The organism is Streptomyces sp. NPDC090741 (genome assembly GCF_044769045.1).
Lineage (GTDB): Bacteria > Actinomycetota > Actinomycetes > Streptomycetales > Streptomycetaceae > Streptomyces.
This window is the reverse complement of the sequence record NZ_JBIVXF010000015.1, coordinates 1-55,525: the sequence shown is the minus strand read 5'-3', so window position 1 is coordinate 55,525 and position 55,525 is coordinate 1. Positions and strand designations below refer to the sequence as shown.

Sequence of the window (55,525 nt, the reverse complement as noted above, 5' to 3'; positions counted from 1 at the left end):
CCGGGGTCTGGGCCACCACCGGCGGCCTGATCCGCGCGGCCGCGGCCGGGCGCCAGGTCATGCAGTTCATCTGCCGGGACGACGGAATCGGCTTCACGGCCTCCGTCGACACCAGCGCGCCCCTGCCGACCCACGTCGACATCCCCGTCGGCCCCCACCGCTGAGAAGGACGCCTCCGTGACCGTGCCCCCTCATGTCACCCCCGCCCCGGACACCTCCCCGGAGCCCCTCGCGTACCCGTTCTGGACCACCAGGGGGCTCGGTCTGCCCGACGGCTGCCGGCGGCTGCGCGACCGGCCCCCCGTCCGCGTCCGGCTGCCGTACGGAGACGACGCCTGGCTCGCCACCAGCTACGAGGACGTGCGCGCCGTCCTGTCGGACCCCCGGTTCAGCCTTGCGGAGGCCGTCCGCCGCGACCAGCCCCGTATCGGCCCCATGCCCCGGGCCGGCGGAGGCCTCATCGCCCTCGACGCCCCCCACCACACCCGGCTGCGCGCACTGCTGGCCAAGGAGTTCACCGCCCGGCGCATCGAGCGGCTCCGCGGCCACGTCCGCGAGGTCACCGACGGGCTGCTCGACCGGATGGCGGCAGCCGGACCGCCCGCCGACCTCGTGGAGGACCTCGCCTTCCCGCTGCCCATGACCCTCATCTGCGAACTCACCGGGGTCCCCGACGCCGATCAGCCGGCCGTACGGGCGTGGGCGGACACCGTCTGTTCCGGCAGCGTGACGCCCGAGGTCGTGCAGCGTCACGCCAAGGACTTCTTCACCCGCATGTACGGATGGATCGAGACCCGTCGCCGTGCGCCCGCGGACGACCTGATCACGGTCCTTGTCCGTGCCTGCGACGGAGGCGTCCTGACGGAGGACGAACTGACGGGGCTGCTCAACGAGATCCTCATCGGCGGCTTCGTCACCACCACCAACCAGATCGCCAACTTCTTCGCGGTCCTGCTGCTCCCGCGGGAGGCCGGCGCCGACGGGGCGGACGTACTGGCGGCCGTCCGGGACCAACCCGAACTGATCCCCCGCGCCGTCGAGGAACTCCTGCGTCTCGTCCCCCTGCTCAACGGCCTCACCCTGCCCCGCTACGCGGGCGAGGACGTCGAGCTGGGCGGTGTCCTGGTCCGGGCCGGTGAACCGGTCGTGGTCTCCCAGGCGGCCGCCAACCACGACCCCGGCGTCTTCCCGTCCCCCGACCGCATCGTGCTCGACCGGCCGGGCACCCCGCACATCAGCTTCGGCCACGGCATCCACTACTGCCTGGGCGCCCACCTGGCCCGTCTCGAACTCCAGACGGCCCTGGAGCGCGTGACGGCGCGCCTGCCGGGTCTGCGGCTGGCCGTACCGGAGGAGGAGCTGCAATGGCGCTCCAAGGAGTTCTTCAGCGGCCTCCGGTCACTACCCGTCGCCTGGTGAGGATCAAGCGTGTCGATCACGCCGCCGTATTTGCTTCGGTCTACGGTGGGTCCAAGATCCAGCTTCGAGTCCGGGCGAGCGAGGAACGGTCGTCGAGGCAGCCGCCGCCACGAGCCTTCACCTTCGAGGGGCCGCAGATGTGAACCGTGCGAACAGTCCGCACGAGCCGGAGCCGGAGCCGCAGCCGCAGCCGCAGCCTGCGGTGCACGCAGAGACCCGCTGGCCGATGGCCGCAGCCGTCATCGCTTCCGCGGTGCTGACCCTGCTCCTGCCCGACGACTTGCGCCTGGGGCCCCGGTGGGCGCTGCCCCTCGCCGAAGGACTGCTCCTGGTGGCGCTGATCTCGGGCGACCCCGTTCGGATCAGCCGCCGCTCGGCTGCCTTGCGCGCAGTGTCCATCGCCCTGGTCACCGTGCTGGCGTGCGGCGCCATCTGGTCAACCGTACGGCTGATCGACGATCTCATCCACGGCGGGAGCGAGACCAACTCCGCCAGTGCCCTCCTGCTGGCCGGCGGCAGCGTCTGGGCCTCCACCGTCCTCGCGTTCTCCCTGCTGTACTTCGAACTCGACAGCGGCGGGCCGGCCACGCGGGCCCGACACATGCCCCCCACCCCCGCACTCGCCTTTCCCCAACAGCTCAGCCCCGAACTGAACGCCTTGCACTGGCGCCCCCGTTACATCGACTACCTCTACCTCGGATTCACCAATTCCACCGCACTGAGCCCCACCGACGTCATGCCACTCGCCCCCTGGGCCAAGAGCGTCATGACCCTCCAGTCCATCGTCTCCCTGGTCATCCTGGGACTCGTGATCGCCCGGGCGGTCAACGTCCTCGCCTGAAGAACCTCGACCGGCACGGTGCTCCCGTCAGCGAGCGAACTTTTCCATGGCGGCTGGAGTGACGGGGGTGAAGAAGTTCACGAGGTTGCCGTCGGGGTCACGGAACAGGAGCGCGCGGTTGCCCCAGGGCATCGTGGTGGGCTCGTTGACGAAGTCCTCCACGATGCCGCTCAGGTTCCGGTGGACGCTGTCCACGTCGTCGACAAGGAACTCGATGATGACGCTGCGGTTGTCGGCCGGGCGGGCGGAGCCGGGCGCGAACAGGGGCACGGTACGGGTGCTGCCGATCGCGAGGGTGGCCGAGGCGGTCCTGAGCTCGGCGAAGTCCTCGTTGGACCAGCTCGCCCGCACTCCGGTGGCGCGCTCGTAAAAGTCGACGAGGCGGGCGGTGTCGCCCGTGATGATGCGGATCGAGACGAAGTCCATGGGTTCTCTCCTGGAAGATCGATGCTTCTGATCGCACGGTACGACTGATACCGGACAGAACTCGCCCGGTATCTGCGGGAGACTTCCGGGCATGTCCCGACCGATCGCTCGCGTCCTCGCCCTGCTGGAACTCCTGCAGTCGGGAGGTATCCGGACGGTGGCCGAACTGGCAGATCGGCTCGACGTCGACGAGCGCACGGTGCGGCGGTACGTCAACCACCTCATCGACCTCGACGTGCCCGTCGAGTCCGTGCGCGGCCGCTACGGCGGCTACCGGCTCACCTCCGGATACCGCATGCCTCCGCTGATGCTGAGCGATGACGAGGCGCTCGCCGTGCTGCTCGGCCTGGTGGCGGGCCGGCGAGCCGGTTTGATGACGGCCACCGGCTCGGCGAGCGAGACGGCGGCGGCCAAGGTCCGGCGGGTGCTGCCCGAGCGGCTCGGCCGCAGACTCGACGCCGTGCTCGGCACTCTCGCCTTCACGGCTCCGCCCGACGAGTCGGCCGCCCCGGAGACCGGGGTCCTGCTCACGATCGCCGACGCGGTGTGCCATCACCGGCCGGTCTCGATCCGGTACACCGCCGCCGACGGCCGGCGCAGCGAGCGCACGCTGCACCCGTACGGGCTCGTCGCCCACGCGGGCAGGTGGTACGTCACGGGTGCGGATCCCGCGATCGGTGAGGACCGGATGTTCCGGCTGGATCGCATCGCCGGCGCGAGGACCCTGCCCGGCGCGTTCGAGCCGCCCGCAGGACTCGACCCGGCGGAGCACGTCCTGGCAGGGCTCGCCACCGCTCCGCACCGCCACGAGGTGACTCTGCGAGTCCGGGCGACAGCCGAGCAGATCCGCACCCGGCTTCCCGCCGGCATCGCGATCGTGGAGGAACCACCGTCCGCGAGCGGGGCGGATCCGGACGCCACGCCCTGGTCCCGCGTCGAGCTGCGCGTGGAACGGCTCGACTGGCTGCCCGCCGTGCTCGCGTCGCTGGACCGGCCGTTCGTCATCGAACGGCCGGATGAGCTCCGCGCCCTCGTCGAGGCGCTCGCCGACAGGCTCACGGATTCCGCCCGGCGCAGACCGCCTCAGGAATGACGGATCAGCAAGGTCCCCGTACCGTCCGCGGTGCGTCGAGTGGTGCCTGCGGGCCGGCTGCCGGAGGTGAGAGCGGCCAGGGCCAGGACGGCCAGTCCGCATCCGGTGATGGCCCACCAGGCCGCCGACCGCGCCCCGGAGGCTGCGGCGGCTCCGATCACCGCGATGCCGAGGGCCGCGCCGACCTGCCGGCTGGTCGCGGCGATCGAGGCGGCCACCCCGGCCTGGGCGCTGGGCAGGCCGGATACCGCCGTGTTCGTGACGGGCGCGTTGACGAAGCCGAAGCCCAGCCCGAACAGTGCGTACGACAGTGACAGCAGGAGCGGAGAGGGGTGGGCCGAGCGGGTGAGCAGCGCGGCCAGTGCGCCGCTGGAGGCCATACCCGCCCCCGCGATCAGCAGCGGAACGCGCGGGCCGCGGCTGCCGACGATTTGCCCGGACAGCGGTGGGCACAGCAGCGACAGCGCCGCCATCGGCAGCAGCCGCAGCCCGGCGTCCAGGGGACTCAGCCCGAGATCGCCTTGCAGATGGACGGTGTTGGCGAACAGGAAGCCGCTGAGCGCGGCGAACGCGAAGACCGCCGTCGCCGTGGCTCCGCTGAAGGGCCCGCTGCGGAACAGCCCCGGGTCGATCAGCGGCTCGTCGCGCCGGCTCTCGTACGGTACGAGCCAGGCCAGCGCGCCCGCCGCGGCGATCAGACCGGCCACGACCGGGGGCGAGGTCCAGCCCGCGCCGGGCCCCTCGATGAGGGCGTACGTCAGCGTACCGAGCACGACGGTCACCAGGATCTGTCCCACCGGGTCCGGCCGACGGGGGTGTGGTGCCCGGGACTCGGGGATGTGGAGCGTGGTGAGCAGGAGCGCGGCCAGGCCGATCGGCACGTTCACCCAGAACACCGACCGCCACCCCGCCGACTGTACGAGGAGGCCACCGAGGACCGGTCCGGCAGCCATGCTCAACCCGACCACCGCACCCCAGGCGCCGATCGCGCGTGCTCGCTGGCGTGGATCGGGGAAGGCGTGGGTGAGGATGGCCATGGCGACCGGGGTGAGCATGGATCCGCCCGCCGCCTGCACCGTGCGGAAGGCCACGAGCCAGCCCGTCGTCGGTGCGAGGCTGCACAGCGTCGACCCGACGGTGAACAGGATCAGCCCGAGCCGGAAGACGCGCTTGCGCCCGAGGCGGTCGGCGGTGGAACCGGCCGACGTCAGCAGGGCGGCCAGGACGATGGTGTACGCGTCCAGGGTCCATTGGAGGCCGGTCGCCGAGGAGTTCAGGTCCTGCCCGATCGCGGGAAGGGCGACGTTGAGGATGGTGGTGTCGAGGCTGACCAACAGCACGCTCAGGCAGCAGATCGCCAGCACGGACAACTGCCGGCTGCGGCCCGGCTCGGGGGCGCGGGTGCTCCCCACTCAGTGCCCGGCCTCGGCGAAGTCCGCCAGCACGGACAGGAGTTGGCCGGGGGTCTCGATCTGGGGCATGTGTCCGGTGTTGGGGAGGAGGCGGAATTCGGCGTCGGGGAAGGCCGCGGCGTAGGCGCGGCCGTAGTCGGCGTCGACGACCTGGTCGCCGGCGCCCCACACGACGAGGGCCGGCACCGCGACGGCGGCCAGCCGTCCGCGCAGCGTCGGGTCGGCCATCACGTGCGGGCCCGAGTAGACCTCCAGGGCCGAGCGGTTGGCGGCCATGACGGCGCGAGCGGCCTCCGGGAGGGTGGCGGGATCGATGGCGAACGGGGCGGGGTCGTGGAAGGCGAGCTTCGAGAGTTCGGAGGGTGTGAGGGAGAAGGTGTCGGCGATCGGGTGGCCGGGGACGTGGATGCCGGCCGCGTTGACGAGGACGACGGCGCTGATCCGGTCACTGCCGACCAGGGCCAGTTCGGCGGCGATCCAGCCGCCGATGGAGTTGCCGACGACGGTGACCCCTGAGAGGTCGAGCTCGTCCAGCAGCAGGGCGTAGCTCTCGGCCAGGGTGGTGACGTCGGTCAGCCAGTCGGGGCGCTGGGTGCCGCCGAAGCCGGGGTGGACCGGGGTGACGACCCTGGCGTCGCGCTGCTCCGCGAGGAGCCGCGCGAACGGGGCGACGGTCTGGGGGCCGCCGCCACCGTGGAGCAGCAGATAGGTGTGCCCCTGGCCCTGGTCGTCGACGGTGAGGTCGAGAGTGCCGGACGGGTGGGCGAGGGTGTGGACGGTGCTGGTCATGGGATTCCTCCTGGACGGTACGGGGGGTGTTATGCGAAGTCGGTTGCGGGGACGGTGGCGTAGCGGCTCATCGCCTCGACGGTCGCCTGCGGGGTCAGCTCCCCGGAGCCGGCGATCATGTCGCGCAGATCGCGGAAGTACTGCACGTAGAGGTCGGGCGTGAAGGTGTTGATCATCACGGCCGGTTCGTCGCCGAGGTTGGCGAAGGTGTGCGGGGCGCCGGGCGGGATCATTGCGAGCGTGCCGGGCGGGGCGACGTGGACCGTCTCCCCGATGGTGAAGTGCACGGTGCCGGAGACGACGTAGAAGCCCTCGTCGTGTTGGGCGTGCCGGTGCTGCGGGGGTCCTTCGGTGTGCGGGGCGAGGGTGATCTCGCCGATGCCGAGCCGGTGGCCGGTGGTGGTCCCGTCCTCCAGGATGCGCATCTGGGTCCGCCCCAGGCGGATCGTCTCGCCGCCGTCCGGGCCGACCACGGAAACCTGAGTCATAGCCGCTCCTTCGTGAGAGTTTGCTCTCACGAGAGTAGGAGGGTGGACCGGCATCATGCAAGTGAACTCTCATAACGAGAGGGCGCTGGTAGTGTCGGTACGCGCCTATACACGGAGAAACGGGGACATGGTGATGACGACAGGGACCGGGGCGGGCCGCGGCAATCAGAAGCAGCGCACGCGCACCGCGATCGTCGAGGCCGCCCGCGCGCTCATCGCTACCGGCGCGGAGGTGACCATGCCCGCGATCGCCCGCGCGGCTCTGGTCTCCGAGGCCACCGCCTACCGGTACTTCCCCGACCTCCCCTCGCTCATCGGTGAGTCCCTGGCCGGAGCCTGGCCCGCGCCCGCCGACGCGCTGCGGCCGGTCGCCCGCTCCACCGACCCCGCGAACGGGTGGCCTTCGCCTGCGAGTTCATGCTCCGCGGCGTCCTCGTCCGCCAGGGGGCGGTACGCGCCGTGATCGCGGCCACCGTCACCCGGCCCGGGACGGCCGCCGCGCGCCCCGGCATCCGCTTCGGCCTGATCGACCATGCGCTGATCCCGCTGCGGGACACGCTGGGGGAGACGGAGCCGGAAGCGTTCGCGCAGCTTGAGCGGGACCTCGCCGTGACCGTGAGCGCGGAGGCCCTCTTCTGCCTCATGGACCTGTGCGGCCTCGCCCCCGACGAAGCCGTGGCCAGCGTCGTACGCACCGCGAGCACGCTCACCGAGGCCGCCGTACTCCGGGCCGCCGTCCGGCGCTGACGGCCGCGCTCGTCCGGGCATGCCGGGCGACTACGCGTAGCCATCCCGGAACACGGAGGCACCGATTCCGGCGCTGCGCAACCCTTTGTCGAACGCAGAATCACCTTGGTTCCCGCAGGTGAGGACCTCGGCGGCTCGTGCCGAACCGCCAGCGGCTGCGGGACCTCGGCCAGTGGGCGCGGGAGTGGTCAGGTCCCGTCGGCCTGTTCGGGCGTCATCGCGAGCACCGTCTCCCGGCCGCCGGCGCGCAGTGCGCGGCGCCGTTTCCCGTGGTTGGCGGTCAGGTGACGCCGATGTGCTGGATGTGGCCCCCGGCGGGTTCGTGGACGGGCCAGCCGGGAGTGCCGGTCTCGGCGAACCGTATCCACGATCGGTGGATACGGTTGGCGAGTGAGTCGGGCGGTTCGGCGTTGCCGAGGAGCCCTCGTGGGCCGCGCAGCGATGGCAGCGACAGGCGGTCGAAGACGAACGGCAACTCCATGACATGGCTGGCGCCCAGTTGTCCCTCGATCGCGTCGGAGCGCCAGACGAATTCGTAGCAATACGTCCGGCCGGCCCCGGTGCTCGAGTGTGCGGCGGCCATCTGCCGGGTGCCGTCCGTGAACAGCCCGTCGCCGAGGATGGCGGTGCGCAGGTCGGCGGCTGAGGCGCACGGGTGTTGTGTTCGGTAGGCACGGACGGCTTCGTCGGGGTCGGGGTGGAACATTGCCGCGGTGTCCCGGACATCGGCATCGGTGGTGCTCGCGAGAAGTCCCAACGGGGCCAGGTAGAGGGCGCCCTCGTCGCGATTGGCGCCGATCAGCAGGTCGATCTCGCTTCCCTGGCCGGCGGCGACCGCAGTGGCCGGCTGGTGCTCGCCGACCAGGCTGAAGGAGGTGATCCCGCCGAGCGGGTCGTGGTGGGTGGGGGTGCGCAGGTCCAGGCCGGTCAGGCCGGCCGTGACGGCGACGAGGTGCTCGTCGGGTATGTCGGCCAGGGCCTTGGCGGTGGGTTCGAGGCCCAGCCGGCGCCCGACCGCCGCGGTGACGATGCCGGCCTGGTCGGGGGTGAAGGCTCCGGTGCCGCTGCCGCTCTGGATGAGGACCCGTCGGACCAGGCCTGCCGCGGCCGGGTCGGCGAGGACGCCGCCGACGATGATGGCTCCGGCGGACTGGCCGAAGAGGGTGACGTTGCCGGGGTCGCCGCCGAAGCCGGCGGCGTTCTCCTGGATCCAGTGCAGGGCGGCCAGGACGTCGAGCATGCCGCGGTTGTCCGGGGCGCCGGGCAGGTGCAGGAAGCCGGGGATGCCCAGGCGGTAGTTGACGGTGATCAGCACGACGCCGTCGCGGGCGAAGGCCGTGCCGTCGTAGAGCGGTGCACGGCCGGAGCCCGCGACGAACCCTCCGCCGTGCACGAACACCATCACCGGCCGGGCCGGTCCATCCGGCCGCGGGGCCCAGATGTTGACGGTGAGGTAGTCGTCGCCGCGCTGCCAGCCCGGGCCGAAGTAGGGCGACATGTCGAGGGTGCCGAAGGAGTCCCGGGCGGGCTGGGGCGCGGTCGGTCCGGGCCGCGTTGTGTCACGGATCCCTGTCCACCGTTGGTGCGGGCTCGGCGCGGCGAAACGCCCGCGGCCGACGGGCGGTGCGCAGTAGGGCACATCGAAGAAGACGGTCCCGTGCCCGAGGCGGCGACCGCGGACAGGGCCTGAGGTGGTGGTGACGGTGGTGGGATCGGCGGGTGCCATCTCTGGTCTCCTGGCTGCTGGTCGCTCGTGTGGGTGCCGCCGCTCCGGCGTGGCCGGAGCGGCGGCGGGGTGGAATCGGGGTCAGTACCGGGTGATCGGCGCCCACTTCTTGATCACGAATCCGCTGCCCTCGTGCTCGATCTCCAGGGCGCTGTGGCCGCTGAAGTGGGCGGGGAGGACAAGGGCGCCCGTGTCAGCGGCCCAGCCGAGCAGCCTGCGGCGGGTGGTGCGGGCCTGGGCCGGGTCCTGGCAGAAGCAGCTGTTGTGGTCGGGGTGCGTGACCTGCAGGGGGGTGTGCATCAGGTCGCCGGCGAACAGGGCCCGGTCGCTGCCGGAGGTCAGCGTGACGACGCTGGATCCGGGCGTGTGGCCGGGGGCTGCCTCCAGACGCAGGCTGCCGTCGATGGTGTGGCCTTCCTCCCACAGCCGCACCTGGCCCGCGGCGTGCACGGGGGCGACGCTGTCCTCGAAGACGTTCTCGTTGACGCCGCCGGTGATGTCCGGGTTGTTCGCCGGGTTCCAGAACTCGAAGTCGGCCTTGGGCATCAGGTAGGTGGCGTTCGGGAACGTGGGTACCCAGTCGCCGTCGATCAGGCGGGTGTTCCAGCCGACGTGGTCGACGTGCAGGTGGGTGTTGACCACCAGGTCGACGTCTTCTGGCCGCACACCGGCGCGCGCGAGGTTGCCGAGGTAGTCCAGCCGCAGGTGGTCCCACGCGGCGACGGCCGGGCGGGTCTTGTCGTTGCCGACGCCGGTGTCGACCAGGATGGTCCTGCCCTCGCTGCGCAGCAGCCAGGTCTGCATCGCGACATGGACCATCGCGTCGTCGGGGCCCAGGTGGTCGGGCACGAGCACGGCACGCTGGTCCTTCCACGCCTGCTCGGGCAGGTCCGGGAAGAACTGGTCCGTGGGCATGATCGGCCCGTGCATCTCCTCGATCCGGGTGATGGTGACATCGCCCAGGGTGATCTCGTGGGTGTCCTGCATGGTGCGTCTCCGTTCGGTGCGCGGGGCTTGGAGTGCTCGGGGCGGCGTGACGGGGCGACCCGTAGCCACGGACGCGGCCGTCCGGGATGAGCCGGTGTACCTCGCCGGAACGGGTGCCCGCGACGCTCAGCGGTTCAGGTGGACGCGGAGCAGATTGGGGTCCTGGGCGGTGATATAGGCGGCGCTCGTCACGTGGACGGTGTTGCCGCGCAGGGCGATGGACGTGGGGTTCCGCAGGCCGTCGGCCTGGGTCAGCACGATGGAGTGGCTGCCGCTGGGCTGAACGAGCGCGACCTGGCCGGGGCCGTTGAGGGCGGCGAGCAGCTGGTCGCCGCGGCCGGTGAAGGCGAAGTCGTCGATGCCCGGCAGGCCGGTGGCCGCGGTCCGGACACGGCCGGCGCGACCGTCCGGGAGGACGGGGATGCGCAGTACGGTGCCCTGGTCGAGGTTGGTGGCCCAGACCGCACCGTTGTGGATCTTCAGGCCGTTGGCGCCGAGGAAGCCGGTGGAGGCCAGTTCGGGTGCGGTGGACCAGGCGGTGGGGGTACCGCCGGTGGTGGGCACGCTCCAGATGGTGCCCAGCACGGAGTCTGTGACGTAGAGGGTGCGGGTGAGCGGGTCCAGGGCCAGGCCGTTGGGCAGGCCGTCCGCGGGCAGTGCGGCGATCCGCTGCGGTTGGCCGTTGGGACGAAGCCGCCACACGCCGGTCAGGTCGGGGGTGCCGGTGGCGTACAGGAAGTACAGGGTGCCGTCGTGGGCCCGGACGATGCCGGTGGTCAGCGGGAAGCCCAGGGCCGGTGTGTGGATACCGCCGTCGGCGGGCTCGGGCAGGGTGGCGAGGATCCGGGTGGTGCCGTTGGGGGAGACCTTGGCGATCTGGCGGGCTTTGGCGAAGGTGACGTACACGGCGCCGCCCGATGCCGGGGCGAGGTTCTCCGGCGTCTGCCCCTTGGACAGGTCGAAATGCGCGGCGATCCGCGCGCTGCTCAGGGGGGCGGACTCGGCCGATGCCGATGCCGATGCCGATGCCGATGCCGACGCCGACGCCGACGCCGACGCCGGAGCGAGCGCTGCGGCAGCCGCCGCCGCGACAAGGACGGCTGCCGGCACAGCAGACCTGGAGAGCTTCTTGAACATGGTTCCTCCACTGGTTTTCGGGCATGCGGCAGCGATACGCCGACGCACGGGTTGGGTGGGACGGGCCAGTTCGGGGGCCGTGCGGCCCCGGGACCGCTCCCGGGCGGTGGCCGGTCGTCGGCCGTACCGGGTGGGGACGGGTGCCCGCCGCTGTCGGCGGAGCGCCCGGTGACGTGGTGCGAGGTCAGGCAGTGGCGGCCCGGGGCCCCCTCCGCGCCGGGTCGGGCGCGCCGGTGTCCTGGGTTGCGGCCCGGGCGAGCAGGGCCAGCGCGGCCCGCGAGGGCGAGCCCGCCTCCGTGGTGGCAACCACCGTGTGGGGGCCCGGCCCGTGGCTCAGGGTCTGCTGAACGACGGCCAGCGGGCCGACCAGCGGGTGCCGCATCTCATAGGTGGCGACGGTGCACGCCTTGACCCGGTGGTCGGTCCACATCGAGGAGAACTCCGGACTCTTGGCGCTCAGTTCACCCAGCAGTGCGTGCAGCGCGGTGTCCTGCGGGTACTGGGCCGCCACCAGGCGCAGGTTCCCCACCACTGCCCTGGCCTTGCTCGGCCAGTCCGCGTACAGGTCGCGGGTATGACAGTCGAGGAACACCAGTCTGGCCATGTTGGGACGCTGCCCCGACAGGTCCGGGGCGGCACGGTCCAGGTGCCCGGCGAACAGCGCGTGACCCAGGCGGTTCCACGCCAGCACGTCACTGCGCCGGCCGAGCACGATCGCGGGAACGTCCGCCAGCACGTCCAGCAACTGAGCCGTCGCCTCCGTCACACGCTCCGGCGCGGGCCGCCGGCCCCGCGTGCGATGCCTGTCCGCCCGGACCAGGTCGTGCAGGTACCGCCGTTCGGACTCGTCCAGCCGCAGAGCCCCGGCGATCGCGTCCAGCACCTCGGACGACGCGCTCAGCGAGTGCCCCTGTTCCAGCCGGGTGTAGTAGGAGGCGCTCACCCCCGCCAGCAGCGCCAACTCCTCGCGCCGAAGACCCGGCACACGCCGACGCTCCCCATAGGTGGGCACCCCGACGTCCTCCGGACGCAGCTGGGAGCGCCGCGCCTGAAGGAAGTCCCCGAGCTGCGATTTTCCGGTCATGGATCCGAGTATGGGCCGACTCGAAACGCACAGCCTGCCCCAGCTGTGGATAGGCACCAGCGGGTCTGGCTCCACGGCAGGACTGGTGATGACGTGGGTGTCGCCGACCCGGCACCATCCCGCACGCACCCAGGAGGACGCCTTGAGCGCCACCACCAGCGAACACGACGGCTTCGAGGCTCTGGACGCAACGGCCTTCGCCTTCACCCGACGCGCATGGGTCGATGCCGCACCCGCCCGGGTCTATGACCTGGTCAGCGACGTGTCCGCGATCGGCCGCTGGAGCCCCAACGCGACCGACGTTACGTTCGACCAGGGCGCCGGCCCTCGGGTCGGCGCCTGGTTCAGCGGCCGCAATCGGAAGGACGACAGGCAATGGACCACCCGCTCCCAGGTCGTACGAGCCGACCCCGGCAACGCCTTCACCTTCGTGGTCGGCGGCGCCGAGGACGGCATCGTGCGGTGGAGCTGGACCTTCCGCCCCCAGGGACGCGGAACCGTCGTCGAGCAGTCCTGGCAACTCCTCCGCCTCGACCCGGTGCTGGGCACCACCCGCGGCGATCTCGACACACTCCGCGACTACATGACGAACAGCGTCGAAGCCACCCTGATCTCCCTCGCCCAATGGATCGCCGAAGAGTGAGCTTTCCGGGTGTGGCCTCGTCGGCGATGACCTCTGCTGAGCAGCGTGGCGCACTCATTCGGTGGGTGGGTGAGCGATCCGAGTACGGGCATACGCTGCGTGCGTTTCTGGCTGCCGTCGGCTGCGCCGCCCTGAGGCCGTCAGAGGCCGCAGGGCTTCGCGTCCGGCGCTGGCGTGAACGGACCGCTCCAGTGATCAGATAAGGCGCCTGCCGGGCAAAAGCCCAGGGCAGGCGCCTTATTTGCGTGGGCCGAGAGCTGGTCCGGAAATGGTCCGGCTCTTGGCCCGGGCGGGGAGGGGGGAGAGGCGGGACGTTCTGGGAGTGATCGGCACTGGACGGCCCCGGAGTCCTAGCCTAGACACCAGGGAGCAAGTAACCCGTCGGTAGGTTCTGGGGCCCGTTTCCCGGTGGTGGGACGCCTCGTTGGGCCATCCGGGTGAATGCCCGGGAGGCCGACGACAAGGGGCGGGTGTGCGGCAGGAGTGGTCGCCGGAAGAGCTGCTGGCGAGCTGGACCCTGGTGGACGGCGACTGGAAGCTCGTGGCCAACAAGTCCGGGCCGACCAGGCTCGGCTTCTGCCTGATGTTGAAGTTCTTCGAGATCGAGGCGCGGTTCCCGGAGTTCATCGAGGAGTTCCCCCAGCCCGCGGTGGAGTACGTCTCGGGTCTGGTGAAGGTGCCGGCGGCGGAGCTGGCGAAGTACGACCTGGCGGGCGCGAAGCGGCACCGCAAGCAGATCCGCGAGGCCCTGGGGTTTCGGCCGCCGACGCTCGTCGACGAGGAGTCGCTGACTGCGTGGCTGGCCGCGGAGGTATGCCCGGTCGAACTGGTGGAGGACCGGCAGCGCGAGGCCCTGCTGGTGGAGTGCCGTACGCGGAAGATCGAGCCGCCGGGCCCGACCCGTATTGAGAAGGTCCTGGTCGCGGCGCGGGGCAGGTGGGAGCGGGCGTTCTGTGCCCGGACCATTGAGCGTCTGGGCGCGGTGGGCAGGGCCCGGCTGTTGGCGCTGGTGGCCGAGGGGAACGATGAGGGCACCGCGCTGCTGGCCGCGCTCAAGCGCGACCCGGGAGCTGTCGGTCTGGACGCCCTGTTGATGGAGATCGTCAAGCTCACGTCGGTGCGGGAACTCGGGCTTCCGAAGCGGTTGTTCGCGGACTGCTCGGAGAAGCTGGTGGCCGCGTGGAGGGCGCGGGCGATCAAGATGTATCCCTCGGGCTTCCGCGACACGGCGGAGGACGCGCGGGTCACGTTGCTCGCGGCGCTGTGTTCGTCGAGGCAGGCGGAGATCACCGATGCCCTGGTCGACCTGCTGATCGCTCTGGTCCACAAGATCAACGCTCGTGCTGAGCGGCGGGTGGAGAAGCAGCTCACGGCGGAGCTGAGGAAGGTCCGGGGCAAGGAGGGGATCCTCTTCAAGCTGGCGGAGGCCGCGGTCGGAGAGCCGGACGAGGTCGTACGGCGGGCGCTGTATCCGGTGGTCGAGGAGAAGACGGTCAAGGACCTGGTAGCCGAGGCGAAGGCGAACGAGAAGGTCTTCAAGGCGAAGGTCCGCACCACGCTGCGCTCCTCCTACAGCTCGTACTACCGGCAGATGCTGCCGCCGCTGCTGAACACGCTGGGCTTCAAGTGCAACAACACCGCCTACCAGCCGGTGATGGACGCCATGAAGCTGCTGAAGAAGTACGCCGATGTCGACGGCAAGACCCGCTTCTACGACACCGCCGAGGACGAGCCGCCGATGGACGGCGTGGTGCGCAGGGACAAGCGCCTCGACCTGGGGTTGCCCACTGCCGTGCCCCCCACCCCCGCACTACCCCCTCCGCTCGAATCGACCACGGAGCCACGATGAAGGACTTCGCCGACCGCACCGACCCCCGGATGAACGAGGCCGCGTGGCGCGCCCTCGACCTGACGCGCGCCTACGTCGCACGCGACCGCACCGCGATCGTCGAGCACCTCGCGGACCTGGAGGAGGACCAGCTGACGGTCGCCGGAGGCGTGCTCATCACGATGTACAACGACACCCGCGAGGTCCTGCGGAACACCGGGCGCCCGCACAATCCGGCGACCGTGGTGCGCGAGGTCGACGCGGTGGCCCGGTTCGCGCCGACCGAACACGAGTTCGCCGTCACCACGGCCGTCCGGCGCAAGGTCTTCGGCCTCGCCACCGCAGACGTCCGTCTCGCTTGACCTCTTGCGCGTCAGTCCGGCAGCCAGTGCAGCTCGTGCGCCAGGGTTTTGGCGACGGCACGGATGCGGCGGTGTAGTGGCGACTGCTCGCGTGGGAGGACCAGGTGGATCGTCAGGCTGGGCGCGCCCCGCAGCGGTCGCCAGGTGAGACCGGCCGGTTGTGCCGTGACCGCGGCTTCTCCGGCCGGGGCGAGGGTGACCCCGTCGCGCAGGTCGCGCTGAGACATGTCGAAAGAGACTGCGGGCGTGTGGAATCGGGGGTGTGGTCGGGTGTCTCGGAACAGTGCGGACAGCTGATCGTGGATCACGGGGTTGGCCGCACGGTCCGGGAGTCGCAGCGGATACGCGGCCGCGTCGGCGATCTCGATCTCCGGGTGTTCGGCCAGCGGATGGTGCTGCGCCAGCTGGACCCCGATGCGCGCACGCCGCAGCAGGAACCGGCGCACGCCACGGCCCGGCTGTTCACCGCGGGTGATCCCGGCATCGATGCGGCCGTCGGCGACCGCGGGGGAGATCTCCGGTGTCGCCATCGGGACCGCGCCGACCTCGAGTCCGCTGTTGCCGCGAATCAGCCTGTCCACCAGGGCCGGTGCCGTCTCGGCCCCGGCGCTGAGGCTGTATCCGATGCGCAGCGTGCCCAGTTCACCGGCCGCCGCGCTCCGGGCGGTGTCCCATGCCCGGTCCAGCGCCGCCAGCGCGGGCGGCGCTGATTCCGCCAAAGCCGCACCGGCCGTGGTCAATACGACGCTACGCGTGTTGCGGACCAGCAGGGCCGTACCGAGTTCCGCCTCCAATCGGCGCATCCGGGCGCTGAGTGCGGGCTGTGCGATACCGATCCGTGCGGCCGCGCGGGTGAAGTTCAACTCCTGCGCCAGTACCAGGAAGTACCGCAGGCTGACCGTATCCGGTGCCATGTGGCCTCCCTGCCGATTGATAACGATCCGTTCTGAGTCTATCCCGTATTGATCTTTCCCCCGACCCCACGTCAAGCCCTAACCTGCGCATATGACGATTCAACTGACCGCGGTCCTGGACATCGCACTCACGCAGCCCGCCGACTCTGATCTGGACGGAGGTCGTCATGCATAAGTTGGTGGTCCTGTATTCCAAGCCCGCCGACCCTGACCACTTCCGCGACTACTACGTGACCAACCACCTTCCACTGGTCATGAATTGGCCCGGCCTGCTTGCGTGGCGCTACAGCTTCGACGTGGCGGCGACCAAGGGAGAAGCGCCGTATTTCGCGGTCTTCGAAGGCGACTTCGCTGACGCCGCCGCCATGGCCGCGGCGCGGGCGTCGCCGCAAGGCCAGCGGGTGGCCGCCGATGTCGCCAACTACGCCACCGGCGGTGCGGTCGTCATCCACTATCCGGTGCAGGACGGCACCGGCTGAGGCAGGACGGTACGCTCCGGGATGCGTTCGGTCGGCCGTTGCGGCCAGGTCCGGCTATCGGCGGACGCCGTTCGCGGTTGCCGGTTCGTTGAGCGTCAAAGGTGGGCCGATGTCCTGGCCGGATGTCACGGTGGTTGATGCGTGCGTGCGGCGCGACGGCCGGGGCGGTAGCCCCACGGCCGTCACCGACGACGACCCGGCGGCGACGGACGCGGACCGGCTTGCGGTCGCTGCTGCGGCCGGCACCTCGCACGCGGCGTTCCTCGGCCCGGGGCGGACGCCGGACGGTGGCTGGCCGGTCCGGTTCTTCACCGCCACCGCCGAACTGTCCGGCTGCGGCCACGGCACCGTTGCCGCGCAGGCCGTCCGGTTGACCCGCACCGCGCTGGGCGAGCTGAACGACCGCCAACACACCGGCGGGCGCACGTTCGACACCGTCGCGATCCGCCGCCCCGCCGGCATCGAGGTGTGGTTCGACCAGGGCCTCGTCGCGCTGCGTCACCCGGCACCGGACGAGCGCGCCGCGATCGTCGCCGCGCTCGGGCTCACCGCGGACGACCCGCATCCGACCGACGTGCCACGGATCGCCGCGCCCGGCGCACCACGCATGCTGGTACCGGTCCACGACCGGTCGGCGCTGCTCCGAGTCCACCCACACCTCGGCAAGCTGACAGCGGCGTGCCAGCGGTACGGGCTCCTCGGCTGTTTCGTGTACGTACCGCCGGTGGGCGACCGACCGGGTGCGGCGCGGATGTTCGCGCCGGCGATCGGTGTCGACGAGGACGTCGCCAACGCCAACAGCACCGGCTGCCTGGCCGCCCACCTGCTCGACACGACAGGGGCGCAGACGGTCGCGATCGAGGTGGAGCAGGGCGACACCCTCGGTCGACCGGCCAGCGTGCTCGCTTCGGCCCGACGCGGGCCGGCGGGCATCACGACCCGGGTCGGCGGGTTGGCGGTGGTCCGCGACGGACACTGAGGCGACGACTGGACCGTCCTCTTCTGCGACCCGCGCATGGGGCTGGGGCTGTCCGCTGCGGTTAAGCGTTGGCACCCGGTGGCGGGCGTCAGCGGGACGCGGTGTCGAGGGCGCGGCTGAGTGTCCATCGGGAGACGCGCAGCTTGGCGGCGACGGCGGTTCGGGTTTGTCCGGCGCCGAGCAGGATGAGGGGATGAGGGCGTCGGTGATCTGTTCGGAGGTCAGGGCGCGAGGACGGCCGCCGACGCGGCCTCGGGCGCGGGCGGCGTCGAGGCCTTCGCGGGTGCCTTTGACGATCTGCTGACGTCGGAACTTGGCGATGGCGGCGAACACGCTCCACCCGCGCCACCATGCGCCCCGAGCTGGACGCCGCCGTGAAACTCGCCGGGGAGATCCGGGCGTCCGGCGTTGCCGTCACGCTCGTCGTGCACGAGCACAAGCGGCTCGGCCGCGGCATCGAACTGGCCATGCTCGCCGAGGAGCTGATGGCGAGCGATGTCGGCCTGGAGTTCCTCACTGGGGAGCTCAAGGGCTCACACGACCCCTCCGGGATCGTCTTCACCGTGCTCGCTGCGATGTCCGGCATGGAACGCGAGTACATCCGGGACCGCACCCTCGAAGGCCACGAGTCCGCCCGCAAGCGCGGCAAGACCATTGGCGGCGCGGGCGTCACCGACGACGACATGCTGTTCACCGCCCTGCGCCTACGTGACGAGGAGTTGAGCCTGCGCGACATCGCGGCCCGGCTCGTCATCTCCAAGGGCGCGAAGAAGGGTCAGCACCCCTCGCCCGCCACCGTCCTGCGCATGCTGCGCATGCTGCGCGAACATGATGAACAAGTCGCCACGGCCGCGAATGCCTGAGCCGCCAAAGCTACCGGCGGGTTACTTGTTCCCTGGTGTCTGGGCTAGGACTTCGGGGCCTGGACTGGCCGTCAGCCGAGCGCCGCACCTCGGGTTGGTCCGCCGCTGTACCGCCAACCCTCCTATGGTCGGTGGCCATCACAGAGCCATCCGGCCGCGTAGAAGCGTGCGGGTGCTCCGCAACTCTCAGTCTTAGCCGACTCATACGGTACCGAGGGCGAGGCACGATTCCTGGACCGTTCGAGGACGCGGTCGTGGACGGTCGAAGAACACGTCAGCCCACCCGGAGACCGACCGCCAGCGTCAGTTCGAGAACCCGGTGCGGCGACTCGAGATCCGGAAACAGCTCCCGCAGCTGCGACACCCGGTACCGGACGGTTTGGGGATGGACGAACAACGCCGCCGCCACCTCGTCCCGCCTGCCCTGGTGCAGCAGCCACGCCCGCAACGTCTCCTCGAGCCGCCGCGCGGTCGCGGCCCGCAAGGTCCGCAACGGTGCGAGGGCTCGGGCACGCAGGTCAGCGAACGCGTCCGCGTCGGCGCTCAGTACCAGCTCGGGCAGGTGGTCCTCGGTGTCGCGGATGTCGGAGGAGAGGGAGCGCGCGCGTACGGCTCGTGCGTACGAGGCGGACGCACGCGTCCACGGCCGGGCCGGGCCGACCACGGCGGTGCGGTCGGGCAGCTGCCTCAGGAGACGTGCTCGGTCGGCATCGGGGACGAGCAGCACGCCGGAGGCGTCCGGCAGATCGTCGAGGACAAGGGTGCCCGGGTCGAGCGCGCGGTAGGCCGGCCGGGCCTGGGCGGCGGGCAGCAGGACTGCGGTCAGCGAAACCGGCGGCTGCCACCCGGCCCGCCCAGCAGCGGCAAGGAGCACGTCCGGGCTCGCGCCGGATAGGAGGTCGCGGGCCAGTTGTTCCAGGTGGCGCTCGTGGGCCCGGCCCCGCGCGGCCAGTTCGTCGGCGTGGCCCGCGGCGCTCGCGGCGGAGAGCTCGTCGATGTAGGCGAAGGTCAGCTCGGCGAACTTGGCGACCTGGGCGGCGGGCAGACCTGCGGGTACGGCACGTGCGGCCAGGCCTCGCCAGGCCACGCGGGCGCCGACCCGGTAGGCGCTGAGCAGGGCGTCCATCGAACGGCCGTCGCGGACCTCGCCGCGGCCCAGCTCGTAGGCCGCGTCGCCGGCGTCGCCGCCCGTGGCGTTCCCGCTCGCGAGGTCAAGGTAGAGGCCCAGGGCGGTGCGGACGGCTCGGCGGATGGTGGCGCCCATGCGGCCCGAAAGGGCGTTGGCGTAGGGCGGGACCTCGTCGATGATCGCCTGGACGACCTCGTCGGCGGTGGTCCTCAGCGCGGCCCGAAGCGCGGTGACCGTCGTCTCATCCAGGACCAGTTCGCTGGCCCTCCGGACTGCATGGCTCACGTTTTTGTTCCCTGCGAACAATTCAACCGATCAGATTCACGTCCTGCGGACAGGACTTTACCCTCTGAAGTACATCAAGCTGGGGTCATGACGAGTGCAGCCCTCCGCAGTAGGGCGTGGAAACTGCTGGAGATGGTCACGACGCCGCTGCTGCCGTCGGACTACCTCGACCTGGTCAGCCCGCTGCGTGCGGGCGGCGACCTGCGGGGGCGCATCGAGGCCGTGCACCCCGAGACCGGTGACGCCGCGACCATCGTGATCAGGCCGGGACGGGGCTGGCGCGGCCACACAGCCGGTCAGTACGTGCGGATCGGGGTCGACGTCGACGGGGTGCGCCTGTGGCGTGCCTACTCGGTCACCTCGCCGACAAACCGCGGGGACGGCCGGATCACGATCACCGTGAAGGCGATCCCGGACGGCAAGGTCAGCAACCACCTGGTCCGCAGGGCGGAACCGGGCACGCTGATCCAGCTCGACCAGGCGACCGGTGACTTCGTGCTGCCGGAGGCCAAGCCCGCCAAGGTGCTCTACCTGACGGCCGGCAGCGGCATCACGCCGGTGATGGGCATGCTGCGCGACATCGAGTTCGACGACGTCGTCATGGTCCACTCCGCACCGCAGCCGCACGACGTGATCTTCCGCAACGACCTGCACGACCTGGTCGCGGACAAGAAGCTGCGTCTCACCGAGCTGCACACCGACACGGACGGCATGCTCGACATCGCCCGTCTCGGCGAACTCGTCCCCGACTGGGCCGAGCGCGAGACCTGGGCGTGCGGGCCCGCGGGCCTGCTCGACGCCGCCGAGGACCACTGGACCGAGCACGGCGTCCCAGAGCGCCTGCACACCGAACGCTTCCGCCCCAGCATCGTCGTCGGCGGCGACGGTGGCGAGGTCACGTTCAGCACCACCGGCAAGACCGTCGACGCGGACGGCGCCACGCCGTTGCTGGACGTCGGCGAGGAGGCCGGCGTACTCATGCCGTCCGGGTGCCGCATGGGCATCTGCTTCGGCTGCGTCACGCCGCTCAGGTCGGGCGCCGTCCGCGACCTGCGCACCGGCGAGATCACCGAAGCCGAGCCGGGCGTCCTCATCCAGACCTGCGTGTCCGCCGCGGCGGGCCCCTGCGACATCGAACGGTAGGAGCACCTTGACCGCCATCGACCCCACCGCCCACCTGACCGCGGAGCAGATCGAGGAGCTCGGCCGCGAGCTGGACGCGATCCGCGACGAGGTGATCGCCAGCCGCGGCGAGAAGGACGCCGCCTACATCCGCAAGGTCATCTCGGCACAGCGCAGACTCGAGCTGGTCAGCAGGGGCGTCCTGCTGTTCTCGATCTTCCCGCCCGCGTGGCTGATCGGCACCGCCGGTCTGTCCGTGGCGAAGATCATGGAGAACATGGAGATCGGCCACAACGTCCTGCACGGTCAGTGGGACTGGATGCGGGACCCGAAGATCCACTCCACCACCTGGGACTGGGATCACGTCTCGCCGGCCGAGCAGTGGAAGCATTCGCACAACGAGCTGCACCACACGTACACCAACGTGATCGGCAAGGACAACGACCTCGGCTACGGCATCATGCGCGTCGACGAGGACCAGAAGTGGCACCCGTTCCACCTCGGTCAGCCGCTGTGGAACTTCATCAACGCCTGCTTCTTCGAGTACGGCATCGCCGCCTACGACCTGGAACTCGGCAGGAACCTGCACAGGCGCCGCCGCAAGAACCCGGAGTTCCGCGCGCGGGCCAGGGCCGTGGGTCGCAAGATCCGCAAGCAGGTGCTCAAGGACTACGTGATCCACCCGCTCCTTTCGGGCCCGTCGTTCCTCACCACGCTCGCCGCCACGTTCACCGCGAGCCTGGTCCGCAACATCTGGTCCCATTCGGTGATCATGTGCGGGCACTTCCCCGAGGGCGTGCAGGTATTCGAGCGCCGGTCGATCAAGGGCGAGACGCGCGGCCAGTGGTACCTGCGCCAGATGATGGGCTCGGCGAACATCAGCGGCAGCAAGGCCATGCACTTCATGACCGGCAACCTGTCGCACCAGATCGAGCACCACCTGTTCCCGGACCTGCCGAGCAACCGGTACGCCGAGGTCGCGGTGAAGGTGCGCGCCTTGTTCGAGAAGTACGAGCTGAAGTACGTCACCGGGCCGCTGCCCAAGCAGGTGTACTCCGCGTGGCACAAGGTCTTCCGGCTCTCGCTGCCGAACAAGAAGCCCAAGGTCACGACGCCGGACCGCGAGCGGGAGCTCGCCGCGGCCTGATTCCCGGTACTGGTTCAGACCATTCGGCCGTACCGACGGCACCGCCGGTTTGTGCGACATCCCGCGAGTTCTCCTAAGGCCCGCTGAGTGACCGAGGCTGTGGCCAGGGGCTTCTTCCCCCTTCGGGTACTCCGTTCGGCTGTGACGCAACTTCGGGATTTCTGAAGCGCTCTCAGCTCGTGCGACCGATTTGCGGTCCGGTCGAGGCAGGGAGGCACGGGTTGTCGGCGCTGGCGGTGGTAAGGGACCTGCGCGACCACTTCGGGCTCGACGAGAAGACCGCCATGCGCTGTGCGGACTCGGCACGGTGCCTCCTGGAAACCAGTGCCGAGTCGTTGAACGCTGAGGACCTGGTCGGCAGGCGCCTGCTGAGGGTGACGACGTCATGGCACCACTACCAGAAGGCCGAGCCCTCTTTCCTGCACATGTGGTTGCACATGGACGGTCTTGGCCCCATCCGCTTCCACACACCGGGACGGATTGTCCTTGGAGATCGACCAGCCCCACGGCCGCTACGACATGGACGAATACGGTCACACTACGGTCGAGGGGCCCGCGAACGGCCCTTGGGGGACCACTCTCTTGCGGAGGGCTGACTTGGCCTCATCACCGTCGGAGCGTCGACTCCCCGAGGCCCGGCCGGCCCGCCCGAGACCTGACCGCGCCGTGTTGCCGGCGAGCTGACGGCGAGGCTGGTCAAGAGGGGCTGAGGCCCTCGTGGTCCCACTGCCCGAGCAGCACCTCTGCGGGGAGCGCGCTGCCGTCGGGAGCAAGGCGCTGGACCGGCATATCGGGGGAGGCGCATGCAAGCAGTTGTTCGGCGACGAGGTGGGGAACGAGCAAGGCGGTGGTGCCCGCCTTTCGGTTCATCGCCACCTGGTAGGTGGCGATGGCTGATGCCTCCCACAGGGTGAGGGGGTCGCGTTCCGGCTCGCTGTGGAGGGTTCGGGGGAGGGCGGGTGCCTTGACGGCCATCAGCTGCCACGGGGCGCTGGCGGGGCGGTCGGCTTCTTCGCGTGCCTGGCGGATCCAGTCGGCGGTGAGCTGGCGGAACGCGGCGTGGGCTTCGGGCTTCCCCTTGCGGCGGCGCCCGAAGGCGTCGCTGACGACGGTGTACACCGAGAAGTCCTGATCTTCCAGGCGCTGCCAGGACCAGGTGGCTCGGCGACTCCACTCGTACCACGCTCTCCGGAAGGTCTTCTCCGCTTCCGCTCCCAACCCGGCGAATCTGGGATCGCCGGAGAACTGCGGCGTGGGCAGGACGCGTACGGCCGCCGCCTCCAGTAGGCGGGCCGGCTGTACGAGGGCCGCGAAGGCCCGACGCTCTGCGTCGAGGACGGCGGTGAGGCGACTCTGCAGCCCGTCGGCCCACGGGGCGAGGAACGGGTACTCGGCTACTGCTTCGTTGCTCCTTGTCAGGTAGGAGTGCAGTCGGCGCCAGTGCGAGTGGCGTCCGGAGCGGAAGTTGCGGGCGCGGTCGTAGCGTTCCCGTTCCTCGTCGCGCCCGGCCTCGTCGACTTCCTCTTCCGCGTCGCGGGCGTCATCGGCGTGGGGCGGGTAATCGCCGGTGGAGAGGGCGATGGCGGCGTCACGCCCGGCCTCGATGTCCTCCTCGTCCCTGGGCTCCCTGTCGAGCCAGATGGCGAGAGCGTCCACCTCGCTCACCGCTGCGCCGAGCGGCAGGATCGGGCTGTCCGTGGACAGAGGCCACCGGCAGTTCGCACAGAGCCGTTCGACGGCTTCGCCGAATGGAGCGTCGATCTGGTTCACGGAGGCGGCAGACCGTAGCGTGCGGCGCTCGGGGCTTCCGTGGAGCTTGCCCTTGCCCGTTGCCGAGGCGTGGCAGGTGATGAGGATGTCCCGGGTCGGTCCCAGGGGAACCTGGTCCCCTCCACTCTGGGGTGAGTTGACGTACCAGGCCAGGCGCACGGCCGCCGTCGCGATGGTCGTGCGGACCATGTCATGAAAGCGGTGGGGCACGAAGGGCGTGCCCACGCCCACGGCGCACGCTGCAGAGTCGAGCCGTCCCGCTACGTCGTGCCACCACTCGTGTCAGAGGGTGGTCGCCTGCCTCACTCCGGGCGGGAGTCTGGTCCGTGACTGGTCCGGAAGGCGCGACTGAGCGGCTCCGTTCCGCACTTAGCGTTATGGCTCAGTGTCGGTGGGTGACGCTCCGGAGCTGACTTCAGGAGGGTAATTTCCCTTCCGGGAGCTCGACTTGGAGCTCTAGAAGAAGCCCAGCTTCTTCGGGGAGTAGGACACCAGCAGATTCTTCGTCTGCTGGTAGTGCTCCAGCATCATCTTGTGGGTCTCGCGGCCGATGCCCGACTGCTTGTAGCCGCCGAAGGCGGCGTGGGCCGGGTAGGCGTGGTAGCAGTTCGTCCAGACGCGGCCCGCCTGGATCGCGCGGCCCGCGCGGTACGCGGTGTTGATGTCGCGGGTCCAGACGCCCGCGCCCAGCCCGTACGCCGTGTCGTTGGCGATCCGGACGGCGTCGTCGAAGTCCTGGAACGAGGTCACGGACACCACCGGGCCGAAGATCTCCTCCTGGAAGATCCGCATCCGGTTGTCTCCCTCGAAGATGGTCGGCTGCACGTAGAAGCCGCCCGCGAGTTCACCGTCCTGCTCGATGCGCCGGCCGCCCGTCAGGATCTTCGCGCCCTCCTTCTGGCCGATCTCCACGTACGACAGGACCTTCCGCAACTGTTCCTCGGACGCCTGCGCGCCGATCATCGTGTCCGTGTCCAACGGGTGCCCCGGCACGATCAGTTCGGTACGGGCCACGGCCGCGTCGAGGAAGTCCCCGTACCGGCCCCGCTCGATCAGCGCGCGCGAGGGGCTCGTGCACACCTCGCCCTGGTTCAGGGCGAACATGGTGAACCCCTCCAGCGCCTTGTCGCGCAGATCGTCGTCGGTGGTCCAGATGTCGTCGAAGAAGAGGTTGGGGCTCTTGCCGCCGAGTTCGAGGGTGACGGGCTTGAGGTGCTCCGCCGCGTACTGCATGATCAGCCGCCCGGTGGACGTCTCTCCGGTGAACGCGATCTTCGCCACGCGTGGGCTGGACGCCAGCGGCTTGCCCGCCTCCTCGCCGAAGCCGTTGACGATGTTCACCACACCCGGCGGCAGCAGGTCCGCCACCAGGCTCAGCCAGTAGTGGACCGAGGCCGGGGTCTGCTCGGCCGGCTTCAGCACCACCGTGTTCCCGGCCGCCAGCGCGGGAGCCAGCTTCCACACCGCCATCAGGATCGGGAAGTTCCACGGAATGATCTGCCCGACCACGCCCAGCGGTTCGTGGAAGTGGTAGGCGACGGTGTCGTCGTCGAGCTGGCTCAGCGCCCCCTCCTGGGCGCGCAGCGCACCTGCGAAATAGCGGAACTGGTCGATGGCCAGCGGCATGTCGGCGGCGAGGGTCTCCCGGACCGGCTTGCCGTTCTCCCAGGTCTCCGCGACCGCCAGGGCCTCCAGGTTCTGCTCCATCCGGTCCGCGATGCGCAGCAGGATCGTGGACCGCTCGGCGACCGAGGTGCGACCCCAGGCGGGCGCCGCCGCGTGCGCCGCGTCGAGCGCCCGCTCCACGTCCTCGGCCGTGCCGCGCGCGACCTCCGTGAAGATCTGGCCGTTGACGGGGGAGGGGTTGGCGAAGTAGGCGCCGAGGGCGGGCTCGACGTACTCGCCGCCGATGAAGTGGCCGTACCGGGACGCGTACGACATGAGCGCGCCTTGGGTACCGGGCGCAGCGTAACGGGCCATGGGTTCCTCCCCTTGCCGGGCGCCGGCCGCCGTCGGACAGCGCTCGGGAGGAGGCTAGGAGCGGGCAGGTTGCGGATACGTTGCACGCCGCGGGGGCGGAGTCGGCTCCGGGCGTACGAGGGCGGGTTCGGCGCCGAGTTCCTCGTCGAGGTCCCGTACGCGGGCCAGCGCGGCCGGGCGACCCTCCGGCGGCAGCGCTCCGGCCAGCGCCCGCCACACCGCCGCGTCGTCCGCGCCCCACGGAGTGCACACCCAGTCGGTCAGCAGCCCCGCGTCCGCCCGGGCGATCACCGCGGCCCGTGCCTGGCCCTCGATCCGGCGCCGCAGCCGGACGATGCCCGGCGCGGTCGAGCCGGGGAGCAGCGGGCCCGCGTAGTGGTGGAGGGCCGCCGACACGGCGCCGGCCGCCAGGTGGCGGGTCACGACGGTGAAGTCCGCCTCCAGCGGCGCCGCCGTACGGTACGGGCGGGAGAGCGGGGCGCGGTCCCCCAACAGCCCGCGCAGCCGTGACATTTCGGCGCGCAGGGTCACCGGTGACACCGACTCGTCCTCGTACAGCGCGATCGCCAGTTCCTCGCCCGACAGGCCCGCCGGGTGGTGCGCGAGGAGCGCCATGATCTCGCTGTGCCGCCTCCCCAGGCGGACCCTGGCACCCCCGCCGGCCAGCAGCGCCTCGTCCCGGCCGAGGGCGCCGAGGGTGTCCCCGGCGGCCGGCGGGACCGGGTCCAGCAGCGCCAGCTGGGCCTCTGCGGCGCGGGCCACCGCCTGAACGAAGGCGAGGGAGTGCGGATGGGCCAGGCCGTCCCCGCCGGTGATGTCCACCGCGCCGAGCAGCCGGCCGGTCCGGGGATCGCGTACCGGGGCCGCCGCGCACGTCCAGGGGTGGACCCGGCGGCTGAAGTGCTCGGCCCCGAAGACCTGGACCGGCTCCCCGACGGCGACCGCCGTGCCGGGCGCATTGGTGCCCATCGCCGTCTCCGCCCAGCGGGCGCCCGGCACGAAGCCGAGCCCCTCCGCCCGCCGCAGCGTGGCCGACTCGCCCTCCACCCAGAGCAGGCTGCCCCGCGCGTCGCACACCGCCAGCAGATGGGCCCCGTGCGCCGCGAACGCCCCCACGAGATCCCGGAACACCGGCATCACCCGGGCCAGGGGGTGCTGTGCCCGGTACGACCGAAGGTCCGCCTCCGCCAGCTCCACCCGGGGCGTGCACTCCGGGCTGACCCGGGCCCGGGCGCACCGCCGCCAGGAATTCGCGATCACCGCCCGGACCGGAGCCTCGACCCGCCCGTCCTGCGTGAACGCGCTGTGCGCCCGGCGCAGTACGCGCGTGCGCTCGGCGGGATCGGCCCCGCCCGGCAGTGCCACCGACGGATCGTCCATTCACCCTCCCGTGGTGCCGCGGTACCCGGAGCGCCCCCATCGTCGTGCGGGTACCGGGTCCCGACAAGCGCCGCGTCGGCCACACGGCACCCGAAATGCCGCCACGGCGTGGCCGCGGCGTCGCGCACGGTGGCCGCCGCGTGGTCCGGACCGGACGTGGACGCGGCACGGACGGGGCAGCCCGGGCCGGGAGGCGTACGGCGTCTTCGCCAGGAGGGGGCGGTCGGGAACGCGTGGTCGCGGCGGTGCGTTGAGGGGGTAGTGGACGACGACAGGTGGAGGTGTCCGCAGATGTCCAAGCGCGGCAAGGTCGCGGTTGCCGGAGTCGCGGCAGCCATCGTGTTGTTCTGGACGGTCGGGTTCTGGGCGGGACTGCTGGTCCTGATCGGTGTGCCGGCGGCCGCCTACCTACTGCTGGATTCCTCCCAGCGGCGTCGCCTGCGGGGTATATCCAGGAAGCAGCTGGGCCGCTGAGGCGCGGCCAGGCCGTCTCTTTCGGATCTTGCCCGACCCGCGTCCGAACGAGACGACCTACGAACGAGACGACCTAGTAGTAGCCGCGCATCAGCGTCGTGGCCCACTGGGGCTGGCGCAGTTCGCCATGCGGGCCGAACTCGGCCATGTACGGCTTAAGGTCCAGGACCGGGGTGCCGTCCACTGCGTCGAGGCCCTCCACGTGCACGTCCAGGCCGTCCACCTTCAGGATCCGGCACCGGGAGACGCCCAGCCGGTTCGGCCTGTTCTTGCCGCGCTGGGCGAAGATGCCGACCAGCGGCCAGTCGGGGTTGCCCCGGGGGTGACGCGCGCCCGTCTCGATCCTCTCCACCGGGACCCGGTCGAAGTGGTAGACGACCTCCAGGTGCGAGAACTCCGCCAGCCCGTACAGGGACTCCGGGCCGAACCGCCCGGCGTCCAGGCGGATCAGGGCCGTCTCCCGCCCCCAGTCGTCGTCGACCGCCTCCGCGCGGCCGCCGACCACCACGGCCACCAGGTCCGATTCCACCAGCACAGCGTCTCTCCTACGGTTCAGGCCGGGCGTACGGCGACGTGGTCCAGGGCCGCGAGCAGCTCCGGCAGTTTCGGCAGGCCGAGATCGGGATCCCCGTCGCGGGGGACCGTGAGGACCTCGCTCGGCTCCTCGTCGAGCAGTACGAAGGCCGTGTCGCCGGTGCGCGCCACCAGCGACCACCCGGGGCCGTCCACCCGCAGTGTCCGGACCCCCTCGCCCGCGAACGAGGACCGGACCCGGCCGGGCGGCGGCGCGCTCCGCGTGTACTCCAGGGCCTCCCGGAGCGCCCGCGCGAGCCCGGGGTGCGCCGCGGCCGCCGAGCCACCGTCCGTCGCGACCCGCTCGTGCCAGTCCGTCCACTCCCGGGCGATCTGGTCCGCGCCCATCCGCCGCTGCACCGGCCCCCACGCCTCGGCGGACGGCGGTGCCAGCGGCACCCGCCCCGTGCCGTCGGCGCCCTGCTCCGGGTCGTGCGGCTCCGGGATGCCCGGCGCCGCCACCGACAGGGCCAGCGGCCAGCCCGCCAGCGAGACCACGATCGACCGCTCGTCGGGCGACAGGTCGTACTCCATGCCGCAGTCCCAGGAGGCGATCGCCATGGCCACGAGCGAGACGTCGTCCACGACGACCGTCCAGCGCGCGCCCTCCTCGTCCTGGCCGAGCACCAGCCCGTATCCCTGCGCCGCCGGCTTCACACCCAGCAGCGAGCAGGCCTCCGGGAAATCGTCGCCCAGGATGCTCGGAAACTGCGCGGGGGTCAGCAGCACGGCGGTGAGCACATAGAGCGAACCGCCCCCCTCCTCGTCGGTCACGTGGCCTCCCGGTCGCTCTCTCGTCGGCGCACCCTAACCAGCGGGTAACCCCCGCGTCGAGAGCCTGCGGCCGTCGATTTCCAAGCCCGCCACCTGCACGTAGAGTTGGCCACCCGCCACAGAAAGGGACACCCGGTGCAGCGTTACGACCGGCTGAGGGAGATCCTCCGTCTGGACCCCGACAAGGACTTCCTCGCCATCTACCGGCTCACCACCACCTACGAGTTCCCCTGGGACTTCACCCGGGCCCTGGAGCTCGCCCTCCTGCGGACGTACGCCGTCCCCAGCATCGGCCGTCTGCTCGCCGAGACCTCCGAGTTCACCGACCGCCCGCAGAAGCGCTACGACGACACCTCGCTGCTCCTCGACGCCGTCGTGGAGCACGGTTTCGAGAGCGAGACCGGACGCACCGCGATCCGCCGCGTCAACCAGATGCACCGCGCCTACGACATCAGCAACGAGGACATGCGCTACGTCCTGTCCACGTTCGTGGTGATTCCGGTGCGCTGGCTGGACGCCTACGGCTGGCGCCCGCTGACCCACCACGAGCGCCGCGCCAGTGCGAACTACTACGCCGAGCTCGGCCGGCACTTGGGCATCAAGGACATCCCGGGCTCCTACGAGGAGTTCGAGGAGACCATGAACGCATACGAAGAAGCCCACTTCGGCTGGGACCAGGGCGGCCGCAAGGTCGCCGACTCCACCTTCGGCCTGATGGCCTCCTGGTACCCGGCCCCGCTCGCCCCCGCGGCGCGCGCACTGGCCCTCTCCCTCCTCGACGAGCCGCTCCTGTCCGCCTTCCGCTATGAGAGCCCCCGCCCGCAGGTCAAGCGGATGTTCCGGGGCGCCCTCAAGCTGCGCGGGCGCGCCGTCCGGCTGCTGCCGCCGCGCAAGGCCCCGCACCACGCCCGGCAGAACCCGGAGATCAAGGGCTACCCCCAGGGCTATGACGTGGGCGAGCTCGGCACGTTTCCGGTGCCCGGCTCGGGGGGATGCCCCGTACCGCATCCCCGCCGACCGGCCGGGGCCGAGGCTCAGCCTCCGGCGTGATCCGGGGCACCTCCTCGGATCCCGGGCCAGGTGCCGACGTACGAAGTGGGTGTGGGGAGGGGCCGGTCAGGCGCGGCGCAGCGCGAGCGCCAGGAAGCGGGCGTCCTCGTCGGCGTACGAGGTCATGTCCCAGCCCGAACCGGCCAGCAGCGGGCCCAGGTTGTGCTCGGCCCGCATGTCGTCCGGCGTCAGCTCGCGGCCCTGCCGCGCCGCCAGGGCCGCCCGCCCGATGGGGTGGAACAGGGCGAGCCGGCCGCCGGGGCGGACGACGCGGGCGAGCTCGCGCAGGTTCGCCTCCGGATCGGGCAGGTGCGCGATGAGCCCGGCGGCGAACACGGCGTCCAGCACCCTGTCGCGCAGCGGCAGCCGGGCCACGTCCGCGAGCAGCAGCGCGCCCTCGGCGTCCCGCCCGGCCCGCCGTGCGGCGGCGAGCATCTGCGGGGTGAGGTCCGCGCCGAGCACCGTGCCGGCGGGGCCGACGGCAGCGCGCAGCGCGGTCAGCGCCCGACCGGTCCCGCAGCCCGCGTCGAGGACGCGGTCCCCGGGGCGCAGGCCGAATTCGGCCACGGCCGCGGTGAACGCGGGCCCGTCCGCCGGGAACTTCCGGTCCCAGTCTGCGGCGCGCGTCCCGAAGAACTCCTGCACGTGCGTGTGGTCTTCGCTCATGTGGACATGATCCCCCATGGGGCTCCGTGCGGTGCGTGTGCAAGGTGGCACGTGGCGTGATCGAAGACGTACGTAGCTTTGTCATATTCCAGCAGTTCCAGCTGCTTTCGAAATGCGCCCCTTGTTCGCGCCCTCACCCGGACTAGCGTCCCGGGGCCATGGGACACCTCGACCACGCGGCCTATGGCTGGCTGACACCCGTACTGTCATATGTGATGGCATCCATCGGTGCCGCCCTCGGGCTGCGCTGCACCGTCCGCGCGCTCGCCGCGACGAACGGCTCCTCCCGCCGCAACTGGCTCCTCACCGCGGCCTCCGCCATCGGCACCGGCATCTGGACGATGCACTTCGTCGCGATGCTCGGCTTCAACGTCACCGGCACCGAGATCCACTACAACGTGCCGCTGACCATCCTCAGCCTCCTCGTCGCCGTGCTCGTCGTCGGCGCCGGGGTGTTCGCCGTCGGCTACGGACGGGCCCGCGGCCGCGCCCTGGTCCTCGGGGGGCTCACCACCGGTCTCGGCGTCGCCAGCATGCACTACCTCGGGATGGCCGCCCTGCGCCTGCACGGCAGCATCTCGTACGACCCGCTCACGGTCGGGCTCTCGGTCGCCATCGCCGTCGTCACGGCCACCGCCGCGCTGTGGGCCGCCCTGAACATCGAGGCACCGGTCGCCGTGGCCGTCGCCTCGCTCGTCATGGGGGCCGCCGTCAGCAGCATGCACTACACCGGGATGCTGGCGGTCGCCGTCCGCGTCGTCCCCTCGGACCAGGCCCTGCCCGGCGCCACCGCGATGCAGTTCATCTTCCCGCTCGCCGTCGGGCTCGGCTCGTACCTGTTCATCACCTCCGCGTTCGTCGCGCTCTCCCCGACCGCCGACGAGCGCGCCGCCTCCGTGTCGGCCGCCCGGCACCTGGGCGGGCGGGCACCCGCATCGGGGCCGGCGCAGGCGGTGTCCGCGGTGCCTCCGGCGGCGGCCCGCTGACCTGCTGATCTGCCTACCTGCCTGCCTACCTGCCGACCGGTCCCGAACCACCCCGCTGGACCGCACCCGGAACGAGGAGCCCATGCGCACACCCCGCAGACCACCGGCAGCGGCGCCGCAGCTGCCCGCGCCCCCGGCGCGCGGCCGCCGGGCCCACGCAGGACCGCCCGCCGAGGAGCCGGCGGGGCCGGAGGACGGGCGGACCGGCGGACCCGGCCCGGCGACGGCGGCCGCGACCGACGGCGGGTCCCGCCGGGCGGGGATACGGCCGAGGCTGCGCCCCGCCTCGGTCCGCGCGAAGATCGTTTCGCTCCTGATGGTCCCGGTCGTCTCGCTCCTCGCCCTCTGGGGCTTCGCGACCGTCAGCACCGCCCAGGACATCGCCCGGCTCACCCGCGCCCAGCGGGTCGACGAGCAGATACGCACCCCCGTCGCGGCCGCCGTCACCGAGCTCCAGGCCGAACGGCGCGCCGCCGTCCGCCACCTGGCCGATCCCGCCTCCGACCAGGGCGCCGCGCTCGAACAGCAGGCTCGCCGCACCGACGCCGCCGTCCGGCGGCTCCGGCTCGGCGACCGGCACACCGTCGCCGAGTCCGGCGACCACCGCACCGACGTCGTGGTCCGCGTCGGCGCCTTCGTGGCCGCGGCGGAGGGGCTCGGCGCCACCCGCAAGGACGTCACGGACCGGCGGGCGACCCAGGACGCGGCGTACGAGACCTACACGCGGGTGGTCGACAGCGCCCTCGCCGTCGACGGCTCCCTCACCGGCGGCGCGGAGGCCGAACTCGGCCCCGATGCCCGCGTCCTGCTGGAATTCTCCCGTGCCGGAGAGCTCCTCTCCCGCGAGGACGCGCTGATCGCCGCACCCGGGCCGCGCACCGCCGAAACGCTTCGGCGCCTCACCGGTGTCATCGAGACCCGCCGCGCCCTCACCGCGGCCAGCGCCGACGACCTGCCCGCCGCCCAGCAGGCCGCCTGGCAGTCCGTCGCGAAGAGCGCCGCCTACGCAGAGCTGACCGCTGCCGAGGACCGGTTGCTCACGGCCGGGGCGGCCACGGGAGCGGCCGGCGGTTCCGGCACCGGTTCCGGCGGATCCGCCGCCGGTTCCGCCGCCGGACCGGCCAAGGACACGGCCCGCGGCGCGCCCGCCGGCTGGGACGCCGCGTACACGGGCATCAGCGCCTCGATGCGCGAGATCGGCGCCGCCGCGCACGCCGGAGCCGTCGACCGTACCGACCCTCTCGCCCAGGGCGGCCTGAGCCCCGCCGGAGCCGCCGTACTGCTGGGTCTGGCCGCAGTCGCCGCCTCCCTCGTCATCTCGGTGCGCATCGGCCGCGCCCTCGTCGTGGAGCTCGTCTCGTTGCGCAACACCGCCCTGGAGATCGCCCACCGCAAGCTCCCGCACGCCATGGACCGGCTGCGGGCCGGCCAGGACATCGACGTCGAGGCCGAGACCCCGCCCCCACCGCCCGCCGACGACGAGATCACCCAGGTCGGCGAGGCCCTCGCCACCGTCCACCGGGCGGCCCTCGGCGCCGCCGTCGAGCGTGCCGAGCTCGCCAGCGGCGTGAGCGGCGTCTTCGTCAACCTCGCCCGCCGCAGCCAGGTGCTGGTGCACAAGCAGCTCACCCTGCTCGACTCGATGGAGCGGCGCGCCGACGACCCCGGCGAACTCGGCGACCTCTTCCGCCTCGACCACCTCACGACGCGGATGCGCCGGCACGCCGAGAGCCTGATCATCCTGTCCGGGGCCGCCCCCGGGCGGGCCTGGCGGATGCCCGTCCCGCTGACGAACGTCGTAAGGGCCGCAGTCTCCGAGGTCGAGGACTATCCGCGCGTCGAGGTCCGCCAGCTGGCCGAGGCCGCCGTACTCGGCGGCGCGGTCGCCGACCTCACGCACCTGCTCGCCGAACTCATCGAGAACGCCACCCAGTTCTCCCCGCCCCACACCAAGGTCCGCGTCAGCGGCGAGCCCGTCGGCGCCGGATACGTCCTGGAGGTCGAGGACCGCGGGCTCGGCATGGGCCGCGAGTCCCTCCACGAGGCCAACCGGCGCATCGAGCAGTCGGAGGCCCTCGACCTCTTCGACAGCGACCGGCTCGGGCTCTTCGTGGTCAGCCGGCTCTCGGCCCGGCACGGTGTGCGGGTGCACCTGCGCACGTCGCCGTACGGGGGCACGACCGCCGTGGTGCTCCTGCCGAACTCCCTCCTCCAGGGCGCGATCGAGACCGGATCCGCGCCGGCGAAGGCCCCGGCTGCGGAGGAGCTCTTCCAGCCCGCGGCGGAACCGCGGGATCCGGCGCCGACGCCGCCCGCGGTGACCGTCGTACGGGAGGACGCGCGCCGGTCGGCGGTACGGGAGGAACCGCGCGGCATCCCGGCGCCGGAGCGGAGCCCCGTACGGGAGGAGGAGCCGCACCCGGCCCCGGTGGCCCCCCTGCGGTCGCGGGGTCCCGCAGGTGCGGCGGTCACCGAACTGCCGCGCCGCGTACGCCAGGCCAGCCTGGTGCCGCAGCTGCGCGAGGCCCCCGCCCCGAAGGCCCCGGCCGGGGTGCGCCCGGCCGAGGAGCCGCCCGGGCGCAGCCCGGAAGAGGCCCGGGACCGGATGGCCTCCTACCGGGCCGGCTGGGTCCGCGGCGCCCAGGAGAACTCCGCCCACGCAGGCAGCGAAGGAGAAGTGTGATGATCGAGCACCAGAGATTCAATCCCGACGGAATCCGCAGGTCCGGCGAACTGGACTGGCTGCTGGACGATCTGGTGGTCCGGGTCCGCGAGGTCCGGCACGCCGTGGTCCTGTCCAACGACGGCCTGGCGGTGGGCGCGTCCAGCGCGCTCAGCCGGGAAGACGCCGAGCACCTGGCCGCCGTTGCCTCCGGCTTCCACAGTCTCGCGAAGGGCGCGGGCCGGCACTTCCACGCCGGGGGCGTACGCCAGACGATGGTGGAGATGGACGAGGGGTTCCTCTTCGTCGCGGCCGCCGGGGACGGCTCCTGCCTGGCCGTGCTGAGCGCGGCGAGCGCCGACATCGGGCTGATCGCGTACGAGATGGCCCGGCTGGTGAAGCGGGTCGGGGAGCACCTGTACACCCCGCCCCGGTTCGCGGCGCGGCCGCCGGCCGCGGGCTGAGAGCGGCGGTCCGGTACATGAACGGCCAGTGGTACGACGCCGACGCGGGCCCGCTCGTCCGTCCGTACGCCATGACGGGCGGGCGTACGAAGCCGGGACCCCACGGGGTCCGGTTCGACCTGATCGCGCTGGTCCTCGTGGACGGCGAGGGCGGGGACGCGGCGGCCGAGTCGCTGCTGGGCCCCGAACACCGGGCACTGCTCGGGTTCTGCCGGTCCGAGACGCAGTCGGTGGCGGAGCTCGCCGCGGACGCGGACCTGCCGGTGGGCGTGGTGCGGGTGCTGCTCGGGGACCTGTTGGAGGGCGGGCACGTCAAGGTGAGCCGGCCGGTGCCGCCCGCCCGGCTGCCGGACGAGCGGATTCTGCGTGAAGTCATCGAGGGATTGCGAGCGCTGTGATGGGACAACACCACGACGGAACCGGCGGACGGGCCTCGGTGCCCGACCCGGAGACGGATCTCGATCCGGGCGCGGATCCCGAGGACGACGGGGAACTGGCCGCGCTCGCACTGAAGATACTCGTGGCGGGCGGGTTCGGGGTCGGCAAGACGACGCTGGTCGGCGCGGTCAGTGAGATCCGGCCGCTGCGGACGGAGGAACTCCTCAGCGAGGCGGGCGAACGCGTCGACGACACGGGCGGGGTCGCCCAGAAGACGACCACGACCGTGGCCATGGACTTCGGGCGGATCACCATCCGCTCCGGACTGTCGCTCTACCTGTTCGGGACGCCGGGGCAGGACCGGTTCTGGTTCCTGTGGGACGAGCTGTCGCAGGGCGCCCTCGGCGCGTTGGTGCTCGCGGACACGCGCCGGCTGGAGGACTGCTTCCCGGCCGTGGACTACTTCGAGCACCGGCGCATCCCGTTCGTGGTGGCCGTCAACTGCTTCACCGAGGCGCGGCGGTACGGGGCGCACGAGGTGGCGCGGGCACTGGACCTGGAGCCGGGCACTCCGGTGGTGCTCTGCGATGCGCGGGACAAGGACTCGGGGAAGGAAGTGCTGATCAGGCTGGTCGAGTACGCCGGGCGGGTGCACACCGCCCGGCTGCTGGACTCGGTGGAGCCGCAGGCCGATTCCGTGTGAGGGGCGAGCCTGGGGCGGGGGAGGGGGCGATGGCGCCCGCGTCAGTGGGTCACACCGTCGACGGAGATCACCTTGTCGATGGGGACGCGGACGAGGAGTTCGCCGGGGACGGCGTTGCGGCGGCCGAAGTCCGCGGCGCGCTCCTCACCCATGTAGCGGGCGGCGATGCGCGTCGCCCAGGGGAGCATCTCCTCCGGGTCCTCGCCGATCTCGGCGCGCCCCTGGAGGACGACGTAGGAGTACGGCGGACGGTCGTCGTCCACGCACAGCGCGACCCGGCCGTCGCGCAGCAGGTTGCGCCCCTTCGCCGTGTCCTTGCCGGTGTTGAACACGAACGTGTCGCCGTCGAGAACGAACCAGACGGGTGCGATGTGCGGGCTGCCGTCCTCGCGGACGGTGGACAGCTTGCCGGTGCGGGTCCCGTACGAGACGAATGCCCGCCATTCCTCTTGAGTCATCTTCTTCGCCATGGGGACATCCTCCTTGCCCGAAAGGCGCTGGTGGGGAAGGCTGGCGGCACTTACTACGAGGGGCGGGACGCGGCCACGCCGGCGGCGTCAACGGGGAGGGGCTCGAAATGGCACTGGACAAGCAACTCGACTGGCTGCTCGACGATCTGACGCGCAGGGTCCAGCAGGTCAGGCATGCGGTGGTGCTCTCCAACGACGGCCTGGTGACGGGCGCGAGCGCGGGGCTGGCCCGGGAGGACGCGGAGCATCTGGCGGCGGTGGCGGCGGGGTTGCAGAGTCTGGCGAAGGGGTCGGGCCGGCATTTCCGGGCGGGCGAGGTACGGCAGACGATGGTCGAGTACGACGACGGCGCCCTGTTCGTCATGGCGGCGGGCGCGGGGAGCTCGCTGTGCGTGCTGAGCGCCGCCGAGGCCGACATCGGCCAGGTCGCGTACGAGATGACGCTGCTGGTCAACCGGGTGGGGGAGCACCTGGGAGTGGCGGAGCGGCGGATCACAGGGGGCTGAGGCCTGCCGGGTTGCCGGAGGTTGCCAGGATTCCGGTTTGCCGGTTTTCCGGAGTTGTCCACAGGCCTCGCGGGGTGTCGTAGCGCTGAGTTACGGTCCTCACATAGAGTAATCGTCTCGTGTGGGGGAGGACCGTCATGGAGGTCGCGACGCAGGTCTTGTCGGATGTACGGGGGCAGGCCCTTCCGGTGGTACGGGCGGCCGGGCCGTCGGGAGTGGTGCGGGCGGACCTGCTGCCGGACGCGGCGGTGGGTGGAGCCCGGGCGGCCGAGGAACTGAGGCTGACCCGGACCGAGTTCGCCCGGGCCGTGCAGCTGGGCATCGTACGGGCCGGGCCGCCGGCGTCGGGAGGGGCCGCGCGCTACACGCGGGCCGAGCTGGAGCGGATCCGGTCGGCCGAGGGGTTCCCGGACGCGCTGCGCGAGCGCGTCGAGACCTTGGCCGGAGCCGAGGCCGCCGGCGCGGTGCTGGGCATCAGCCCGGGCCGGTTCACCCGGCTCGCGCGCTGCGGGCACATCACCCCGGTCGCCTATCGGATCAACCGCTACCGGGTGGTGGTGTGGCTCTATCTGGCCGCGGAGCTGAGGGAGTTCGCCGACCGGGAGCCGGGGATGCTGCGCGGGAGCGCACCGCCGACCGACCGGGAGCTGCTGGCCGCCAAGGCGGATCTGCGGCCGCGGAAGTGGCGCGGGCGGCATGTGGGGCTGCTGCTGAGACGAACCGCCGACCCCTGGGAGCGGGCCGCCGTGCTCGCTTCGATCCTCCCGCCGGAGGAACTGCGGGAGGCCGTGCCGGATCCGGCGGAGCGGATCGTGCTGGCCGCGCTCGCCCCACCCCCGCCGTACGGGCACCCGCAGATCCCGGCCGCGGCGGCCGTGGCGCTCCGGCTGCTGCGGGCGGAGCCGCCGGACGAGGTCCACTGGTACCGCACCAGCCTGGACTTCGCGCTGACCGGGGCCCGCGGTCAGCCGAAGTCGACGGGGGAGAGGGGGCCGACGTAGACCCAGGCCCCGGCCTCCCGGGTGAAGGCGCTGTGCTCGTGCAGGGAACCGGTGTGCCGGCCCTCCCGGTAGTGCGCCCGGAACTCCACCGAACCCTCCGTCTCGAACATCCCGCCGCGCTCGGTGGCGAGGATCTCCAGGCGCTCCCAGCGCTGGCCGGGGTCCAGGTCGAGCCGGCCGGGCCGGGTGCTCGGGTGCCAGGAGCGCAGCAGGTAGGCGGTGTCGCCGACCGCGAACGCGCTGAACCGGGAGCGCATCAGGAGCTCGGCGGTGGGCGCCTGCTGCGCACCGGAGTGGAAGCGGCCGCAGCACTCCGGGTAGGCGGCGGGCAGCCCGCAGGGGCAGGGGATGGCCGGGGTGGGCATGGGTGCGCTCAGCTCTTCGTGGACGGGACGGACTGCCGGAAGGGGGTGGGTTACTGGGGTGACACGGGCGGCTTGGCCGCGTTCTCGGCGTACGGGCGGAAGAGGCCTTCCTGGACCACGGAGACCAGCAGCCTGCCCTCCACGTCGTAGATGCGGCCACGCGCAAGGCCCCGGCCGCCGTGCGCGATGGGCGACTCCTGGTCGTACAGGAACCACTCGTCGGCGCGGAACGGCCGGTGGAACCACATGGCGTGGTCCAGGGAGGCCATGTCGAAACCGCGCATGCCCCACAGGGGCTCCACGGGGATGCGCACGGCGTCGAGGAGGGTCATGTCACTGGCGTAGGTGAGGGCGCAGGTGTGCACCAGCGGGTCGTCGCCCAGCGGACCGACCGCGCGCATCCACACCGCGCTGCGCGGATCGGCGTCCTTGAGCTCCTCCGGAGTCCAGCGCAGCCGGTCCGTGTACCGGATGTCGAACGGCTGGCGGCGGGCCATCCGCTCCAGCGCCTCGGGCAGCGCGCCCAAGTGTTCGCGGATCTCGTCCGCGACCTTCGGCAGCGTGTCCGGGTGGGGGAAGTCGAGTCGGGGAGGCAGCTGGTGCTCGATGCTGCCCTCCTCCGGATGATGGAAGGAGGCGGTGAGATTGAAGATCGTCTTGCCCTGCTGGACCGCGGTGACGCGGCGCGTGGTGAAGGACCGCCCGTCGCGCACCCGCTCCACCTGGTACACGATCGGCACCCCGGGGATGCCGGGGCGCAGGAAGTACGCGTGCAGCGAGTGGACCGGGCGGTCGCTCTCGGTGGTGCGGCCGGCGGCCACCAGGGCCTGGCCGGCGACCTGCCCGCCGAAGACGCGCTGGAGGGATTCCTGCGGGCTGGCGCCGCGGAAGATGTTGACCTCGATCTGCTCCAGGTCGAGCAGATCGACGAGTCTCTCGGCGGGATTCGTCATCAGAGGTTCTCCACTCTTGGGTCCGGGCGGAGCCGGCGGGAAACCGGCGTCGGCGGGGCCGGTCGCTTGCGGGTGGGGGTCCCCCCGGACGGAGTCCAGGGGGAGGTCAGAGCGCGCCGAGCTCACCGACCGAGGTCAGCCGGATGATCGCACGGCCTTCCTCGTCGGAGGCCGCGAGGTCGACCTCGGCGCTGATGCCCCAGCCATGGTCCCCGTTCGGGTCCGCGAAGGTCTGGCGGACGCGCCACAGGCCGTGCGCCGGGTCCTCCTCGATCTGGAGCAGCTTCGGGCCGCGGGCGTCGGGGCCGGTGCCCAGGTCGTCGTACTCGTCCCAGTACGCGTCCATGGCCTCGCCCCAGGCATCGGCGTCCCAGCCGGACTCGGCGTCCAGCTCGCCCAGCTGGTCGACGTTGTCCAGCGCGGCGAGCTCCACCCGGCGGAACATGGCGTTGCGGACCAGGACGCGGAAGGCACGTGCGTTCGCCGTGACCGGCTTGACCTGGTCGGCCTTCTCCTGGGCCTGCTCCGCAGTCTCCACCTCCGGGTTCGCCAGCTGCTCCCACTCGTCGAGCAGGCTGGAGTCGACCTGGCGGACGAGTTCGCCCAGCCAGGCGATGAGGTCCTGGAGGTCTTCGGACTTGAGGTCGTCGGGGATGGTGTGGTCCAGCGCCTTGTACGCGCTCGCCAGGTAGCGCAGCACGATGCCCTCGGTGCGGGCGAGTTCGTAGAAGGAGGTGAACTCGGTGAAGGTCATCGCGCGCTCGTACATGTCGCGGATGATCGACTTCGGGGAGACCGGGTGGTCTCCGACCCACGGGTGGCTCTTGCGGTACACGTCGTAGGCGTGGAAGAGGAGCTCGTCGAGCGGCTTGGGATACGTGATGTCCTGCAGACGCTCCATCCGCTCCTCGTACTCGATCCCGTCGGCCTTCATCGCGCCCACGGCGATGCCGCGCTCCTTGTTCTGCTGCGCGGCCAGGATCTGGCGCGGGTCGTCCAGGGTGGACTCGACCACCGAGACCATGTCCAGCGCGTAGGAGGGGGAGTCCGGGTCCAGCAGCTCGAAGGAGGCCAGTGCGAAGGTGGACAGCGGCTGGTTGAGCGCGAAGTCCTGCTGGAGGTCGACGGTGAGCCGGATGGTGCGGCCCTCCGCGTCCGGGGTGTCGAGCTTCTCGACCACGCCTCCGTCCAGCAGCGAGCGGTAGATCGCGATGGCCCGGCGGATGTGCCGCAGCTGCGCCTTGCGCGGCTCGTGGTTGTCCTCCAGGAGATGGCGCATCGCCTGGAAGGCATCGCCCGGACGGGCGATGACCGACAGCAGCATGATGTTGGTGACCTTGAACCGGGAGGTGAGCGGCTCCGGGTCGGCGGCGATGAGCTTCTCGAAGGTGGTGTCCGACCAGGCGACGAAGCCCTCGGGGGCCTTCTTGCGCACCACCTTGCGGCGCTTCTTCGGGTCGTCTCCGGCCTTCGCGAGGGCCTTCTCGTTCTCGATGACGTGCTCGGGCGCCTGGGCGACCACATAGCCCGCCGTGTCGAAGCCGGCCCGGCCCGCGCGGCCGGCGATCTGGTGGAACTCGCGGGCGCGCAGCGTGCGGACCCGGTTGCCGTCGTACTTGGTGAGCGCGGTGAACAGCACCGTGCGGATGGGGACGTTGACGCCGACGCCGAGGGTGTCGGTACCGCAGATCACCTTCAGCAGGCCGGCCTGGGCCAGCTTCTCGACCAGGCGCCGGTACTTGGGCAGCATGCCGGCGTGGTGGACGCCGATGCCGTGCCGGACGTAGCGGGAGAGGTTCTGGCCGAACTTGGTGGTGAAGCGGAAGTTGCCGATCAGATCGGCGATCTTGTCCTTCTCCTCGCGGGTGCACATGTTGATACTCATCAGCGACTGCGCCCGCTCGACCGCCTGGGCCTGCGTGAAGTGCACGATGTACACCGGGGCCTGCCGGGTCTCCAGCAGCTCGGTGATCGTGTCGGTGATCGGCGTCGTGACGTACTCGTACGACAGCGGTACGGGCCGGCTCGCGGAGCGGACCACCGTGGTCGGCCGGCCGGTGCGCCGGGTCAGGTCCTCCTCGAACCGCTTCACGTCGCCCAGCGTCGCCGACATCAGGACGAACTGAGCCTGCGGGAGCTCCAGCAGGGGGATCTGCCACGCCCAGCCGCGGTCCGCCTCGGCATAGAAGTGGAACTCGTCCATGACGACCTGGCCGATGTCGGCGTACTTGCCGTCGCGCAGGGCGATGGAGGCCAGCACCTCGGCGGTGCAGCAGATCACCGGGGCGTCCGCGTTCACGGAGGCGTCGCCGGTCAGCATGCCGACGTTCTCGGTGCCGAAGAGCTTGCACAGGTCGAAGAACTTCTCCGACACCAGCGCCTTGATCGGGGCGGTGTAGAAGGTCACCTTGTCCTGGGCGAGGGCGGTGAAGTGCGCGCCGGCCGCGACGAGGCTCTTGCCGGAGCCGGTCGGGGTGGACAAGATCACGTTCGCCCCGGAGACGACCTCGATCAGTGCCTCCTCCTGAGCCGGGTACAGGGTGATGCCCTGATCCTCCGCCCACGAGGAGAAAGCCTCGAAGAGGGCGTCGGGGTCGGCGTTCGGCGGGAGCTGATCAATGAGGGTCACACCCCCCATCTTGCCTGGCTTCCCGCCGGAAGAGGGAACCGGCGGACGGATCGAAGATCACCGACGGTACGCTGTGCCGTTGACCGGGCCCGAACGAAACCGTCAACAGGGCCCGACCACCACACGACTGGGGCGGGGAACGACCATGATGGGTCCGGCGCACTCACTGTCCGGGGCGGCAGCCTGGCTGGGGGTGGGAGCGGCGGCCGCGGCCGCCGGGCACCCGATGCCCTGGCCGGTCCTCGTCGTCGGCGCGCTCATCTGTGCCGGCGCCGCCCTCGCCCCCGACCTGGACCACAAGTCGGCGACGATCTCGCGCGCCTTCGGCCCGCTCTCCCGGGGCCTGTGCGAGGTGGTCGACAAGATCTCCTACGCCGTCTACAAGGCCACCCGCGCACCCAAGGACGCCCGCCGCACCGGCGGCCACCGCACGCTGACGCACACCTGGCTGTGGGCCGTCATGATCGGCGCCGGGTCCTCCGCGCTGGCGGCCACCACCGACCGCTGGGGCGTGCTCGTCCTGCTCTTCGTCCACCTGGTCCTGGCCGTCGAGGGCCTGCTGTGGCGGGCCGCCCGGATGTCCAGCGACGTCCTGGTCTGGCTGCTGGGCGCCACCAGCGCCTGGATCCTGGCCGGCGTCCTGGACCAGCCCGGCAACGGCGCCGGATGGCTGTTCACGGGCCCCGGCCAGGAATACCTCTGGCTCGGCCTGCCGATCCTGCTCGGCGCCCTGGTCCACGACATCGGCGACGCGCTGACCGTCTCCGGCTGCCCCATCCTGTGGCCCCTCCCGATCGCCGGGAAGCGCTGGTACCCCATAGGCCCGCCCAAGGGCATGCGCTTCCGGGCCGGCAGCTGGGTGGAGCTCAAGGTGCTCATGCCCGTGTTCATGCTGCTCGGCGGCATAGGCGGAGCCTCCGCCCTCGGCTTCATCTAGCTCATCCGGGAGTTCGTCCGGCACGGCGAAGGCCCCGGCCCCCGCGCGGCTGCGGGGGGCCGGGGCCTCGTACGGCAGTCTAGGGTCCGCGTGATCGTTGACACTGGTTCCTGCGGAAACGACGGAATCCGAGGTCGATGAGCAATGGGCCTGCCGGTGGGAAGTGCGCAAAACCGCCTTCTGATGCGTTTAGAACGTCACTCTGTGTGTTCGGCCAGGCGGTGCAGGAGGTGCTCGGCTTCGGTGAGTAGCGAGTGGCCTGCGGGGGTCGTGGCGACCGGGCTGGTCGTTGCGATGATGGAGAACCCGGCTGTCTTTTCGATGCTTCGGAGCTGGTAGCAGAGGGAGTCGAGTCCGACGCCTTGAGCGCGCGCCGCAGCAGAGAGGCTCTGATGGCCGGGCATCTGGGTGATGCGTTGGAGGCGCTGCAGGCAATTCTTGGTCGCGGCGACCTTTGTCATGGCCGGGGACAGGGGGATGCTGAGCGAGGCGAAGGGGTTGGAGGAGTGGGCGTCGCGGGTGATGTCCCATTTCCGCATGAGCTTGAGGATCGCGGGCGTGCGAACCCCGAGCTCTCGGGCGATGTCGGGAGTGCTCCGCCCCTTGAGCTGGTACTCGGTGCGGAGCCACTCGGGTGTGACTGACCGCTCCAGGCTCCCCGGCGCGCGGCGGAAACGCAGGGGGATCTCTGCATCGCGGAGTGCGTTGCGGACCGCTCTGATTCCGCAGTCGGCTAGCGTCGCGATCTGCTTCAGTTCGAGTTGCTGCTCTTCGTAGAGTTTGCGCAGTTGGTCCGGCGCGAGCGGTCCTTCACGTGGAACTCTGTGCCCTGGGGCGCGGCCGGGCGGCCGGGCAGGCGAGCGTGTGCTCATCCCGGTGGTCTCTTCGCGGAGGTGGAGGAGTGATGCTTCGAGGCGGGCTGCTGGCGGCAGGGCGGTTGAGAAGCGGCCCGTGAGCTGTGCGGGGCCGAGGGTCTCTGAGAGGGTTCCCGGCCAGTCGAGGGCATCGACCCAGTCCAAGGGCGGTTCCCACTGGACAGGCTCGGACAGGCCGTGAGCGTGAAGATTTACGACCGCTTGCTGCTGGAGAAACGCAGTGAAGGGGGCTGTGAGGCGGTGGCGGAACTTGGCCTGGGCCGCTGGGGTGCGTGGGGAATCACCGGGATCACTGCCCCGCAGGAGTTTCAGCAGGTGCCAACGCATGTAGTCGCTGTGCGGTGAGCTGATCACGTGGCGGAGGCAGAGTTGCTGGTAGGCGTCCTCTTCGAAGATCAGGGTCGCCTCGTTGAACAGTGCTCGTCGACGAGCGTAGTTGATCGGCGGGCTGGTCTGGTCGAGGTTGCGAGCCAGCTGGACCAGCACGGTGATCAAGGTTCGGCAGTCGTGACCGTCGAGGACCTTGTCGAAGGCGGCCCGCTGGGCTCGCGGACGACCGGTGCCCAGCAGCACGGCGGCCTGCTGCTGGTCGCAGGCCGAGCCGTGCAGCAGCATGAGGATGACGCAGGCCCGGCGGAAGCCGGCCGTCAGGGTGGGGGCCGAGGTGCTGGTCGGCAGGAGCCTCATGGTCCATGAGGGCCAGAGCATGGCCGGAACGCGGGAGGCCCGCAGCTGTACGTCTTCGTCGGTGGCGGTCGTCCATGTGGGCTTAGGAGTGGTGGTGCCGTGCCGGATCCTCGTGCGGAGCGGGAGACGGGAGTCCGCGTGCGCGGCGGCCCGCGCAGCGACTCTGGGGCCAATGGGGAGCCAGGCGTCCTGAAGCCAGGAGATCGCGGCGGTGCGGGACCAGGACGCGAAATCTGTGCTCACGAGCCAGGAGAAGACCTCTTCACTCGGCGGGTGCTCGGTATCCAGGACGAGTTGGGCCGCGGCGACTCCCACCGCGGTGCCGTGGGAGTCGTTGCCCTGGTGGGGGTTCGCGAACTCTGGTAGCCGACCGCCGGCTTCGGCGAGGATGTCGTGGATGGCCTTCGGCGCCGTGTCCAGGCTGAGAGAGATGCACTTGAGAGTCTTGCGAGCGAGCCGGTAGATCTCCTGGGCCCGCTCCTTGGATTTTTCCGTGGCAAGGCGGGAGATGAGCAGTGCCTCGTCGACCTGCCGCTGAGCGGACAGGATCAGCCCATCAGGCGGAGCCTCGACGGTGACAGCCTGATCGAGCTGGGCCCCGCAGCGCTCGCCTGCTGTCCGGGCACCTGCTGCAGCCAGGCAGGTGCCCGGGAGCGAAGGCCGGTGCCGGTGCCGACTGTGCACGGGGGGTCGTTGCCCGCAGACGGCGCACCGGTCGAGCAGAAGCAGATTGTGGCGGGTGCAGGCGAATGTCCACGGAAGGCGCCATGTAAGCGGCCAGCGTCCCTCGTTCTCGCTGAGGCAGGCCGGGCAGTACCGGGTGTCCTTGCCATAGCGTCTCCAGGCAGGGGGCCGCAGCAGCCTGCGATTTTCCGCCCCGATGGAAATGACCAACCCGTCCCATGGTTCCAGCGTCATCTCCCTCAGACAGTCTGCGGCGAGTCCGGTGCGGGCGGACAGCACACTGGACTCCTCGGCGGTGAGCTGGCGGACCATCAGGCGCGGCTTGGCTGCCGGGACGCCTACCAGGTCGAGGAACTCAGCTGCCGAGACGCGGAGGCGCCGCGCGTATGCCTCCAGCCAGCTGTCCAGCGCTTCTCCGGGCAGGGGAGGCACCCAGATAGGAATCCTCGCGTCTGTCCACTGGGTCATGCCGACTTCCTGCCGCGCTTGGGAGTGTGCTGCCCGGGGCGGCTGGTGAGCAGGCCGGCCTCGATGGCGGATTCGAGTTCCTTGCGGGCCTCCTCCGCAGCGGCATCGTTCTTCACCTGGTCCATCAGATCCTTGTCGAGGCGCTCGTGCCCGGTGCGGATCGCCCGCAGGCAGCCTCGGTTGATCAACGACATCAGGGAGGCGAAGTGACCGGTGGAGCGGGCGTAGAGATAGTCAGACAGGTCCCGGGCCAGCATCCCGGTGTACTTCTCGGCCAGCACGAGTTTCTGCTCGACCGTCTTGAGCAGGGTCTGCCACTGCTGACGTCCAAGTTCGTCCTCGACTTGGAAGGGGGGCAGCGTCAGTGGGGTAGTTCGGCGTCCGAACTGGGCGAGCTCCGTCTCCCTGCCGGAGAAGCCCTCGCGGAGGACACCGCGCCGCTGGACGCCAACGCCAACGTAGATCAAGGTGACAGGAAAGACGTTCGACAAGTACTTCAACTGATTCGCCATGCGGACCGAGTTGGACCTCGCCCTGGCAAGGAAGTGGATGTCATCGATAACGATTGCGGAGGTCTTCATGGACAGCACCGCGTCCACGGCCCGTTCAGCAAGGGTGTCGGCGTCCCCGGTGACCGGCAGGCCGTAGAAGCGGCAGATCGCCGCATTCAAGCCGCGGATCTGCGTGTTCCCGCTCAGCGCGATGTAGATGATAGGGACCCGGCGATCTCCGCTCGGTGTTGTCTCTCCGCGCAAGGCGACCTGCTTGCGAAACAGAGCGCGGCCGTAGGCACGTACTGCCGTGCTCTTGCCGAGCCCTGGATAGGCGTCCACCAGGGCAGCAGGCTTGGTCTTGTCCCCGTCCTGCCGGTTCGACTCGACAATCTCGGCCAAAGACTCGTGCAGCGAAAGAAGTTGGGGCGTGTCAATCGGGCCGATGTTGGCGTGCCAGACCTCCCGCTTGTCGTTGTACACCAGCAGATTCCGCGGCGAAAAATCGGCGAGCTGAGCCTGGGTGTGGTGCTTGGGCTGGACGCGGTCCGGACCGTAGACCTCCTGCATCCAGCCCGGAAGCCGGGTGGGGCTGTACTGGCGGTCATCACCCTCGAACGGCTCCATGCCGTCCCCCGCGCTCAACGGCTCTCCCAGACATCGGCGTAGTAGTCGTCCTGACCGACGGGAGCGCTCTCGTCACCGGGGAAGGCAGCCTCGCACTCCTCGTCCTCGTCGTCGTCCCCGCCCAGGTTCTCGTCCTCAGCTCCGACGACCCGCAGGTCAGATTCACCGGGGCCCTCACCTGCCGGCCCCGGCTGAGACGTACTCAGGGCAGCGATGCGCACGACCGACGGCAGCGAGGCCACCTCGTCCTTCACATCCCGCGGTTCGTTGTCCGCGCTTACCAGACGCAGCCGTTCCTGGGACAAGCGCACGGCCATCCGCCGCTCCGTGCGGTCCGCGGCCAGCCCGGCACCCCACCGCTCAAGAAGTTCGACCAACGCGCGTTTGGTGTCCGGGAACCGGTGCGTCTTCTTGGCGAGCCGACGGGCGTAAACCAGCGCTTCCCTGCTGAACGGGCCGTCCAATGCGGCGGCGTGTTCCCAATCAAGCGTGTGCCACGTCCGCAGCTCAGGGTCCTGGAAGTAGACCTTCCGCATATCGCCGCGGTCCACCGCGATCGGCCACTTGCCCGTGTCCACTCCGCGATAGGGGCTGAGCTGAGTGCGGTAGTCATTCAGCGCGTCGCCGTTGTAGCGCAGCCCCTCGATCTCGACCCCGTAGTGGTGGATCGGGACGCGTTCCTCTTCCAGGAACTCCAGAGCCAGATTGGGACGGGCTGGGATCCTCAGTGGGCCCGCCCGGGTGACACCATGCTCGAACATCTCCAGCGGACTGATCTGCAGCCCGGGCACTTCCGGAACACAGAGACCGCGATGGCGGCGCCGGTGATAGACCAGAGTGATCCACTCTCTGATGATCGCTTCGAGTTCGTCGATGAAGAAGAACGCCTCGTCTTCGACCTTCTCACCGCGACTGTGCACGTCCGAACCCTTGTAGCCAGGCAGCGCGGCCAGTATTCCCTGGTTGAGAGTGCGGAACCAGCGCTCGATCGACTTGTCGGTCGGTGTCTTGGGCCGGGCCGGCTGCAGGGAGATGTCCAGCTTCGCGCAGACGCTCTGGATGTGGTTCGACAGATAGACCTTGCCGTGGTCGTAGATGATCGTCTCCGCCGCGACCGTGGGCAGCAGCGGCTGCCCGTCCCGGTCGACCAGCTTGTCCGCGTCGACCACGACGGTGGACGGGACTCCGCAATATGGCAGAGGCTCGCTCCCGTCCTTCGGAACCTCTCGTGGCCGGACCGTCTCGAACAACACCCCGGCCACGTCCACCGACTGGGTCGACACCGGGGTCAGCCGGAGCCCGGTGATGCACCGGCTGTAGAGATCCATCGCGACAGTGAGCTCGCACTTCACCCACCGGCAGGTCACTGGTTCCATCGCGAACACATCCAGGCAGTTGGTATCCAGCACCACGTACTCGCCTGGCCGTGTTGCCCGCAGCCGACCGTAGGTCCCCTTCGGCCAGTCTGCGATCGACCGCTTCCCCTTCGTGCTGCCCTCGAAGGCGTTCGTGCCCTTGGCGAGCGCCCGCAGCAGCTCATATCCCGTTGTGCGGGCCGGAACCGGGACCGTGCCCTTCCCGTACTCCCTGGTCAGATGCTCCTCGATCTCAATCAGGACCAGACTCCGCACCGGCCGGGACGACCTCTCATGCCCCTTCAACACCGCGCGAGCCATCTCCAGCCAACGAGAGTCGGCCCGGCCCAGCACGTTCCTTGCGGGCCGCTCGAAGATCAACCCGGCCGGACCGGACTTCCTCACCCTCGCAACCCATCGACGCACTGTCGCTGGATCAACCCCCAGTTCGGCGGCCTTCGCCAAATATCGGTGCATCAGCGGCGTGCCGGGTGCGTAGTCAGGCCGCGGCTCGCCCGGAAGGGCCAGCACATCGTTCCCAAGCTGATACCCAGTCAGAAGCTCCTGAACATGGCGGAACCGCCGTGTCAGGTCGGCATCCCCAGCATCATCAAGGCCGCCCAGGACCGCCGCAGCCGTTGGCTCCTCCTCCTGCGGCACCGGGACTAGGATCTTGGTGGTCGGATGCGCCAACAGCACGGAGATATCGACCTGCCGCCACTTCGGCACGCCGGCAACCACCGAAGCGGGCCGAAGAAGAATGCGGCGGCCCTCGATCTCAGCGACGGTGAACTGCTCTCCGTCGAAGCGGATAGCAAGCCCCGGCTGCAAGGGCGTCGTCCACGTGGTCACGCACGCCTCCGCAGTACCGACTCTCCCGACAAAGGCCGTGACAGATCCGTCCTCAGCCGCCCGGACCACAACAGCGCCATCAGCGCCGGCCTCACCTCCTCCGGTCGCCGGTCGCCCGCCAACCGGCGCTCGACGACGGCCAGTTCCTCACCGTCCACGACCTGCAGCCTTGCTTGCTCCACTTCGGCCTCGGGCACCACACCGGGACGCCGGTAGCCGGCCAGGAACCGTACGTTCTCTAGCAGCACCCGATCCGCACCGGACCAGATTTCGTACTCCCAGCCGTGCTGCCGAAACAGCTCACCCGGCCAAGCCAGCGCTTCCGCGATCTTCGGATCTCGCAGCTGGCCCGCAGGCTTGACGTTGACGACCCGCACTGTCCCCGGGCGCATCACCAGCAGAAAGTCCGGAACATGGTGCCGCACGCGGTCACCGATCCGAGCCGTCACCCGGCACGGCTGAGCGAAGATCCCCTCCACTGAGGGATCAAAGTCCGCTAGCAACAGCCGAGCCAACTCCAGACGGCTCTCGTAGACAACGTGCCCACCCGTCGTTGCGGATGAGTACTTTCCCGAGTAGTGGGTCATCCCGTGTACCGACCGGACGTCCCGCCATGGCTTCGACTCCGCGAAGTCCGCCAGCCGCAAGTGCTCGACAAACTGCTCACGTACCTGCGAGTCCTCGTACCGGATCGATGCCGTTGGAACCTTGCGCGTACGACGGGCATTGCCCGAGCTCCGTACCGTCATACTCTGGACGGTACGGAGCCTGCGCGGCCCCCTTCTCGAAAGACCGCAAGAGATCGACAGCGACAGCCACAGACCGGAGCGAATGCGCATCAGGCTCTGGATTTGCGCATCATTGTGCATTGTCAGCCGACGATGCGCATCGACTCGTTCGCCGACGGCTCAACGAACAGACTTCGTGATCGTGGTACGAGCTCGACAGCTGTCCCCCTGCGGCCTGCGTATGCGGTCTCGCTGCCGGTCCTCGTCACCGCCGTAGGCGGTCAGAGTGACGGTGGTCCGGCCGACTCGAGCAGCCGGACATGGCGCCACACGTTCGTATAGGCACGCTGGGCCGCACGTACCCAGGGAGGAGGCGCATGCCAATCGACGGCCACCTCGCGTTCGCCCCACGCCACCTGCATGATCCGGCGGTCGGCGGCAAAGCTCTCGACGAGGTCGCGGCGCAGGAACAGTAGGTTCCCGCGCCAGGGCTTGTCCACACTGAAGACCGCAGAGGCGCGTCGGCCATCCAAGCCCACGAGGTCCAGGGTGCCCGGCAACTGACGCAAGCCGAACCGGGCGGCAAACTCGAAGGACGGCACATCGTACGACCCGCCCAGAACACTCTCCGATTCACTGTCGGAGGAGAACTCAACAGCGACTTGGTCGAAACCGACGCCTTCGGGGTCCTGCCAGTGCCGTCGCATTTCCGGTTGCGGGGCAGCGGCTGGTACGGGGGCGAAAGCTGGGTCGAACCTGCAGCTCCAAGGCATTTCCGTGGCCAGAACGCCGTGAGCTTTCGGCAATGAGGGGAAGAAGTCGTTTCCCGGATAGGCCTGCTCAGCGGCGAACTGCTCTGCGCGTTTGGCATCTTCGGGGGTCAGTAGAAGGGTCCTGAAGAAACCGAACACCGTCCGGCCATCATGCTCATGGGCCAAGTAGCCCTCGGCCAGGAGCCAGCCGTCGTCCACGCCATAGATCTCCGCCGGAGACCACAGGTGATCGGGAACTGTCACACTTCCTGACGTGACCCAGGTCTGATGGTCCTTGGACCCCACAGATGCCCAGGGCGGAAGTGGCACGGGCGCGGCCGGAGGCTTGTCCGGAAAGCCCGGGTCGATGTCGGGCATCAAGCGTTCCGGCTCCCCGAAGGGCGCTGGTGCCCGTCCGGCGTCCACGAGACGGCCGACCATTTCGTGAAAGGCGATCCAGCTGTACTTCTTGCCGTAACGCTCCACCTTCCTGGAAGAGCTGTAACGACGCTCTGCACTCATGGCGATGCCGTCGTCGAGGCTGCCGAACTCTGCGCCGCGCCAGCCGAGTTCCCAGACACGGGCCCTCACCTCGGCGCGGGCCTGACAGAAGTGGGGGTGGGAGTAGTCGTAGTTGCTGCGGTCGTTGATTGCAGCTCCGATGACATAGTTTTCGAAATCCATGCCCATGGTGCGGTCGCATTCCGCTGCATGGGGATCACCGTCGGCCATCACATTGGCGGGCCCCGCAGCGGCAAACCTCAGGGCGCGGGCGTCAACACCGTCCGGGACGGCGGCGGGGTGGAGTGCGTCAGCGAACTCGAAGGTCGCTCGCACATAGCCGCGCAACTGCTCATGGGAGGTGGGCATGGACCCGCCCTCGAGGAAGCTGTCGTGCAGCTGGGCCAGCCAGTCTCGCAGCGCTGGCTCGAACGCCCCTGCGGGATCCGGCATCTGGTGAGTGCTGGCGGCGCCGAACGCGGCACCGACGAGACGCTCGACGATGTAGGGGTCATCGACGTCGAGCATCCCGGCCGCGAGGTCGAATAGCCGCTTGGGCTCGGGCCGGCCGTACCGCTGGAGGGCCTTAGTGGTGAGGTCACGCAGGACCGTGTCAGTCGAGGCCAGCAGCCAGGAGATGGCCAGAGCGTCCAAGTCGTCCATCTCGGTGCGGCTTGCCCGGCCGTCCCATCGGCTGACTGCCCGCTCCAGAGCCGTCGTGAGCATTCCTGGGGCCTGACTGCGGACCCATTCGGTCCAGTACGGGTCGCGTTGCGCAAGGGGAATTCGCCGCAGGGCCCGGTCAAGGAATACGGCGTTCAGGCGGTGCTGGGCAGACCTGCGCACCTCCCACAGGCGATCGAACACGTGCCGGTGGCCGGGCGTACCAGACCAGCGTGTGCCGATCAGGGCCTCGAGAGCGTGGACTGTCTCGTCATCCAGGAAGCCGGACTCGGTGGCGAGCTCGCAGGTGAGCGCGAAATCGCGGTGTTCCGCTGGCGCGGCGCGCCAAAGATGACGGTTGGTGAAGCGGCGTGGGAGTAGGCCGATCAGCCCGATGATGACATCCTCGCCGAGGGAGTGCGCCTGCTCGCCGAGGAGACGTCTCCACAGATCCGGCTCCGCGAGTTGCTCGCTAACACTGGCGTAGGTCATGCGTACCAGGAGCGAATCGGCGATCAGGTACCCGGCGAGCCGATCGAACGCAAATGCACATTCGGTGTCGTCGAAGCCCTCCGTATCCTGGCGGATCAGGACACCCTCCTCCACAAGGCGCCGGAAGAGGCTCTCGTCCCAGTTCAGCTGGCCCGCATCGAGGATTTCCCTGGCTGTGTCGGATGGGAGACGGCGTAGCTGATTTGTCCACATGCGCCTGGCGAGGTCCGCGAGGCGGCGTTTGATCTGGTCAGTGGGCACGTGGATGCGGGCCGGGTCGAAGGCCAGGCGTTCGGTCACACCCTTGAGGTAGAGCTCGAAAACACCGATCAGGGACTGGGGCAGTGCTTCCGCGCCCACGGGTGTCTGGCGTTTAGGGTTCGCGGCCTCGCAGTACATGCGTACGAACAGAGGACTGTTGAAGGCGACCGTCGGAAGCCAGGCATCGGACGGGTTGATCTTGTACTCGCGAAAGTAGACTTTTAGGATCTCAATGATTTCTGCTTGCTGCCACTCCAAGTCCAGCCGGGCAGTGCCCACAGGGAGAAGCTGGTCGGCGTGTGATTCGCGAAGAGTGACGATGACCAACACGTAAGGGTAGTAGCCCAAGGCGGGCACCAACTCGGCGAGCAACCCGTGCCATTCAAGTGGCCGCTCGGCCTCGTTCAGCCCATCGATGATCAACGGGATACGGCAACCTGCGCGCATGCCAGCCGAGTTAAGCGCCTCCAAGAGCTCCTCGACGCGGTCGGCTTTCAGCCCGGGGATCCGGCGCGCGAGGTCGTCGAGGGAGCCGCCGGATTTCAAGCTGCCGCCCTGGACAAATACCCCTGCTGTTGCTCGGCCGGTCGGTGCCGTTATCTGCGCTGAGAGATGCGTCTTGCCTTGTCCGGCGGCGCCGGTGATGGCGAGCAGCGACGCATCGGCATCGGCTCGCGCGGTGCTGATCCACTGGACGATGTCACGGATCTCCGCCCCAAGACCGGTTACCAGCAGCGCCTCGGGTCGCTGATACCTCCGCAACTTGGCCACCAGGCGCTTCAGTACGCGTGGGGAAGTCGCCGGTGGCTGCTGGCTGGCGAGCCGTTCACGAACTTCCCCAAGGCGAAGACTCCTGCCAGCGTCGACAATTTCTCTCAGATCCGCGACGAACCGGTCCAGGTCGTCGGCAACCTCTGAGGCATCGACGCGGGAATCCGAACCCAGGCTGCCGAGGGCGTCGCGAAGCGCCTCAACCCGGGTTCCAACGTCATCGGTACGCTCCTGCAGCCAGTTGAATGCCGCCGGTCGCAGCAATGCCCGGTCGATGTGGTGCTCGGCTGCGGTGGAGGTGTGCAGGCGGGGCATCCATCGGAGACGCACCGGCCCAACGGACCGCTCGTGAGAGCGTTCCAGTGCTGTTGGGGTGAGGGTGAGATCGCCGAAGAAGGTCGCACGCAGCTCGTCATGCCCGGCCAGTTCGGCGTCGAAGTTCTCGGCGCACCACAGCTTGACCTTGACGGTTCCTTGGCGGAGGCCGTCGATCCATTCCTCATCGCTCTTTGCCGGCCGCTGTGGCAAACAGAGAACGAAATCGGTCAGCCCCTCGACGTGCTTGACCGCCAGCTCGAGTGATTCCTTGATCAGTTCACGCTGGCGGCTGGTGAGCTGGTTCTTGCTATTGAGGATGAACCACTTGCACGACCAGCCCCAGACCCTGCCAGGATCGCCCAGGGCGCCGACGTGGTCGACGCAGAGGTAGAACTCGACACCGGGCTGGTTGCGTCGCTCCCGCATTCTTCCCAGTGCGCCGTAGCGCCGGTAAACAACCGCCCGTGTGAGGGCTTCGAAGTTCTGATCGGCGGCACCGGGTAGACGCTCGAGATCAGTCAGATCCACTGTGGCTCCGCTCGCTCACATCCGACCTCGGTGTCGCATCCTCGTTCCATTCGTGACGGGAGAACACCTCGACCTTCGCACCGTAGTGGAGGAGCACCTTCAAGAACCCCTGTACATCGGACTCATCGGTCCAGAGCCTGACCATCTCGGCATCGCGGGTGACGCTGTGGTCGAACGCGTAGGTGTCGACGTCGAAGCGGCCCATGTCGTATAGCTTCATCTCACGCAGTGCGTCGCCGAGTTCGCGGGGCATTCGCTCATCGTGGCTGCGCCAGTCGTCATCAGACCAAGTGCCTTCGGCGAGTTCCTGCAGTGCCTTCATGCATTCCTCGGCTGCCTTCGCTCCTGTTACTTCTTGGAAGCGACCGATCATGATGAGGTCCATCGAGTGTTCCGAGCCGTATCCGTTCCAGATCCTCATCGGGTTCCTCTCAGTTCCTGGACGGCATCCATGATGGAGACGCCGACCGGTGTTCCTGCGGAGGCGTAGGCGTGAGGGCGCAGGATCCCTGTGGCATCAACGTGCATGTGCGCGTCCAAGGGATCCTCGCCCGGGAGGGCCTCTGCAACGGGCAGCGCTGCTTCGAGTCCGGTGCGGGAGATCGCGAGGCGTACCCCGGTCCCACTAACCGAGACCCACTCGACGAGGCGCTGAGCGTCGGCCTTGCTAATACCGGGGGTGGCCGCAGTCGGTTGCTCCGGTAGGAGCAGCAACTCGGAGGCGCCGACATCGGCTGCGAACCTGGCGACGTCGTCCAGTTCATCGACGGTGTCAGCGTTGACCACCGTGTTGATGCCGAACGGGGCAAGGGAGGCGAGCAGAGAGGCCGCGCGGACCACGGAGGTGAACGGCTTGCCGCGGAGCCGCTCGTAGGTGGGTCCGATTCCGTCGACCGACAGACGGACGAAGTGCACGGCCCCGCGCAGGGACTCGGTGAAGTCGGGTGTCAACCGGTGCCCGTGCGTGGTGAACGTCACCGCCATTGATGTGGACTGGGTTATGTCCGCGCACAGTTGAGGAAATCGGCGGTACGCGGTCGGTTCCCCGCCTCCGAAACCGACGCCCAGGCACCCGGCCGCATCGAGCTCGACCGCCCAGGCCAGTACGCTCTCGGGGTTGAGAGCCGCAGCATGCTTGGGGGCGTAGCAGTACAGGCAGTGGAGCTCGCACGCATTCGTCAAGGCGACGGACAGGTACCGCGGCGCAGGAGAGAACTGCTCAGTAGCGACTGACACCTCATCGAGCAGGATGTTCATCCCGGAGGCGCGGTCGAACAAGTGAACGCCGTGAGCGGACAGGCGGATCTTGCGCGTCATCGACGACATCATGCCACCAAGGCGAGTGATGTCGATGTGAACGGAGAACATTGCTTACTGACGTTCCATCCCTGGTTCTGACGGTCCGGTTCCGTGTCAGGTCGGGATGGGTTTCCCGATCAGCCGACGCTGGAAGAGGTTGACCATTTGCCAGACGGCACCTGCGGCTTGGGCGCTATCGCCTGTCTGCTCGCCAGCGTGCTGGCCGAGACGCTCTAACTCTGCACTGGAGCTGTGAGACGGGTTTGCATCGAAATTGGTCACTGGGGGCGACCGACGGAGTCGGCCTCGCGGGCGCCACTTTCCCTTTCAGAAGGCTGCAAGAGGTCGGCAAATCTGGTCACGGTCTGTAGCGAATGCGCATCAGGCTCTGGATTTGCGCATTCATTGCGCATCCTCAGCCGACATTGCGCATCGACTCGCGGATCCTAGAGGCAGTCTAAGGGTTGTCCCGTAACTGCTGGTCACAGGTGAGATGATCTTGGTGTGGCTGGTGTGATCACGGCGTCGGAGCCGTCTTGGATAGCCCCGTTC

50 protein-coding genes and 1 pseudogene (1 of these 51 cut by a window edge) are annotated in these 55,525 nt (G+C 70.1%); 24 read left to right on the top strand and 27 right to left on the bottom strand.

The features are described from left to right. From ACIQU4_RS32210 to ACIQU4_RS32200, 3 genes are all read left to right on the top strand, one after another. Positions 1–164 carry the final stretch of a phytoene desaturase family protein gene (locus ACIQU4_RS32210; protein ID WP_403738250.1) on the top strand. 1,480 nt of this gene lie to the left of the window's left edge, so 164 of the gene's 1,644 nt are visible here — the last part of the coding sequence; its start codon lies off the left edge, out of view; the stop codon is at positions 162–164. 13 nt (positions 165–177) lie between these two features. Next, on the top strand, positions 178–1,419 hold the full coding sequence (locus ACIQU4_RS32205; RefSeq protein ID WP_403738248.1) for a cytochrome P450: 1,242 nt from the start codon (positions 178–180) through the stop codon (positions 1,417–1,419). 139 nt (positions 1,420–1,558) lie between these two features. After that, the gene (locus ACIQU4_RS32200) at positions 1,559–2,260 is read left to right on the top strand and encodes a hypothetical protein (protein WP_403738245.1); all 702 of its coding nucleotides are present in this window, start codon (positions 1,559–1,561) and stop codon (positions 2,258–2,260) included. 27 nt (positions 2,261–2,287) lie between these two features. On the opposite strand, the gene ACIQU4_RS32195 is transcribed toward ACIQU4_RS32200, so the two are convergent. Next, entirely contained in the window at positions 2,288–2,686 is a 399-nt protein-coding gene (locus ACIQU4_RS32195) for a VOC family protein (protein ID WP_403738242.1), read from the bottom strand. A 91-nt stretch (positions 2,687–2,777) separates the two neighbouring features. Between ACIQU4_RS32195 and ACIQU4_RS32190 the strand changes: the two genes are divergently transcribed. After that, the gene (locus ACIQU4_RS32190) at positions 2,778–3,779 is read left to right on the top strand and encodes a helix-turn-helix transcriptional regulator (RefSeq protein WP_403738239.1); all 1,002 of its coding nucleotides are present in this window, start codon (positions 2,778–2,780) and stop codon (positions 3,777–3,779) included. Here ACIQU4_RS32190 and ACIQU4_RS32185 read toward each other — a convergent pair. The 3 genes from ACIQU4_RS32185 to ACIQU4_RS32175 are packed head-to-tail and all read right to left on the bottom strand — an operon-like array spanning position 3,770 to position 6,468. After that, on the bottom strand, positions 3,770–5,191 hold the full coding sequence (locus tag ACIQU4_RS32185) for an MFS transporter (protein WP_403738236.1): 1,422 nt from the start codon (positions 5,189–5,191) through the stop codon (positions 3,770–3,772). The genes ACIQU4_RS32190 and ACIQU4_RS32185 overlap by 10 nt on opposite strands. Continuing rightward, positions 5,192–5,980, bottom strand: coding sequence for an alpha/beta fold hydrolase (locus ACIQU4_RS32180; protein ID WP_403738233.1), 789 nt, complete (start codon positions 5,978–5,980; stop codon positions 5,192–5,194). 29 nt (positions 5,981–6,009) lie between these two features. Continuing rightward, positions 6,010–6,468 (bottom strand): cupin domain-containing protein, encoded by a 459-nt coding sequence (locus ACIQU4_RS32175; protein ID WP_403738230.1) that lies wholly within the window; start codon positions 6,466–6,468, stop codon positions 6,010–6,012. A 127-nt stretch (positions 6,469–6,595) separates the two neighbouring features. Here ACIQU4_RS32175 and ACIQU4_RS32170 point away from each other — a divergent pair, with 127 nt between their 5' ends. Together ACIQU4_RS32170 and ACIQU4_RS32165 are read left to right on the top strand one after the other, a co-directional pair. Then, positions 6,596–6,931, top strand: a complete 336-nt coding sequence (locus ACIQU4_RS32170) for a TetR/AcrR family transcriptional regulator (protein ID WP_403738227.1) — start codon at positions 6,596–6,598, stop codon at positions 6,929–6,931. Further along, positions 6,928–7,215 (top strand): hypothetical protein, encoded by a 288-nt coding sequence (locus ACIQU4_RS32165; RefSeq protein WP_403738224.1) that lies wholly within the window; start codon positions 6,928–6,930, stop codon positions 7,213–7,215. Before ACIQU4_RS32170 ends, ACIQU4_RS32165 begins: the two co-directional genes overlap by 4 nt. 280 nt (positions 7,216–7,495) lie before the next feature. Here the strand turns inward: ACIQU4_RS32165 and ACIQU4_RS32160 are convergent, their stop codons facing one another. From ACIQU4_RS32160 to ACIQU4_RS32145, 4 genes are all read right to left on the bottom strand, one after another. After that, positions 7,496–8,941 (bottom strand): carboxylesterase/lipase family protein, encoded by a 1,446-nt coding sequence (locus ACIQU4_RS32160; protein ID WP_403738222.1) that lies wholly within the window; start codon positions 8,939–8,941, stop codon positions 7,496–7,498. Positions 8,942–9,022: 81 nt separating this feature from the next. Further along, positions 9,023–9,928 carry an MBL fold metallo-hydrolase gene (locus ACIQU4_RS32155; RefSeq protein WP_403738220.1) on the bottom strand — a complete coding sequence of 302 codons (906 nt, stop codon included), beginning with the start codon at positions 9,926–9,928 and terminating at the stop codon, positions 9,023–9,025. Between the two features lie 126 nt (positions 9,929–10,054). Then, complete coding sequence (locus ACIQU4_RS32150; RefSeq protein WP_403738218.1) at positions 10,055–11,065, bottom strand: SMP-30/gluconolactonase/LRE family protein; 1,011 nt, start codon at positions 11,063–11,065, stop codon at positions 10,055–10,057. Between the two features lie 184 nt (positions 11,066–11,249). Further along, complete coding sequence (locus ACIQU4_RS32145) at positions 11,250–12,149, bottom strand: helix-turn-helix domain-containing protein (protein WP_403738215.1); 900 nt, start codon at positions 12,147–12,149, stop codon at positions 11,250–11,252. A gap of 142 nt (positions 12,150–12,291) precedes the next feature. Between ACIQU4_RS32145 and ACIQU4_RS32140 the strand changes: the two genes are divergently transcribed. The 3 genes from ACIQU4_RS32140 (at position 12,292) to ACIQU4_RS32130 (ending at position 14,982) form a co-directional block, all read left to right on the top strand. Then, complete coding sequence (locus ACIQU4_RS32140; RefSeq protein ID WP_403738212.1) at positions 12,292–12,792, top strand: SRPBCC family protein; 501 nt, start codon at positions 12,292–12,294, stop codon at positions 12,790–12,792. Between the two features lie 472 nt (positions 12,793–13,264). Next, complete coding sequence (locus tag ACIQU4_RS32135) at positions 13,265–14,641, top strand: DUF4158 domain-containing protein (protein ID WP_403738209.1); 1,377 nt, start codon at positions 13,265–13,267, stop codon at positions 14,639–14,641. Continuing rightward, a complete protein-coding gene (locus ACIQU4_RS32130; RefSeq protein ID WP_403738206.1) occupies positions 14,638–14,982 on the top strand; it encodes a hypothetical protein in 345 nt (114 codons plus the stop codon). Before ACIQU4_RS32135 ends, ACIQU4_RS32130 begins: the two co-directional genes overlap by 4 nt. An 11-nt stretch (positions 14,983–14,993) precedes the next feature. On the opposite strand, the gene ACIQU4_RS32125 is transcribed toward ACIQU4_RS32130, so the two are convergent. Further along, a complete protein-coding gene (locus ACIQU4_RS32125) occupies positions 14,994–15,896 on the bottom strand; it encodes a LysR family transcriptional regulator (protein WP_018088627.1) in 903 nt (300 codons plus the stop codon). Between the two features lie 167 nt (positions 15,897–16,063). Here ACIQU4_RS32125 and ACIQU4_RS32120 point away from each other — a divergent pair, with 167 nt between their 5' ends. The 3 genes and pseudogenes from ACIQU4_RS32120 to ACIQU4_RS32110 form a co-directional block, all read left to right on the top strand. Continuing rightward, positions 16,064–16,375 carry an EthD family reductase gene (locus tag ACIQU4_RS32120; RefSeq protein ID WP_363163789.1) on the top strand — a complete coding sequence of 104 codons (312 nt, stop codon included), beginning with the start codon at positions 16,064–16,066 and terminating at the stop codon, positions 16,373–16,375. A 109-nt stretch (positions 16,376–16,484) separates the two neighbouring features. Beyond that, the gene (locus tag ACIQU4_RS32115; RefSeq protein WP_403738201.1) at positions 16,485–17,354 is read left to right on the top strand and encodes a PhzF family phenazine biosynthesis protein; all 870 of its coding nucleotides are present in this window, start codon (positions 16,485–16,487) and stop codon (positions 17,352–17,354) included. 347 nt (positions 17,355–17,701) lie between these two features. After that, a pseudogene (locus ACIQU4_RS32110) lies at positions 17,702–18,217 on the top strand (recombinase family protein); the annotation flags it as partial. A 274-nt stretch (positions 18,218–18,491) separates the two neighbouring features. Here ACIQU4_RS32110 and ACIQU4_RS32105 read toward each other — a convergent pair. Beyond that, the gene (locus tag ACIQU4_RS32105; protein WP_403738198.1) at positions 18,492–19,631 is read right to left on the bottom strand and encodes a PucR family transcriptional regulator; all 1,140 of its coding nucleotides are present in this window, start codon (positions 19,629–19,631) and stop codon (positions 18,492–18,494) included. A gap of 87 nt (positions 19,632–19,718) precedes the next feature. Between ACIQU4_RS32105 and ACIQU4_RS32100 the strand changes: the two genes are divergently transcribed. Both ACIQU4_RS32100 and ACIQU4_RS32095 read left to right on the top strand, forming a co-directional pair. After that, entirely contained in the window at positions 19,719–20,774 is a 1,056-nt protein-coding gene (locus tag ACIQU4_RS32100; RefSeq protein ID WP_403738196.1) for a ferredoxin reductase, read from the top strand. 7 nt (positions 20,775–20,781) lie between these two features. After that, positions 20,782–21,900: a fatty acid desaturase family protein gene (locus ACIQU4_RS32095; protein ID WP_403738193.1), complete on the top strand. Its 1,119-nt coding sequence runs from the start codon at positions 20,782–20,784 to the stop codon at positions 21,898–21,900. Between the two features lie 696 nt (positions 21,901–22,596). Here the strand turns inward: ACIQU4_RS32095 and ACIQU4_RS32090 are convergent. The 3 genes from ACIQU4_RS32090 to ACIQU4_RS32080 form a co-directional block, all read right to left on the bottom strand. Continuing rightward, positions 22,597–23,859, bottom strand: a complete 1,263-nt coding sequence (locus ACIQU4_RS32090) for a hypothetical protein (protein ID WP_403738191.1) — start codon at positions 23,857–23,859, stop codon at positions 22,597–22,599. A gap of 267 nt (positions 23,860–24,126) precedes the next feature. After that, positions 24,127–25,650 carry an aldehyde dehydrogenase family protein gene (locus ACIQU4_RS32085; protein ID WP_403738189.1) on the bottom strand — a complete coding sequence of 508 codons (1,524 nt, stop codon included), beginning with the start codon at positions 25,648–25,650 and terminating at the stop codon, positions 24,127–24,129. 54 nt (positions 25,651–25,704) lie between these two features. Next, positions 25,705–27,030 (bottom strand): GAF domain-containing protein, encoded by a 1,326-nt coding sequence (locus ACIQU4_RS32080; protein ID WP_403738186.1) that lies wholly within the window; start codon positions 27,028–27,030, stop codon positions 25,705–25,707. Between the two features lie 291 nt (positions 27,031–27,321). Here ACIQU4_RS32080 and ACIQU4_RS32075 point away from each other — a divergent pair, with 291 nt between their 5' ends. Continuing rightward, positions 27,322–27,504 (top strand): hypothetical protein, encoded by a 183-nt coding sequence (locus ACIQU4_RS32075; protein WP_030158088.1) that lies wholly within the window; start codon positions 27,322–27,324, stop codon positions 27,502–27,504. 73 nt (positions 27,505–27,577) lie between these two features. On the opposite strand, the gene ACIQU4_RS32070 is transcribed toward ACIQU4_RS32075, so the two are convergent. Together ACIQU4_RS32070 and ACIQU4_RS32065 are read right to left on the bottom strand one after the other, a co-directional pair. Then, positions 27,578–28,033, bottom strand: a complete 456-nt coding sequence (locus ACIQU4_RS32070) for an SAM-dependent methyltransferase (RefSeq protein ID WP_403738595.1) — start codon at positions 28,031–28,033, stop codon at positions 27,578–27,580. Positions 28,034–28,056: 23 nt separating this feature from the next. Continuing rightward, positions 28,057–28,851 carry a hypothetical protein gene (locus tag ACIQU4_RS32065; protein WP_403738182.1) on the bottom strand — a complete coding sequence of 265 codons (795 nt, stop codon included), beginning with the start codon at positions 28,849–28,851 and terminating at the stop codon, positions 28,057–28,059. Positions 28,852–28,986: 135 nt separating this feature from the next. On the opposite strand from ACIQU4_RS32065, the gene ACIQU4_RS32060 reads away from it, so the two are divergent. Next, positions 28,987–29,901: an oxygenase MpaB family protein gene (locus tag ACIQU4_RS32060; protein ID WP_403738180.1), complete on the top strand. Its 915-nt coding sequence runs from the start codon at positions 28,987–28,989 to the stop codon at positions 29,899–29,901. Between the two features lie 66 nt (positions 29,902–29,967). Here ACIQU4_RS32060 and ACIQU4_RS32055 read toward each other — a convergent pair whose 3' ends face one another. Continuing rightward, positions 29,968–30,567: a class I SAM-dependent methyltransferase gene (locus tag ACIQU4_RS32055; protein WP_403738177.1), complete on the bottom strand. Its 600-nt coding sequence runs from the start codon at positions 30,565–30,567 to the stop codon at positions 29,968–29,970. 158 nt (positions 30,568–30,725) lie between these two features. On the opposite strand from ACIQU4_RS32055, the gene ACIQU4_RS32050 reads away from it, so the two are divergent. From ACIQU4_RS32050 to ACIQU4_RS32030, 5 genes are all read left to right on the top strand, one after another. Further along, positions 30,726–31,553, top strand: a complete 828-nt coding sequence (locus tag ACIQU4_RS32050; protein ID WP_403738174.1) for an MHYT domain-containing protein — start codon at positions 30,726–30,728, stop codon at positions 31,551–31,553. A gap of 82 nt (positions 31,554–31,635) precedes the next feature. Beyond that, the gene (locus ACIQU4_RS32045; RefSeq protein ID WP_403738171.1) at positions 31,636–34,236 is read left to right on the top strand and encodes a nitrate- and nitrite sensing domain-containing protein; all 2,601 of its coding nucleotides are present in this window, start codon (positions 31,636–31,638) and stop codon (positions 34,234–34,236) included. Continuing rightward, on the top strand, positions 34,236–34,679 hold the full coding sequence (locus ACIQU4_RS32040; protein ID WP_030158074.1) for a roadblock/LC7 domain-containing protein: 444 nt from the start codon (positions 34,236–34,238) through the stop codon (positions 34,677–34,679). Before ACIQU4_RS32045 ends, ACIQU4_RS32040 begins: the two co-directional genes overlap by 1 nt. 17 nt (positions 34,680–34,696) lie before the next feature. Continuing rightward, positions 34,697–35,077 (top strand): DUF742 domain-containing protein, encoded by a 381-nt coding sequence (locus tag ACIQU4_RS32035; protein ID WP_403738168.1) that lies wholly within the window; start codon positions 34,697–34,699, stop codon positions 35,075–35,077. Further along, the gene (locus ACIQU4_RS32030) at positions 35,077–35,760 is read left to right on the top strand and encodes a GTP-binding protein (protein WP_403738165.1); all 684 of its coding nucleotides are present in this window, start codon (positions 35,077–35,079) and stop codon (positions 35,758–35,760) included. Before ACIQU4_RS32035 ends, ACIQU4_RS32030 begins: the two co-directional genes overlap by 1 nt. Before the next feature lie 41 nt (positions 35,761–35,801). Here ACIQU4_RS32030 and ACIQU4_RS32025 read toward each other — a convergent pair whose 3' ends face one another. Further along, positions 35,802–36,230 (bottom strand): PPOX class F420-dependent oxidoreductase, encoded by a 429-nt coding sequence (locus ACIQU4_RS32025; RefSeq protein WP_385583749.1) that lies wholly within the window; start codon positions 36,228–36,230, stop codon positions 35,802–35,804. 107 nt (positions 36,231–36,337) lie between these two features. On the opposite strand from ACIQU4_RS32025, the gene ACIQU4_RS32020 reads away from it, so the two are divergent. Continuing rightward, entirely contained in the window at positions 36,338–36,736 is a 399-nt protein-coding gene (locus ACIQU4_RS32020; protein WP_030158066.1) for a roadblock/LC7 domain-containing protein, read from the top strand. A 137-nt stretch (positions 36,737–36,873) separates the two neighbouring features. After that, a complete protein-coding gene (locus ACIQU4_RS32015; RefSeq protein ID WP_403738161.1) occupies positions 36,874–37,737 on the top strand; it encodes a DUF6397 family protein in 864 nt (287 codons plus the stop codon). Here ACIQU4_RS32015 and ACIQU4_RS32010 read toward each other — a convergent pair. From ACIQU4_RS32010 to ACIQU4_RS32000, 3 genes are all read right to left on the bottom strand, one after another. After that, on the bottom strand, positions 37,701–38,102 hold the full coding sequence (locus ACIQU4_RS32010; protein WP_403738158.1) for a YchJ family protein: 402 nt from the start codon (positions 38,100–38,102) through the stop codon (positions 37,701–37,703). The two genes, ACIQU4_RS32015 and ACIQU4_RS32010, sit on opposite strands and share 37 nt — an antisense overlap. A 50-nt stretch (positions 38,103–38,152) precedes the next feature. After that, a complete protein-coding gene (locus tag ACIQU4_RS32005) occupies positions 38,153–39,055 on the bottom strand; it encodes an acyl-CoA thioesterase II (RefSeq protein ID WP_132758806.1) in 903 nt (300 codons plus the stop codon). A 106-nt stretch (positions 39,056–39,161) separates the two neighbouring features. Next, positions 39,162–41,684 (bottom strand): DEAD/DEAH box helicase, encoded by a 2,523-nt coding sequence (locus ACIQU4_RS32000; protein ID WP_403738155.1) that lies wholly within the window; start codon positions 41,682–41,684, stop codon positions 39,162–39,164. Positions 41,685–41,829: 145 nt separating this feature from the next. Between ACIQU4_RS32000 and ACIQU4_RS31995 the strand changes: the two genes are divergently transcribed. Then, positions 41,830–42,621, top strand: a complete 792-nt coding sequence (locus ACIQU4_RS31995; protein WP_403738153.1) for a metal-dependent hydrolase — start codon at positions 41,830–41,832, stop codon at positions 42,619–42,621. 197 nt (positions 42,622–42,818) lie between these two features. Here the strand turns inward: ACIQU4_RS31995 and ACIQU4_RS31990 are convergent, their stop codons facing one another. From ACIQU4_RS31990 to ACIQU4_RS31960, 7 genes are all read right to left on the bottom strand, one after another. Then, a complete protein-coding gene (locus tag ACIQU4_RS31990) occupies positions 42,819–45,335 on the bottom strand; it encodes a TniQ family protein (RefSeq protein WP_403738150.1) in 2,517 nt (838 codons plus the stop codon). After that, positions 45,332–46,453: an ATP-binding protein gene (locus ACIQU4_RS31985; protein WP_403738147.1), complete on the bottom strand. Its 1,122-nt coding sequence runs from the start codon at positions 46,451–46,453 to the stop codon at positions 45,332–45,334. Before ACIQU4_RS31985 ends, ACIQU4_RS31990 begins: the two co-directional genes overlap by 4 nt. Before the next feature lie 14 nt (positions 46,454–46,467). Beyond that, the gene (locus ACIQU4_RS31980; protein WP_403738144.1) at positions 46,468–48,660 is read right to left on the bottom strand and encodes an integrase; all 2,193 of its coding nucleotides are present in this window, start codon (positions 48,658–48,660) and stop codon (positions 46,468–46,470) included. Beyond that, the gene (locus ACIQU4_RS31975) at positions 48,657–49,409 is read right to left on the bottom strand and encodes a TnsA-like heteromeric transposase endonuclease subunit (RefSeq protein WP_403738142.1); all 753 of its coding nucleotides are present in this window, start codon (positions 49,407–49,409) and stop codon (positions 48,657–48,659) included. Before ACIQU4_RS31975 ends, ACIQU4_RS31980 begins: the two co-directional genes overlap by 4 nt. A gap of 260 nt (positions 49,410–49,669) precedes the next feature. Next, the gene (locus ACIQU4_RS31970) at positions 49,670–53,674 is read right to left on the bottom strand and encodes a hypothetical protein (RefSeq protein ID WP_403738139.1); all 4,005 of its coding nucleotides are present in this window, start codon (positions 53,672–53,674) and stop codon (positions 49,670–49,672) included. Beyond that, positions 53,661–54,095: a DUF6375 family protein gene (locus ACIQU4_RS31965; RefSeq protein ID WP_403738136.1), complete on the bottom strand. Its 435-nt coding sequence runs from the start codon at positions 54,093–54,095 to the stop codon at positions 53,661–53,663. The genes ACIQU4_RS31970 and ACIQU4_RS31965 overlap by 14 nt, the downstream gene beginning before the upstream one ends. After that, the gene (locus ACIQU4_RS31960) at positions 54,092–54,991 is read right to left on the bottom strand and encodes a radical SAM protein (RefSeq protein WP_403738133.1); all 900 of its coding nucleotides are present in this window, start codon (positions 54,989–54,991) and stop codon (positions 54,092–54,094) included. Before ACIQU4_RS31960 ends, ACIQU4_RS31965 begins: the two co-directional genes overlap by 4 nt. Positions 54,992–55,525: the final 534 nt, after the last annotated feature.

What these genes read in the sequence shown, in the direction of transcription:
- ACIQU4_RS32195 (WP_403738242.1), bottom strand. Translation starts at nt 2,686, where the DNA reads ATGGACTTCGTCTCGATCCGCATCATCACGGGCGACACCGCCCGCCTC.
- ACIQU4_RS32190 (WP_403738239.1), top strand. Translation starts at nt 2,778, where the DNA reads ATGTCCCGACCGATCGCTCGCGTCCTCGCCCTGCTGGAACTCCTGCAG.
- ACIQU4_RS32180 (WP_403738233.1), bottom strand. Translation starts at nt 5,980, where the DNA reads ATGACCAGCACCGTCCACACCCTCGCCCACCCGTCCGGCACTCTCGAC.
- ACIQU4_RS32175 (WP_403738230.1), bottom strand. Translation starts at nt 6,468, where the DNA reads ATGACTCAGGTTTCCGTGGTCGGCCCGGACGGCGGCGAGACGATCCGC.
- ACIQU4_RS32170 (WP_403738227.1), top strand. Translation starts at nt 6,596, where the DNA reads ATGGTGATGACGACAGGGACCGGGGCGGGCCGCGGCAATCAGAAGCAG.
- ACIQU4_RS32160 (WP_403738222.1), bottom strand. Translation starts at nt 8,941, where the DNA reads ATGGCACCCGCCGATCCCACCACCGTCACCACCACCTCAGGCCCTGTC.
- ACIQU4_RS32155 (WP_403738220.1), bottom strand. Translation starts at nt 9,928, where the DNA reads ATGCAGGACACCCACGAGATCACCCTGGGCGATGTCACCATCACCCGG.
- ACIQU4_RS32150 (WP_403738218.1), bottom strand. Translation starts at nt 11,065, where the DNA reads ATGTTCAAGAAGCTCTCCAGGTCTGCTGTGCCGGCAGCCGTCCTTGTC.
- ACIQU4_RS32145 (WP_403738215.1), bottom strand. Translation starts at nt 12,149, where the DNA reads ATGACCGGAAAATCGCAGCTCGGGGACTTCCTTCAGGCGCGGCGCTCC.
- ACIQU4_RS32130 (WP_403738206.1), top strand. Translation starts at nt 14,638, where the DNA reads ATGAAGGACTTCGCCGACCGCACCGACCCCCGGATGAACGAGGCCGCG.
- ACIQU4_RS32125 (WP_018088627.1), bottom strand. Translation starts at nt 15,896, where the DNA reads ATGGCACCGGATACGGTCAGCCTGCGGTACTTCCTGGTACTGGCGCAG.
- ACIQU4_RS32120 (WP_363163789.1), top strand. Translation starts at nt 16,064, where the DNA reads ATGCATAAGTTGGTGGTCCTGTATTCCAAGCCCGCCGACCCTGACCAC.
- ACIQU4_RS32115 (WP_403738201.1), top strand. Translation starts at nt 16,485, where the DNA reads ATGTCCTGGCCGGATGTCACGGTGGTTGATGCGTGCGTGCGGCGCGAC.
- ACIQU4_RS32100 (WP_403738196.1), top strand. Translation starts at nt 19,719, where the DNA reads ATGACGAGTGCAGCCCTCCGCAGTAGGGCGTGGAAACTGCTGGAGATG.
- ACIQU4_RS32090 (WP_403738191.1), bottom strand. Translation starts at nt 23,859, where the DNA reads ATGGTCCGCACGACCATCGCGACGGCGGCCGTGCGCCTGGCCTGGTAC.
- ACIQU4_RS32085 (WP_403738189.1), bottom strand. Translation starts at nt 25,650, where the DNA reads ATGGCCCGTTACGCTGCGCCCGGTACCCAAGGCGCGCTCATGTCGTAC.
- ACIQU4_RS32080 (WP_403738186.1), bottom strand. Translation starts at nt 27,030, where the DNA reads ATGGACGATCCGTCGGTGGCACTGCCGGGCGGGGCCGATCCCGCCGAG.
- ACIQU4_RS32075 (WP_030158088.1), top strand. Translation starts at nt 27,322, where the DNA reads ATGTCCAAGCGCGGCAAGGTCGCGGTTGCCGGAGTCGCGGCAGCCATC.
- ACIQU4_RS32055 (WP_403738177.1), bottom strand. Translation starts at nt 30,567, where the DNA reads ATGAGCGAAGACCACACGCACGTGCAGGAGTTCTTCGGGACGCGCGCC.
- ACIQU4_RS32050 (WP_403738174.1), top strand. Translation starts at nt 30,726, where the DNA reads ATGGGACACCTCGACCACGCGGCCTATGGCTGGCTGACACCCGTACTG.
- ACIQU4_RS32045 (WP_403738171.1), top strand. Translation starts at nt 31,636, where the DNA reads ATGCGCACACCCCGCAGACCACCGGCAGCGGCGCCGCAGCTGCCCGCG.
- ACIQU4_RS32040 (WP_030158074.1), top strand. Translation starts at nt 34,236, where the DNA reads ATGATCGAGCACCAGAGATTCAATCCCGACGGAATCCGCAGGTCCGGC.
- ACIQU4_RS32035 (WP_403738168.1), top strand. Translation starts at nt 34,697, where the DNA reads ATGAACGGCCAGTGGTACGACGCCGACGCGGGCCCGCTCGTCCGTCCG.
- ACIQU4_RS32030 (WP_403738165.1), top strand. Translation starts at nt 35,077, where the DNA reads ATGGGACAACACCACGACGGAACCGGCGGACGGGCCTCGGTGCCCGAC.
- ACIQU4_RS32025 (WP_385583749.1), bottom strand. Translation starts at nt 36,230, where the DNA reads ATGGCGAAGAAGATGACTCAAGAGGAATGGCGGGCATTCGTCTCGTAC.
- ACIQU4_RS32020 (WP_030158066.1), top strand. Translation starts at nt 36,338, where the DNA reads ATGGCACTGGACAAGCAACTCGACTGGCTGCTCGACGATCTGACGCGC.
- ACIQU4_RS32015 (WP_403738161.1), top strand. Translation starts at nt 36,874, where the DNA reads ATGGAGGTCGCGACGCAGGTCTTGTCGGATGTACGGGGGCAGGCCCTT.
- ACIQU4_RS32010 (WP_403738158.1), bottom strand. Translation starts at nt 38,102, where the DNA reads ATGCCCACCCCGGCCATCCCCTGCCCCTGCGGGCTGCCCGCCGCCTAC.
- ACIQU4_RS32005 (WP_132758806.1), bottom strand. Translation starts at nt 39,055, where the DNA reads ATGACGAATCCCGCCGAGAGACTCGTCGATCTGCTCGACCTGGAGCAG.
- ACIQU4_RS31995 (WP_403738153.1), top strand. Translation starts at nt 41,830, where the DNA reads ATGATGGGTCCGGCGCACTCACTGTCCGGGGCGGCAGCCTGGCTGGGG.
- ACIQU4_RS31990 (WP_403738150.1), bottom strand. Translation starts at nt 45,335, where the DNA reads ATGACCCAGTGGACAGACGCGAGGATTCCTATCTGGGTGCCTCCCCTG.
- ACIQU4_RS31985 (WP_403738147.1), bottom strand. Translation starts at nt 46,453, where the DNA reads ATGGAGCCGTTCGAGGGTGATGACCGCCAGTACAGCCCCACCCGGCTT.
- ACIQU4_RS31975 (WP_403738142.1), bottom strand. Translation starts at nt 49,409, where the DNA reads ATGACGGTACGGAGCTCGGGCAATGCCCGTCGTACGCGCAAGGTTCCA.
- ACIQU4_RS31965 (WP_403738136.1), bottom strand. Translation starts at nt 54,095, where the DNA reads ATGAGGATCTGGAACGGATACGGCTCGGAACACTCGATGGACCTCATC.
- ACIQU4_RS31960 (WP_403738133.1), bottom strand. Translation starts at nt 54,991, where the DNA reads ATGACGCGCAAGATCCGCCTGTCCGCTCACGGCGTTCACTTGTTCGAC.